This window comes from Paenibacillus sp. MMS18-CY102 (assembly GCF_009789195.1).
Classification (GTDB): Bacteria; Bacillota; Bacilli; order Paenibacillales; family Paenibacillaceae; genus Paenibacillus_T.
The window spans coordinates 115,344-173,014 of sequence record NZ_WSTC01000011.1 but is presented as its reverse complement, the minus strand read 5'-3'; the positions used below and the strand labels follow the sequence as shown (position 1 = coordinate 173,014).

Here is a 57,671-nt window from a genome sequence, read left to right as displayed (position 1 = left end):
TTTATCTTGGTCTTGGTTCATCGTCGCTGTCACCATATCGCCAACCTGCACATCGGACAAGACAGCTGATGCCTTGCCATATACTTCAACAAATGGCGATTGCATCGTTAAGGTCAGCAGATTGCCTGAGCCTACCGAAAGCGTCAGCTTCGAAGTTGTTGCATTTACTGAAACGACTGTACCCGAGTAACGATAGGATAGCTGAAGCTTTACAATCGTATCGCCAGTGTAGCTTACTGTCACTTTGCGCCCTTGCGTGAACAGGCCAGCCGTTACTGCCGCGTCCAACGTATAAGGTACGCCATTGAATTCGATTATGCTTGAGGTGTTGAACATCAACGTTTTTAGTGTACCCGTGCCATCAACGAACGAGAGCGCTTTATACTTCGCATCGTAGTTACGAATCTCAACGCCAGCCGCCATTTCGACTTTACGGTTCGTTACCGTAACACTCGTCACTTGGTCCGCATCGTTTATTTTCAAGTCAACTGCGTCACCTGGCTTCAGATCCGTTAATACGGCGGTCGGAAGGCCTTGAATATTAACAATCGTCGAATCCGTAAGCGGCTTCGTTACATATTTGTTATCTTTCATATACGTAATCGTTCTAGCGTCCGAATTGTAGTACACGCCTGTTTCCGTTCGCGATGCAGATGCGCTTACCTCGACACGCACAATAATGCCGTTTTTCACGACGTATGAAATCGTATCGCCTTGCTTCAGCTCGCTTAAAGATTTAAGCAACGTGTTGCCTGTAACAAGCACGGCATCGGGCGCAACATTCCACGTCTCGCTCTTGCCACCCTCGGCCGCAATCGTTAATGCTGATGCATTGACAGATTGTATCGTGCCTTTGCCTGATTTATTAACAGGGGCATTCACGATCTGAATAGAGACCGCAAGCGGTGTTTTCCGGAACGTATCTCGCGTCACCTTCACCGAAGCATCTGTCGTCAATGCTGAGAGCTCAAGCTTGTTGCCGTTTTCGTCCAACACTTGCAGCGAGTCATCATATTTGATTTCAACAGGTTCATCGCCAATCCACACATACATTTTCTGGCTTGCTGGAACTAACCGCACAAACGAACCGCTAACCGTTTCGACTTGCGGCTGCGTATCCGTCAGCTCGACATATAACGCTTTGCCAGCTTTCGCAATGACGTACGCATGCGCATATTGGACCATTCCCGATTCAGTCGACAACTGCTCGGAATCCGAACGGGCATAGATGGTATCAGAACTTGCTGTAAAGGTTGTTAGGCCAGCGTCAGTGTATAATCCAACCGTTCCATCGCCTAATTTAGTGAGAATGCCTGCTGTTTGCCCCTCGTACGCAATCGGGTATTGGCTTTCTGCCCGGCTGAGCAGTGTTGCCATCATCGCACGGTTAACTGCACCCTTCGGGTCAAACTTATTCCCCGCTAAACCATTAACCAATTGCAACGATACAGCCGCATTGATGTACCCTGTATATCCGCTGCCGATTGATGCTGCATCAGTGAACGAAACAGGAGCATTCGCTTGCGCTTTTGCATCCGCACTTTTGCCGATTGCATTCACGATCAGCTTCGTTACCCATTCACGCGTTGCTTTGCTGCTTCCCCATGGCGAACCTTTTTCAGCATCGGCTAATTTGAATTGCTCGTTTTGCTCGATTAGCCCTTTTTCAATAGCTAGTACAACGTAAGGTACATAATAATTATCGACTTTAAATGAGTCCGGAAATACGACAGCTTCATTCCGGTTAATTTGACCCTCTAATCCAGCGAACCGAATCGCCATGACGATTGCTTCTTCCCGCGTCACATTGTCAGCTGGACGAAATTTGCCATTATTGCCGAGGATGATGCCTTGGAATGCAAGTTTGGAAATGTGTTTCTCCGCCCAATGCTCTGACTTCACATCAGAGAATGGCGTTTTCTGCTGCACAGTGCTAGTTGCAGTTGATACGACAGCAGTCGAGCTTGGCGATATGTCCTCTGCGGACACGGTACCGCCTGCCGCTAACGATAGAGCGATTAGCCAAGCAGTTGCTTTAATCGATTTTGGATGATAAATCATGAACGAGCAGCCTCCCCTGATCCTTGCAACGTATAACCTAGTTACTCTGAAGATGCCTTACTTAACGATCGGATGCGGTAATTCTTCATGGCCCATTAGGCTATCAAGTGCTTGTCCATCAACTAGAATATCGATAGAAGTTACCTCATCGAACTGGAATAATGTTTTCTTCAATGCTTCCAGCGCCATTACTTCCCCTGGCGCGCCGAACCGCGCCTCCTCTGGAATATGAAGGTCAATCGAAACCGCGCCATCCTTGAACCCCGAAGACAGCACTTCTACTTTATTCCACAATGACACGGCATTTCCTTGTGCTTCGGATTGAAGCGCTTGTAATGTTGCAGTAATTTTCTCTGAATCGTTAGCAAAAGTAATGTCGCGGTTTTGCTCCACAAGCACGGACAAATCACTGTCCGAATAATACACATGGATCGTCGCTTGCTTCTTTTCCGCAACAGCCTCGCTCGGGGACTGCGCCTGCTCTTGCTTTTGTTCCTGTTGTTGGCCATTTGAGGACTCTTCACCGGATGGCTTGCCGCTTGCTCCACATCCAGCAAGCAAAGCTAGCAGCAATGCTCCTGCAATCAGCAAACTTGTTTTTTGACGCAAATGAACCATTTCCGCTCACCTCATTTATTGAAGCTTCAGTTGTTCTTTAATGCCCGACACAATAGCTTGGGCAATCTTATTTTGAACCTCATCATCGAACAGCACCTTAGTATCTAAAGCGTTGGACAAGTAACCAGATTCTAGCAAAATAGCTGGCATCGTCGTTTCCCGGATAACTTTAAAGTTGCCGCTGCGGACACCATTGTCTTTTAATCCCGTCGCTTTGATTAAATACTTGTGCATGATTTGGGCAAAAGTCTTCGAGTCTGCACGATAGTAATAGGTTTCCGTTCCAGTCGAAGTCGCCGTAAAGCTGTTTGCATGGATTGAGACGAATGCATCAGCTTTCAGATCGTTAGCAATCTTAACGCGGTCACCTAGCTCAATAAACGTATCGTCCTTGCGCGTGTAAGTTGTTTGAATCTGCGTTTCTTTATCAAGCAGTGCCTTAACTTTCAATACGATGCTTAAGTTAAACGTTTTTTCTAATTTTCCTGATGCGCTGCTCGCGCCAGGATCTTTGCCGCCGTGCCCGCCATCAATGACGACTTTAAATGTCTTCTTAGCCGGAGGCGCAGTAGTGCCGCCCCCTGTTGGAGGTGTAACAACTGGTGGCGTCACCGATCCAGTAGCATCCAATACGTCAATTCGAATGCGTCCCGTTTCTTCATTAACCGTATAATTCACAGGGCCTTTGAGATCAAGGACGATGCGAAGCGTCGTTGGCTTGTCCGGCCCGACAGCGTAACGGACTTTCGTAAGTGACTCATGGGAATCAACAACAATGCTGCCCGGTAGCAAATCGGCTGCGAATGCCGCATTCGGCAGATCAACGACGATACGGTCAGGTCCCGTAAGCGTAAATGCTTTATTCGGCTTAATGACGCCATCGTAATCAATTGTAACGCTGGACATGCCATCGAATTGAACAGCTTTCACAGTCCCTTGCACATTCTCGGGCAGCGTAGTTTCTGTACCGCCTGAACCATTGGTTCCCTCTTGGCTTCCAGAACCATTCGATCCGCTGGATCCTGGATCCGTTGCTGGGTCCGTACCTGACGAAGGTGTGTCGGGATTCGTAGCGCTTTTGTACAAATGAACAGCTTTCGTCGGCTGGTCATAAAACACTTGAAGCCCCAAGCTTTCGGCTACAAACCGGATCGGCACAAGCGTCACATTATTGTAGACCTTGGCAGATGTTTCCAGAGAAACTTCATTCCCATTAACAGTTGCGACTTGCTTGTCGACAGTCAGGGCGATAGCGGTCAGATCATCATTAATATCAACCCGCTTATCCGTTTGACTCCAAGTGACGTGATAACCAAGACCCTCCGCTACTACCCTTACTGGCACTAACGTCGAGGAGTTGTAGATGCGAGGCTCCTCTTTCGTTTCCAACTGCTTGCCGTTCAGGTACAGCTTTGGCGCGACGGAAGCTGCTTGTCCAACAACCGGAAATAATGACATGACAAACGACAGCAACATGATGGCGACAACTAGCTTTCTCATCTTTCACCTCGAACTAGAATTTTGGATTGCCCGTCACGAGTTGCGTCTCCCAGACGCAATTCGACTTTTACAGACGAAATATAAGACGCGATTCGACGGAAAAAGTTGCGTTTTCAGGAGAAATGTTCACGAGAATCCAATGAATTTTACAGAGTAACGGTTTTGTAACTTTTTGAACCAGGGTGGCACGTATACTAATTTTCATTAGCAGCATTAACAAATGAAATGAAGATCGAATGTAACGATCAGAAAGGCAGAATGACCATGAAAACGCAGCTTGTCCCACCATCTTCCCTTCCCCATTGCCCGCTTCCCTCCACCTGCCCCAAAGGGGGTGTAATCCCATGCCATCAGGCGTAACTAAACACCACTACATGCCCGGATTGGATGGCGTGCGCACGCTTGCTGTACTAGCCGTCATCCTCTACCACTTGCATGCCGAAATGTTGCCAGGCGGGCTGCTTGGCGTCGCTGTATTCTTCGTGCTGTCAGGCTATCTCATTACCGATATCTTGATGAATCAACGGGATGAGCTAGGTTATATTGACCTTCGCAACTTCTGGCTCCGGCGCTTCCGCAGGCTCTTGCCTGCTATGCTTGCCGTAATTGGCTTTGTTGCCCTATGGCGCATGTTCATCTCGGGAACCGGTACAGGTTGGCAGGGTGGAGAAGTGCCAGCTGCGCTTTTGTATGTGAGCAATTGGTGGCTTATATTCCGGGACGTCTCGTATTTCGACAGCTTCGGGCCTCCCTCTCCTTTGCTCCACTTTTGGTCATTAGCCGTTGAAGAACAGTTTTACATCGTCTGGCCGCTCATGCTCGGTCTCGCATGCCTATTCATCAAAAAGCGAGGAACGCTGTTCTTATTCATGACCGGGCTCGCCCTGCTATCTGCAACTGCCATGATGGCGTTATATGTGCCAGGTGCCGATCCAAGCCGCGTATATTACGGTACGGATACACGGGCCTTTGGATTATTTATCGGCTGTGCGCTTGCAATTGTTTGGCCTAGCAGGCGGCTTTCGAATGAATTGCCGCGATCCTATCGCTTCGCCATCGATTCGCTCGGCATAGCTGGGTTGGCAGGGTTGGCTTATATGATGTGGGCTACCGATGAATATGGCGCTTTTTTATACCGGGGAGGGCTATTCCTGTTCTCCGTGATCGCCGCGATCGTAATTGCAGCAACCGCGCATCCCGCCTCACGACTTGGACGAATTATGGGCTGCAAGCCGCTGCGATGGTTAGGCCAACGTTCATATGGAATCTATCTCTGGCATTATCCCGTTATTGTGTTATCCAGCCCCGCAGTCGACACCGGCCCATTCCAGTTGCAGCGTGCGATCTTGCAAATCGCCGTAACCATTGGCTTAGCTGCACTTTCGTACCGCTACATTGAAGAACCGATACGCCATGGGCGTTTTCGCTTATTTTCATCCAAACAAACTTCGGCTGGACTGCTCACGGCTAAACGCCGCAGAAAGCCATGGCTTCGACCAACAATGCTAACTTCAATATGTACCATGCTATTGGCAGGTGCTTGCCAGATCGTTCCCGTCTCTTCTGAGGGAATCGCGCTTTCGCCTGATTCACAGAAGCTCCTTGCGAAACTGCCGGCGACGCTATCTCAGGAGACAGAAGGCAAGACAGTAACTTCAGTTCCACAACCTGGCGATCAACCCAAGAAGCAAGAGCAGGCCAATAAGCCAGAACATCAAGACTTGCCAGAGAAACCGACCACTTCAGGGAAGCAAGCCCAACCACTCGATCCGGACGAGCCTGATCGAATGGCAACGGTTACCGCAATCGGCGATTCCATTATGCTAGACATCCAGCATGAGCTGGAACAACGGATTGACGGCATCGCCGTAGATGGAAAAGTTGGACGGCAGTTGTCACAAGCCCAAGAAACGGTCGCTGGGCTGGCGAAAAACAACAAGCTCGGGAACACGGTCATACTCGAACTGGGTACGAATGGCACGTTTACTAGCAAGCAGCTCAAAGCCCTTATGGAGCAGCTCGAAAACACCGACCGCATCTTATTCGTTAATACGCGGGTGCCCCGCCCATGGGAGAACACCGTGAATAAGGCGATTGCCAGAGCTGTTAAAACGTATCCGAATATGGAGCTTGTCGATTGGCATAAAGCGTCAGAGGGACATGATGAATATTTCTCCAAAGACGGCGTTCATCTGAACAAACAAGGCTCATCAGCTTTGGCAAAGCTTATTGCGAAGCAGCTCAGCAATCATTAATCGGCTTCCTCTATAAACCCATACAAAAAGCCTCGAGCGCTGCCGATTGGCAGGCGCTCGAGGCTTCTTTATGTTCAGCTAGCTGTACAAGTTGATTAAACAGCTTGTGCAGCGCGTTTCGCTTCGAAGGCAGCGATTTTATCTTCATGCTGCAACGTCAGGCCGATATCGTCCAAGCCGTTGAGCAGGAAGTGGCGGCGGTGCTCGTCAAGCTCAAACTCGATGCGAAGGCCATGCTCATCCGTAAGCACTTTGCTCTCCAGATCGATGTTCAGCTTGTAGCCTTCATGCTTCGCCGTGCGTTGGAACAGGTCTTCGACTTGCTCTTCGCTCAAACGGATTGGCAGAATGCCGTTCTTGAAGCAGTTGTTGTAGAAAATGTCAGCATACGATGGTGCGATGATGCACTTGTAGCCGTAGTCGAGAATTGCCCAAGGCGCGTGCTCACGGGAAGAGCCGCAGCCGAAGTTAGCGCGGGAGATCAGAACCGATGCGCCTTCATAACGCGCTTTATTCGGCTCAAACTCCGGGTTCACTTCGCCATTCTCGAAGAAACGCCATTCGTAGAACAGGAATTGGCCAAAGCCGCTCCGTTCGATCCGTTTCAGAAACTGTTTAGGGATAATCGCGTCCGTATCAACGTTAACGCGGTCAACTGGTGCTACGATACCTGTATGTTTAACAAATGCTTCCATCGTTCGCAGTTCTCCTCTCGGTGGCGATTAGTTCGCTACTTCCGTTTTGATCTTCCAGTCACGCACGTCCGTGAAGCGGCCCATAACTGCAGCAGCTACTGCCATTGCTGGCGATACAAGGTGCGTACGTCCGCCGCGGCCTTGGCGGCCTTCGAAGTTGCGGTTCGAAGTCGATGCGCAGCGTTGGCCTGGTTGCAGCACGTCAGGGTTCATCGCCAAGCACATCGAGCAGCCTGCTTCACGCCATTCGAAGCCAGCTTCCACGAAGATTTTGTCGAGGCCTTCCTTCTCTGCTTGCAGCTTAACGCGGCCTGAGCCTGGAACGACGATAGCCGTTACACGATCGCTAACTTTGTAGCCTTTTGCCACTTCAGCAGCAGCGCGAAGGTCTTCGATACGGCCATTCGTACACGAACCGATGAAGACATAGTCGATCTCGATTTCGCTCATTGGCGTACCTGGTTTCAGGTCCATATATTCAAGCGCCTTCTCAGCCGCTTTACGTTCGTTTTCTGTTGCGAAATCAGCTGGGTTAGGAACGGAAGCCGTGATGTTCGTACCCATGCCTGGGCTAGTGCCCCACGTTACTTGCGGGATCAACGAGTCAACATCGAAGTCAACAACCGTATCGAACTCAGCGCCTTCGTCCGTACGCAGGCCAGCCCATACTTTAACTGCTTCGTCGTATGCAGCGCCTTGTGGAGCGTACTCGCGGCCACGCAGATACTCAAACGTTGTTTCGTCCGGTGCGATAAGGCCAGCGCGTGCGCCAGCTTCGATCGACATGTTGCAGACCGTCATGCGCTCTTCCATCGTCAGCGTGCGAATTGCTTCGCCCGTGTACTCCAGAACGTAGCCAGTTGCAAAGTCCGTACCGTATTTTGCGATAACGCCCAGGATCAAGTCCTTCGCCGTTACGCCTGGTTTACGGGAGCCCTTGAAACGAACTTCCATCGTTTTTGCTTTCGATTGTTGGAGGCATTGCGTTGCCATAACGTGCTCAACTTCACTTGTGCCGATACCGAATGCAAGCGCACCGAATGCACCGTGAGTCGACGTGTGGCTATCGCCGCAAACGATCGTTTTGCCTGGGTGAGTCAAGCCGATCTCAGGACCCATAACGTGAACGACGCCTTGGTCGATATTGTCGAGGTCAAACAGTTTTACGCCGAAGTCTTTGCAGTTTTGCGTCAGCGTGTCGATTTGCTGCTTCGAAATCGGGTCCGTAATGTTGAAACGGTCCTTCGTTGGAACGTTGTGGTCCATCGTAGCGAACGTCAGCTCTGGACGGCGCACTTGGCGGCCCGACATGCGAAGGCCTTCAAAAGCCTGTGGAGACGTAACTTCGTGTACCAGATGAAGGTCGATATAAATTACGCTTGGTTTGCCTTCTTCTGCATGAATGACGTGATTGTCCCAAATTTTCTCAAACATCGTTCTTTTTTTCGTCATCGCGTATCACCCCGTAAGTTCTATTCTCTAAATTGATAAGTGCTGTGAAATTACTATAACAATAACATTTCCATATTCATTGATCCAAGATATAATATCTATAACGGTTATAGGTTATAACTATGACAGGAAACCGTACCTTGATTAACATCTTGACTTGCATCATCTCATTATGTTCAAGTGCCATCGTTTTAGGAGGTCGTTATGGAATTACGCCAACTTCAATATGTCATTCAAATCGCCAAAGAAAAAAACTTCTCGCGTGCAGCCGAGAAGCTTCATATTGCCCAGCCCTCGCTCAGCCAGCAGTTGTCGAAGCTAGAGAAGGAAATCGGGGTGCTCTTGTTCCGCCGGACGACCAACTCGGTTGAACTAACGCATGCCGGTGCGGTATTCGTACATAAAGCGCAGACGATTCTCGATGCATCAGAACAGCTTAAGCAAGAGATGGAGGATATGGCGCATATGCGCAAAGGGCGCCTAGTCGTCGGTTCCCTTCCGATTACCGGTTCCCATGTGCTCCCGCTCGTCCTGCCTGTCTTCGGCTCCCAATATCCCGAGATCGAAGTCGTTCTCATTGAAGATTCCTCATCCAAGCTCGAACAGCTGACGGCCAGCGGTGAAACCGACATCAGCCTGCTGTCCTTGCCACTATCAGATCCAGCGCTTGCTTGGGAGCCTCTCATTAAAGAAGAAATTTGCCTTGCCGTACCTGAACGGCATTCCCTCGCACAGCACGACGGTCCTGTTGAATTGGAGGAACTGCGCAACGAGCCCTTTATCGTGCTCAAGAAAGGACAAGGCTTCCGCCAAATTACGGTGGATTTGTGCGAACAAGCAGGCTTCTCGCCAAATATCGTATTCGAGAGCAGCAACATCGAAACGGTGCAATCGCTTGTTGCCGCTGGAATGGGGATCGCCTTCGTTCCCAAAATGATTACCCGTGCGCCGCGAAGCGAATTTACTCCGCTCTATTTGGCGCTTGGTGACCCCGCCCCTTCCCGGACCCTCGTCATCGCAAGCCGGAAGGGACGGTATCTCTCGCGTGCGGCCGAGGCGTTCATTCGAACGATGAAACGTACCGTCGAGCAACACTACACTACTTAATTAATAAAACGTTGGGCGCCGGTCCTCGAACACAGGAATGCGTGAACGTACCTCATCCACAAGCCCCAAGTCGATCGACGCGGTCAAGATGCCTTCTTGATCGCCCGATTCGGCTATAATTTCACCCCACGGATCGATTACGAGCGAATGGCCGAAAAACACGGTGTCTCCGCTCTGCCCACAGCGATTGCATGCAACGACATACATTTGATTCTCGATAGCGCGTGCTTGCAGCAGCGTCCGCCAATGATGCAGCCGCGGATTCGGCCATTCGGCTGGAACGAACAATACTTTAGCGCCGCCAAGCGCAAGCTTGCGGGAAAGCTCTGGGAAACGAATGTCATAACAAATCATCATTCCCGCATCGATTCCGCCGCTGAGCTGGAACGAGCCGATTTTGCCGCCAGGCTGCAGATGCTTCTCTTCATCCATCAACCGGAACAAATGAATTTTATCATAGTCCCCAACAACTTCCCCTTGCCGATCAAATGCGTAGATCGTATTGTAGACGCCGTTCCCACGTTTCTCCGCAATCGAACCGCCTATAATCATCACGCCATGCTCACGGGCAAAGGCAGACAGTTTTTCCTTGGTCCGTTGCCCGCCTTCATCTGCCAGTTCCCCGATCTGGTCCAGTGCATAGCCTGTGTTCCACATCTCCGGCATGACGATCACATCCGGCTTCTCTTCCGCATTCATCGCCTCATGAAGCATCGAATCCACTTTAGCGAAGTTAACCTCCGGCTGCCCGATCTGAATATCCATTTGAAGCAGCGCGAGCCGCAATATGTTTTGGGTCATGTTAATCGCTTCCTTTGCATTACTGTTGTATTTTCCTAATCATACCCCCTCATGGAACCGTGTCAAGATGGGAACCTTAACGTGGAACGGCGTTAGTGATCTTATCGATAAAGGAGAATGGTCATGAAATTTCGGTCACATTATCGGCTTGCTGCAGCAATAGCTTTCTTATTATTCACGCTTGCCTTCGCTTCATCTGCAGCAGCGCACGCATCAACAGAGAAAAAAGCCGAAACACCGAAGCAACCGGTTCAAGTATTTGATGTAAAGGCGGAAAAAGTCGTCAAATCGATCGACAATGACAAGCAGTTCCAGAAATATGCGCGTGGATGGCTGAAATCGGTCACTGGCTTCGCGCCGCAGCTCAAGTCAGATGACTCCTGCTTGTACGTGTACCGTGTGCCGCTGCTTAAGCCAACTAAAGTAAAGATTGACCAAACGGAGCTGTCCGTAAAAGAAGTATTCTTATTCAACTGTGCAGGCAAGCCGCCGCTGCTGCTTGTATTTGATGAACAAAGACGCCCTTATTTGTTACTGTTCAAGGCTGATACGAAGCCGTTCGTGGATAAGGTCGGCATTCCTTCTTAGTTAATCGCGTCTCCGCCAGTGCCATGTGCCTGAGGGGACGCTCTCTACATATAAAGCGAAATTATAAGCATTGCTGTTCCTTCGTTTTCGGCACGATGAGCGCTCGACACTCCCGCGGCGCCATGCTAAAGTTAAGGTAATAAAATCGATCAGAATAGGTGGAGTGTGTCGAAAGGATGCCTACTAATAATGAGATGGTAACCGTTCGTCCGGCTGAACGGATGAGCGGTCTACCGAAACAATTTTTCGCTGCGCTGGTGGCAAAAGCGAATGCGCAAGCAGCCAAAGGCCGAGATGTCATTAACTTAGGCCAAGGAAATCCTGACCGCCCAACGCCACAGCATATTGTGGAATCGTTAAAAACAGCAGCGGACAATCCACTGTACCATCGTTACCCTCCATTTAGCGGCTACCGGTTTCTCAAAGAAGCTGTAGCAGAGCGCTATGCTGCCGACTACGGCGTTGAACTTGATCCCGACACCGAAGTGGCTATCTTGTTCGGCGGCAAGACAGGGCTCGTCGAGATCGCGCAATGCTTGCTAAATCCAGGCGATACTTGTCTCGTTCCAGACCCTGGCTACCCTGACTATTGGTCTGGCGTTAAGCTCGCAGGAGCATCGATGAGCTTCATGCCGCTTCATGAGCAGAATGGCTTCCTTCCCGATTACAGCGCGATTCCTGCCGAAACAGCCGACCTTGCCAAGCTGATGTTCATTAACTATCCGAACAATCCAACTGGCGCAGTCGCGAACCTCCCATTTTATGAAGAAACAGTGGCCTTCGCGCGGAAGCATGATATTGTCGTCGCAAGCGACTTTGCGTATGGGGCAATCGGCTTTGATGAGCAACGCCCCGTCAGCTTCTTGCAAACGCCTGGCGCCAAGGAAGTGGGGATCGAGTTTTACACACTATCCAAAACGTATAACATGGCAGGCTGGCGCGTCGGCTTCGCCCTTGGCAACCGGGAAGTTGTTGGGCTAATCAACCTGATTCAAGACCATTATTATTGCAGCTTGTTCGGCGGCATTCAGGAAGCGGCAGCGACAGCGTTAACTGGTCCCCAGCAATGTGTGGCTGAATTAACGGCAACCTATGAAAGCCGGCGCGCTGCTTTGTTCGAAGAACTGGAGGCGATAGGCTGGAAAGCATCTAAGCCTGGCGGGTCGTTCTTCTGCTGGCTGCCTGTGCCAAAGCCTTATACATCAACTGAATTCGCGGATCTCGTGTTGGAAAAAGCGGACGTCGTCGTCGCGCCAGGCATCGGGTTTGGCGAAAGCGGAGAAGGCTACGTTCGGCTCGGCTTGCTCGCTCCCGAAGAGCGGCTTCGGGAAGCCGTTCGGCGCATTGGCGCCCTTGGTATTTTTGGCAGCTAATCCGGGTTTCATGCATGCAATTCCACTAATGAGAGGCAGCGTCTTTCCGGTACAATCGGGGCGCTGCCTTTCTTTACACTCCCCCCTAATCATGATATGCTTGGGGTAATCGAAAACACGGAACGTATTGACGGGACCATTAAGCGAATAAGCGTCGCGCACAGAGAGTAAATTCCGATAGGCTGTAAGAATTTACCGCGATTTTCGCCCAAACCTACCCCTGAACGGCCGGCGATGAGCCGGACAGCGCCTGCTGTTATCAGGCACTGAGCGGGACGGCTCCCCTCCTTGCGCATTTATGCGCATTGGTTGCATGGCCGTCAACAAAGGTGGTACCGCGGAAGCATCGACTTTCGTCCTTTATTGGACGGAAGTTTTTTGTGTTTTTATCGTTCTTTTTGGATTCGATGCATACCGTTTTCATTCTTCGTCATAGGAAGGGATCGACATGGCAGAACGTATCGTAGTCAAAATTGGCAGCAGCTCGCTTACCTCGGATGAAGGCGGACTAAATCGCAGCAAACTCGACTTCTTCGCTTCTGAGCTGTCTGCATTGAAGCGCGCCGGCTATCACGTCGTGCTCGTCACGTCGGGCGCTGTTGCAGCCGGCTTCCGAGCCATTGGTTATGCCTCAAGGCCCAAGCAAGTCCATGAGAAGCAAGCTTCTGCAGCCGTCGGCCAAGCAATGCTTATGCAGGCTTATCAGGAATCATTTGGCCGCGACGGCTACATAGCAGCACAAATCCTGCTCACGCGAGCAGATTTTTCGAACCGTAGGCGCATCGAAAGCGCCCTAATGACGATGGAGGAGCTGCTTCGGCAAGGCGCTATCCCCGTCATTAACGAGAATGATACTGTCGCAACTGAAGAAATCAAATTCGGCGATAACGATATGCTGTCCTCCCTCGTTGCGAACCTTGTTAAAGCGAAGCAGCTCATTATTTTAACGGATACGGACGGCCTTTATACGGCTGACCCCCGTTTTAATCAAGATGCACGGCGAATTGAACGCGTAACGCAAATATCAGAAGACCTGATGCAGCTTGCAGGCGGGTCGGGCTCTTCGGTTGGTACAGGCGGCATGCGCTCCAAGCTGGAAGCAGCCCGCATTGCGATGCGCGGCGGAGTGCCTGCATTCGTCGGGCGTGCTGCTGAACCAGGAGATCTTGCATTAGCGGTAAGCGGCAATGGCAAAGGCACCTATTTCGACACCTCATTAGGCAACTTGCCCGTTAAGAAACAATGGCTTGGCTTCCATTCGATGCCGCTTGGCCGCATCATCGTCGACGACGGTGCAGAGCTGGCGCTCCGTAACGGCGGCAAGAGCCTCTTGCCCGCTGGCGTACGCGAATCAGAAGGCGACTTTCACCCCGGCGATGTCGTCGAGGTGCTCGGTTTATCTGGCGATACGATCGGACGCGGCGTAGTCAATTATGATTCCATGCAGCTTAAGGCTGTCGCAGGCATGAGCTCAGATGAAGTGAAGCGGCGGATCGACGTCGCCCGTATCGAAGTCATTCATCGGGACGAATGGATAACATTAAAAGCATAGGAGGACAATGGATATGAGTGAAGTGAACACGATTAGCGAAGTGCGCGCCAAAGCCACGCTGGCCAAAGGCGCTGCAACAATGATGAACCGGCTGACAACCGAGCAAAAAAATGAGGCGTTGCTTGCCATGGCGGAGGCGCTGCTCGCCCATCAGGACTCCATTATTGAAGCAAATGGGCGTGACCTGCATCGCGGGCGGGAAAACGGCACGAACGAGTCACTTCTTGACCGTTTAGCGCTCAACAGCACTCGCATTGAAGCTATTTCAGAAGGATTGCGCCAAATCGTCGAACTGCCAGATCCAGTGGGCGATATGCTTGAATCGTTCGAACGCCCGAACGGGCTGTTAGTAGAGATGAAACGCGTACCGCTCGGCGTAATCGGCATGATCTACGAAGCACGCCCGAACGTTACGGTAGACGCGGCTGGCTTGTGTTTAAAAACAGGCAACTCCGTCGTTCTTCGCGGCGGCTCCGCTGCACTTGAATCCAATCGCCGCATCGTCGAGGTGTTGCGCGGTGCAATCGCTGAGCTGGCTATGCCTGTCGAGGCCCTTCAGTTGATCGAGGATTCTAACCGTTCCTCCGTCGATGAAATGTTAAAGCTTAACGGCCTGCTTGATGTCGTCATTCCACGCGGCGGCGCATCGCTCATTCAGAACGTTGTGCAAAATGCGACCGTACCTGTTATCGAAACCGGCGCTGGCATTTGCCATACGTTCGTTGACGAAACTGCTGATGTTGAGATGGCTGCAAACATCGCAGTTAATGCGAAGGCGCAACGCCCATCGGTGTGCAATTCGATGGAAACCCTGCTCGTCCATCGTGCATGCGCGGCTACCCATCTGCCAGTCATTGCTGAGCGTATGCGCGCAGCCAAGGTTGCGCTGCGTGGCTGTGACGCTACACGAGAACTTCTTGCAGATGCCACACCTGTGACCGAACAGGACTACGCAACCGAATATAATGACTATATTCTTAATATACGCATCATCGACAGCTTGGAAGAAGCACTTGCCCACATTGCCCGGTATGGCACGATGCACTCGGAATGTATCGTTACGGAAGACGCCGATAACGCGGTGCGATTCCTGCAAGATGTAGACGCCGCTGCTGTTTATCACAATGCTTCCACCCGCTTCACGGACGGCTTTGAATTCGGCTTCGGTGCAGAGATCGGAATCAGCACACAGAAGCTGCACGCACGCGGACCAATGGGCCTGCCTGCTCTTACTTCGACTAAATATACGATCAAAGGAAATGGACAAATCCGCGGGTAACCCGCGGATTGGACTGGAGGTTATTCATATGCAGCCAACAACTACACTTGCAACACTCGGCTCGTTAAGCCTCTGTTTCTACGGAGCTGGATCGATGGCTGAAGCCATCGTCCGCGGGCTAATCGGCCAAGAACTAACGAAGCCATCCCAGATTAGCATGCTCAATCGGCAAAATGTGGATCGCCTTCAAGAACTAACGAGCCGTTACGGCGTCGAGACTTCTTCAGACGAAACAGCTAAGCTTGCCATGATTCAATCGGCAGACGTTCTTTTCCTTGCGCCCAAGCCGAAGGATGCGGCGGCAGCGCTTGAGCAGCTGCGCCCTCTTCTCTCGCCTAATCAATTGATTGTCAGCGTAATCGCCGGTCTTTCGATCCGTACGATTGAGCAACTGCTTGGCCAACCTATGGCAGTCGTCCGTACGATGCCCAATACATCAAGCACAATTGGGCTAGGCGCTACTGGCATCAGCTACTCTAATTCGGTTACGGCTGACCAACGGCTCCTCGCTGAAGCGATGTTCCAAGCCGTTGGCTTAACTTCCGTCGTCGAAGAGCCCCTGCTTGATGTTGTTACCGGCGTCTCCGGCAGCGGTCCAGCATATGTATACTACTTGATGGAAGCGATGATCAAGGCTGGGCAAGAACTCGGCTTGAATGCCGACGCCGCCCGCGAGCTAACTGTACAGACCGTACTAGGCGCTGCACAAATGGTCAAAGAAACCGGCGAACAGCCAGCTGATTTGCGCCGGAAAGTAACGTCTCCGAACGGCACGACGCAAGCAGCGCTTGAGACGCTTGACGCACATCATTTTGCAACAGGCGTTGAGCGCGCTGTTGCCCGTGCAGCCGAGCGTGCTGGCGAGTTAGGCGCTGATATCGAAAGGAGTGCGCTGAAGTGATCGGATACTGCATTGCGACTTATCGCAGCCATGACGACAAAGCTGACTTCCATAAGAAAGCACAGGGCATCGCTGTTGGCTTAACGGTCGGCAGCTGGACAGAGCTTCCAGAAGCCAAAAAAGCCGAGATGGAAAAACATCTAGGCAAAGTATTGTCCGTCGATGTGCATGAGCCAGATGGCGCAGCTCCAGGCGAACGGTACGCGGACATTCGCATTGCTTACCCGGATGTGAACTTTAGCCGCGACATCCCGGCGCTTCTCGTCACGATTTTCGGCAAGCTGTCAATGGACGGGCGCATTAAACTGATTGATCTCGACGTATCGCCTGAGTTCCAATCCGCCTTCCCAGGCCCGAAATTCGGCTTGCAAGGCGTTCGCGGGCTTGTCGGCGTGCATGAACGCCCGCTTCTTATGAGCATCTTCAAGTCAGTCATCGGCCACGACCTTAGCGGGCTTGAAGAGCAATTTTACCGGCAAGCGCTCGGCGGCGTCGATCTGATTAAAGATGATGAGATTTTGTTCGAAAACCCGCTCACTCCGCTTGAGAAGCGTGTCGAGACATGTATGCGTGCGGCGCGTAAAGCGAAGGAAACGACCGGCCAGGAACTGCTATATGCTGTTAACCTCACTGGCCCAACTTCGCAATTGAATGCTAACGCCCGCAAAGCGATTAACGCTGGCGCGAATGCGCTGCTGTTTAACGTGCTTGCTTATGGCTATGATGCCTTGCATGAATTGAGTGCTGACGCTGCCATTCATGTGCCGATTGCCGCCCATCCATCGCTTGCAGGCGCTTTATATCCATCGCCTCATTACGGCATTGCCGCACCTGTGTTGCTCGGCAAGCTAATGCGCTTGGCTGGCGCTGACCTTACGCTCTTCCCTTCGCCGTACGGATCGGTTGTCATGCCGCGGGAAGAAAATATGGCGGTTCGGGATGCACTGCTAGATCCATCTGTAAGCCTCCGGACGAGCTTCCCTGTCCCTTCCGCAGGCATCCATCCGGGCCTTGTTCCACTTATTCTGCGCGACTTCGGCCATGATGTCGTTGTCAATGCAGGCGGCGGCGTCCATGGACATCCGCTCGGCACAGAAGCAGGCGGACAAGCATTCCGCCAAGCGATCGACGCGACGCTCGCCGGCAAGAAGCTCGCTGAAGCAGCATCGCTGCCCGGGCATGAAGCGCTGCAAGCTGCGATAGGCGCTTGGGGGGTTAAGGAAGCATGAGTACAGCATCTCGGCAACGCGTCATTTTTTGTGATTTTGACGGAACGATCACCGTGAATGACAACATCATCGCGATCATCAAGCACTTTAACCCTCCGGGCTGGGAAGCCATTGTTGAGGAAATTCTGTCCCAGCGCATTTCGATCCGCCAGGGCGTAGGCGACCTTTTCCGGCTTCTGCCGACCTCGCGGAAAGATGAAGTCATCCAGTATGGCATTAACAACGTCCGCATTCGTGAAGGTTTCGCGGAGCTGCTGGCGGCATGCGCTAAGCTGGACATTGATTTTTATGTCACGAGCGGCGGCATCGATTTCTTCGTATATCCTGTGCTGGAGCAATTCGGCATCCCTCGTGGCCATATCTACTGCAACGGCAGCAATTTTGAAGGGGAGCAGATTGAAATCACCTGGCCTAATCCTTGCGACGGCCATTGCACGAACGATTGCGGCATGTGCAAAACGACGATTATGCGCCGGTTCCCTGCCGATCGTTATGAGCGCATTCTTATTGGCGACAGCGTGACGGATTTCGAAGGCGCGAAGCAAGCGGACCTCGTCTTCTCCCGTTCGCAGCTTACCGTCAAGTGCCAAGAACTTGGGCTGCCGCATATTGAGTTCGAGTCTTTCCTTCCTATTGTGGGCTACTTAAGCGACGAAAGGATGAGCGAACGATGACTTTCAGCCAACTGACAACGGAAGAAAAGCAACGCGCGCTGTCGGAACTTCGGAGCGTTAAGGAGCTATTCGCTTCACGCGGCTGGTTCCCCGGCACAAGCGGCAATCTGTCCGTGCGCGTCGGTGAATTCGATGAGGATGACTTCCACTTCGCAATTACAGCAAGCGGCAAAGACAAAACGGCCCATACGCCAGAGGATTACCTGTTCGTAGATCGCGAAGGCAAGCCTAGCGAGCCAACGAAGCTGAAGCCTTCGGCAGAGACGTTAATTCATTGCGAAATTTACCGATTAACAGGTGCAGGCGCAATTTTTCACGTTCACACCGTGTTCAACAACGTCATTTCTGAGCATTTCTGGAACCGCGGTTCCGTGCCTGTAGACGGAGTCGAACTGATTAAAGGGCTTGGCAATTGGGAAGAAGAAGCGCAGATCGATATTCCAATCGTGCCAAACTACGCGGACATCCCTCGGATCGTGCCTGAGGTAACGGCGAAGCTGCAGCCTAGCATCCCGGGCATCATTCTTCGGAAGCATGGCATCTACGCATGGGGAGCAAATGCATTCGAGGCGAAGCGCCATCTGGAAGCTTTTGAGTTTATTTTTGAATATGTGTATCGGTTGGAGCTGCTGAAGCAAACACGATAATCGTTTTGGCGTAGAAAAGCGGCTAAGCTGCCTACAGTACACCTTACTTCAAACCATAACAAAACAAGCTGCCGGGCATCCGGCAGCTTGTTTTTCTCTCAACAGCTCTAACCCTTAGATTGCTGAAATCCTCCTTTTGCCTTCAAGCTGCCTTGAACACGCCTCGCAAACGAAACCGATGCAGCGGCAAGCCCCAGTATCATCAATGCGGCTGCAAACCATGGGTGAAAACGAACTGAACCGGCCGAACTCGCAACAATCCCGCCTCCTCCAGCTCCCAATGCCGTACCAATATGAACGATCGATAGATTTAAGCTGAGCACCAAATTGGCGCCGATACGTGATCCGATAATGCCAATCACGCCGAGCAGCAGCAGCAAGTAACCGACTTGCGAACCTGTCATGCCATAAACCGTATCCATATACGGTGCCAAATATGTCAGCATGATGGAAGTACTCATGCATAAAAATAACGACATAAGCAGCGCCATTAGAAGCGGTATTCCCAACAGCAGCCTCCAACCGACCGTCTTCGCCAATAAACACCGAGCGGCACACCGAGTGCCAGCATACTGCCGAAGCCAAGTGGCAAATTATGAACGAAATGCCCTAAATACGGCGCGACGCACGCCCTCAATTTGAACGCAAACACATCGCCACCAACCGCACCGCTTCAACGAACGCAAAAACAGGGGCATCCCTTCAGCCGCCGTGGCTTTTGGGACACCCCTGTTCAATAATTGCTCTATATACATCAATTAAACGACTTTACGCTGCCGTTTGCATTCGGTTCCTTTGCAGGACTGAAAATGGCCAGTGAAATCAAGCCGATGATCCGTTACACGGAATCCATACTCACGTTGAAGCCGCTCCTCCAGCTCCAACAGCCAGTCATCCTTTATCTCGTGAAGCGCGCCGCATGTATGGCAGATCAGATGATGATGCATATGCTCATGATCCTCGCTACGCAAGTCATACCTTGCCATCCCGTCACCGAAATTCATTTTTACGACGATATGAAGCTCAGTCAGAAGCTCCAGTGTTCGGTATACGGTCGCTAAGCCGATTTCGGGATATTTCGTTTTGACTAGCATAAATACTTCCTCAGCGCTTAAATGATCTTGTTCATTCTCAAGAAGGACGCGGAGCGTCACTTCACGCTGAACGGTCAGCTTATAGCCTTTGGCCGTCATTTGCCGATTAATTTTCTCAATCTCTGCTTCAACTGTAAGCATTTTTTCAACCTCCCTAACCCGCAATACAGTGTGTTCCCTTGCTGAAAAGGCTTACTTTTGGAATCATTATAATCTAATCGTAATACAATTCCCTTCGTTATGCAAACCAAAGTTATGGCAGCAATGTAAAAAGCGCTCCTCTCCAAGGAGGAACGCCCCTGCCGTCACATCCGCAAGCTAATTGCGTCCTCCGCCACGGAATTTCTGCGCATGCGCCCGTGCTTCGTCTGCATTCGTCACGCGATTTCGGCTCCATTCCAACAAAATTCGGTCAATATAACGAAAATGCAGCTTGCCGGCAAACACAGCTTCTTTCAAAGCGAATCGAATGATTTCATCCGAATAACGATCCTGATCCAGCCATGCTGCAATCGTCTCGCATTCCATCGGAGAAAGCGGCCTGCCGAATTCTTGCTCAAAAACTGCAAATAAATTCGACGAGCTATCCACTTCATTGGATCCCGCTTGTCCGCTCGGCTGAATGCCCGGCCTACGCCCATTTGCCGTCACGCCCGATTGGGCAGCAGCAGCAGAAGCCGCTGCCGCTGCTTCACGCTTCATATTCGCCGCTTGCTGCCCTGCGCGAATTAGCCAGCTTGTCCAATCATACCGTTCGGAACGAATCCCTGTCAGGGGATCGGCTTCTTCCTCGATCGTCAGCAGCCCTTCTTTCATCAGGTGGCGCAGCGTCTGGACGACTGTATTCACAGGGCGCCCCATCCGCTCAGCCAACTGTTCGGGCGTCGGAAAATCATTATTTTCCGCCATCTGAAACGCCATGAGTTGGATGAGCAACAACAAATCCCCATCATCCAGCCCTATGCCACGGTACGTACGGAGCAAAACGGAGGGGATATATACCCCTCCGCTCTTCATCGCGTCGGCAAGCCCACGCGCATACGCTTTCCATATTTCATCTTTCAACGAAGTCCCTCCCATGATGCACCTGCTCCTTATCAGCCTTAATCATTCCGTCCAGCCTAAGGATACAGGCGATATAGCGTTCGTGGGAATGCAATCGTCTCCCGCACATGCTCTAATCCGCAGATCCATGCGACGGTGCGTTCCAACCCTAATCCGAAACCAGAATGCGGCACAGTGCCGTAACGGCGCAAGTCCAGGTACCATGCATATGCTTCTTCCGACAGCTGATGCTCTTGGAATCGTTCCGCCATTAAAGCCGGATCATCGATCCGCTGGGAACCCCCAATAATCTCGCCGTATCCCTCGGGCGCAATCATATCCGCACAGAGGACAACCTCTGGCCGATTCGGGTCGGGCTTCATATAGAATGCCTTGAACGATGCCGGATAATGAGTGATGAACACCGGACGGTCAAACTTCTCGGCGATCGCCGTTTCATGTGGAGCGCCGAAGTCTTCGCCCCATGGCAAATCAAAGCCTTCCTTATGCAGCAGCTCTATCGCATCATCATATGTAATGCGTGGGAACGGAACTTGCACATTCTCGAGCTTCGACACATCTCGTCCGATCGTCTCCAGCTCTGCCTTGCAGTTCGATAGAACAGATTGGACCACGAAGGAGATGAACTGTTCTTGCACTTCTAAGTTTTGCTCATGATCGACGAACGCCATCTCTGGCTCAATCATCCAAAACTCGATCAAATGCCGCCGCGTCTTCGACTTCTCTGCACGGAAGGTTGGTCCAAAGGAATACACTTTGCCCAGCGCCATCGCTGCCGCTTCCATGTAGAGCTGCCCGCTTTGCGTAAGATAAGCATCTTCTTCAAAATATTTGGTGTGGAACAAATTCGTCGTTCCTTCACATGATGAAGGCGTCAAAATCGGCGGATCGACAAGCGTAAAGCCGCGTTCATCAAAAAACTGCTGAACGGCACGAATAATTTGCGCACGAATGACCAAAATGGCCCGTTGTTTCGGCGAACGCAGCCACAGATGACGGCGGTCCATCAGAAAATCGATTCCGTGCTCCTTCGGGGTAATCGGATAATCCTCCGTATACTGGATCACCTCAATGCCTGTCACGCTCAATTCATAGCCAGATGGGCTGCGCGGCTCTTCCCGCACGATGCCCGTCACATATAACGAACTCTCCTGCGTCAGCTTTTGTGCTGCTTCCCACGTTTCTTCGGGCACTTCACTCTTTGCAAGGACACCTTGAATAAACCCCGAACCGTCCCGCAGCTTCAAAAACTGGATCTTCCCGCTCGATCGTTTGCCTTGAAGCCAACAGCCGACAACTACTGCTTCGCCAGCTTTATCGCCAACGTTCCGAATCGCCGTTAATTTGCCCGTTTCCATCGGCTCGCCTCATTTCCATTTACGAATTGTAGTAGCACCATAGACTTGTCTATGAGCCTACTTTATCTTATTCCTATCGTTGCCGCTCAAGGACTAATTTATAAGTTCGCCTCATTCAGCCCGTTCACTAATGTGTACGTATCTCTAGCGATTAGAAGTTCTTCATTCGTCGGCACCACTAACACTTGAACGCGTGAAGAGTCTTTCGTTATAAACCGCACTTCCTTGCTTCGCTCGTTGTTCCGCTCCTCATCGAGCTCTATGCCTAGGAACGTTAAGCCTTCGCATACCGCTTTGCGAAGCACGCTTGAATTTTCCCCAACGCCAGCAGTGAACACAATCGTATCTACGCCGTTCATTGCTGCCGCATAAGCGCCAATATATTTACGAACCCGATACGTATACATGTCAAAAGCGAGCTTGGCATTCTTGTCGCCTTCGCCAATCGCTTCCGTAATTTCACGCATATCGCTCGACAGGCCGCTAATCGCCTGCAAGCCGCTATGCTTATTCAGCATGGAATTCACTTCGCTGACGCTCAGGTCTTCCTTGTTCATTACGAAAGGCACGACCGCTGGGTCAAGATCCCCACTCCGTGTGCCCATCATTAGCCCTTCGAGCGGCGTCATGCCCATGCTCGTATCGAATGATTTGCCGTCCTTAATAGCCGTGCAGCTTGCTCCGTTGCCAATATGGCATGTAATCATTTTTAATGATTCAAGCGGGCGCTTCAGGAAATCTGCCGCTTGTGCGCTGACATAAGCGTGCGACGTGCCGTGAAAGCCATAACGGCGCACTTTATGCCGGCGATATAGCACCATCGGAATCGGATACAAATACGATTCGCGGGGCATCGCCTGATGGAACGCAGTATCAAATACGACCGTCTGCGGTACATTCGGCAAGTTCGTTTCCACAGCAAGAATCCCCATCATATGGGCAGGGTTATGAAGCGGAGCCAAATCAAACAGCCTTTTAATTTCCAGCTTTACTTCAGGCGTAACGATGACCGATTGCTTAAATGCCTCGCCCCCATGCACGACGCGATGGCCGACAGCATCAATCTCATCCATACTTGCGATCACGCCTGACTTCGGATCGGCCAGCATATCGATGACGCGGCGAACCGCTGTCGTATGCTCAAGAATTTCACTTACGCTGCGCACCTCTGGCTTGCCTACAGGCTCATGCGTCACAATAGAGGAATCCATGCCAATGCGTTCTACGCGTCCGCTTGCCAGAACCGATTCATCACGCATGTCATACAGCTGATATTTGAGCGAGGAGCTGCCCGCATTGATGACTAGTACTTTCATATCCGATCCCCGTCCTTATCGTATTGGAAGAAGCCGACGCCTGTTTTCACCCCGAGATGGCCTGCACGGACCATCTTCTTCAATACGATGGAAGGCCGATACTTCAGTTCGCCGTACTCACGGAACATCCGGTCAAGCGCAGCCAGTACGGCGTCGAGGCCAAAACGGTCTGCCATCTCGAAAGGCCCATGCTGGAACGAATAGCCGATGCGCATTGCGCTGTCGATATCTTCAGCGGAGGCAACCCCTTCCTCCAGTACGTGCAACGCTTCATTTATGAACAAGCAGATTAGGCGCGTCGTAACGAAACCTGGCGATTCGAATACCATGACGCCCTTCTTGTTCATTATTTCCTCGATAAAATGTTTCGTTTGCTCGAACGTTGCGTCGGATGTTTTTAATCCGCGAACGATCTCCACCAAATCTATCTTATAAACCGGGTAAATAAAATGCATGCCGATGACGCGGCCCGGATGCTTCGTTACGCTTGCAAGCTCCGTCAAGCTTAACGTTGACGTATTGCTGGCGATAATAACTTCCGCTCCGCAAACGCGGTCCAGCTCCGCAAACATCTCTTTCTTTGCATCCAAATCCTCAGTAATCGTCTCGATGACAAAATCGCATTCCGCAAACGCTTCGATCCCGTCTGCCTTGTTGATTCGATTAAGCGTGAGCTTCTTCTCCGCTTGCGTAAGCGCCCACTTCTCGATCTGTTTATCTAAGCTCTGCTCGATATGAAGCAGCCCATCTTCCAGCTTCTCATTCGATATATCCATCACTTGAACATCCAGCCCTTTGAACGCAAGCATCTCTGCAATGCCTTGTCCCATTGTGCCTATCCCAATAACGCCTACTTTACGTACTGTCAAATCCTTCTCCTCCACTCGATCCTTCTGTTGCCTTAACACGATCCAATTCTAAGGGCTCTAGCCCTACTATTATAACTTTTATTATAACAAATAAGAAGGCAGACGCGGCGTCTGCCTTCAGATTGTCATACATGTGCCATGGAATCGTCACGCTCTTCTTCCTTCTCCGGATGTAACAATTCATTGCTTTCGGAACCACCTGCTTCATGCAGGAGCTTGCGGAATTGGCTGCCATCCACCGTTTCATTTTGAATCAAAATGCCTAACGCATGCTCGAAAGCGTGCAGCTCCTTCTGAAGCATCGCCTTGGTCTCCTGCAATAACGTATCCAGCATGCCAGTCGCAAGCGACGACAGCTTCTCAGGCGTCAGCATCCCAGGATCAATGATGCCAAGCTCCGTCAATCCGCTCTCTGCCATTGTCCGAACCATGCTAATCGCTTGATCGAAGTCACCACGCGAGCCTGTACTGCGGTTGCCGTAAAAAATTTCCTCAGCCGCAGCTCCGCCTAGCGCAATCTTAATCTGGCCTTCCAAAAACTCCTTCGTGTACAAATACCGTTCACGCTGTGGCTGATGGCGTACATATCCAAGCGCTTGGCCGCGCGGCGACAGCGTCACATTCGCTACACTGCCCGGTGCAACCAGCTCGGCCATAATCGCATGCCCTAGCTCATGCCTTGCAACGCGTTCCCGTTCCTCATGCGTCGTCTCACGGTCCGTCTTCTCGCCCATCATCACTTTGTCGATCGCCATTGTCAGATGAGGGCGGCCAATCGTCTCGCTATGCTCACGCATCGCATAGATCGCAGCTTCGTTCATCACGCTCTCCAGCTGCGCACCAGAGAAACCGAACGTTTCAGCAGCCGTCCGCTCCAGCAATTCCTCCGATTCGACCGGCTTGTTCTTGGCATGAATATGCAGAATATGCAAGCGTCCTTTCACATCCGGCAGCTCAACCCCGATATGGCGGTCAAACCGGCCTGGACGGAGTAGAGCCGGGTCCAGCATCTCTTTACGGTTCGTCGCAGCCATTAACAAAATTCGCGGCGTATCGGATGTATGGATGCCATCCATCTCCGTCAGCAATTGGTTCAGCGTTTGGTCATACTCACGCTGCTGGCCGCCATCACGTTTGCCGCCAATTACGTCAATTTCATCGATAAAAATGACAGCTGCGGATTTTCCAGCTTTCACCGCTTTCTTGCGCGCTTCTTGGAACAAGTCCCTTACACGGCTTGCACCAACGCCGACATACATCTCCACGAACTCACTGCCGGATGCCGCTAAGAAGATCGAATCGGTATACTGTGCAGCAGCTTTCGCTAGCAGTGTCTTGCCTGTTCCTGGAGGGCCAGTCAGCAAAATGCCTTTCATCGGGCGAATGCCCAAACGTGCGATTTCTTCTTTTTTAACGAGAAAATCCAACGCTTCAACTAACTCGCGCTTTGCACGTTCCTGCCCGCCGATCTGCTCGAACGAGAGAAGCTCTGTACGCATTGGCGCTTTCGCTCGCGAACCACGCGATGAAGCGGCCAACGGACCTTGGCCTTTCATCCGTGCAGTATAAATAAGCCCGGCAACAATGCCAAGCACGAGAAACAGCGGCAACACATTAATGCCTCGATATAACAGAAAAGCAAATAATGAAACCGTGACGCCTAATCCAATTTCCCATTTATAGTTTTGCAGCATCGTTCCACACCTCCAGCATTGCCGGCGTGCGCGGCAGAATGACGTACTTAACAGCTCCTTCATAACGAAGCGTCACATACACATTCGTTTCGTCCATCTCTGAATTAACCGTCATTCCTTGATGGCCGGCTGCCAGCTTTTGCAGTGCAACCGGGATATCTGAATACGACTTCGTTTCCATCGCTTGCGCAACATCGAACAATACGGTCGACCATAATTTGTCTAACGTCTCGTTCGATTGAACGCCTTCAACCTCAAGCTTCAGCTTACGTCCATCAAGGACGGACGCGCCGTCCGTCGTTAATCGATTATAAATCGTGCGCAAATCCGCATGGTCCGTCAGCTTTAACGCAATCTTAACCGTTCCGTTCTCAATCGTGGAGGAAGATGATTGGACTTCTGGGAGTCCACTCACTGCCTTCGACAACGGATCCTTCACAGCAAATTTATCATAGGTGAACCAGCCTCCGAACAACAATCCAGCGCATACCGCTACTGACACAACTGCAGGTATCCAACGAATTCTCATTGTTAGCAATCCCCCTCATCGTTGATTTCATTCAAACCATTGCATTCCCTTTATTGTAAAAGCAGCAACTTCACTCGCTTAGCTTGCCCTCTATCGAAATGTGTTGCTCAATTGCTATACGAAGAGTATATCACAGTTGATATACGAATTAGCGGTGTAATAAAAGGAAACGCCGCCAGTAGCTCTGGCGGCGTTCGTCCTTGCAATATTATTACTTATCTATTGGGCTAACTCTGTCGCTGGCAGCCTGTACATATCGATAAATGTCCCATTCTCGAAATTATAGAAGGCATACGCATACTTCCGCTGGCCACTCTCAACTCGCGAGTAATACACTTCCCATACATGCTGACCCTTCATGATGCCCGGGCGAATATGAGTAATGCTAGCATCTGGCTTGCTTTGCAGCACAGCAGCACGAATCTGTTCTTTGGTGAAGCCGTCTGCCGCTCGAACCGTATCGACAGCATTGTCACGAAGCCAAACGTAAGCAAGCTGGCCATCCTCTGTTTTTCCTTGGACGACCCATGCTGTTTCATCCCATACATATTTGTCGGCTTCATCCACTTCAATTAAGTTCGCAACAGCAGCCGCTCGCTTCTCCGCATTCGATTCAGCAGCCCATTCGTCTGAGAATACATTGCGGTACCACACATTCGCAGCAACGAGTATAGCAAGGAATAGCATGATCGATAGCGCGACCCAACGCTTGGTTGTCATCACTGGAGGCCGTTTTTTTCGAGTAGCGCGCATGGGAATTACAGCAGCCTTTCGAATGCAGCCTGCGCTTCATGAAGAATACGTTCTTCATCCAGCGTCAAGCATTCGCCGTTCCGTACGGTTTGCTTGCCATCAATCCAAACATGGCGCACATCGCTGCCCGAGCCCGAATAGACGAGATGCGATACGATATCCGTAAGCGGGAAGTATTGCGGACGGTTCAAATCAAGCGCGATGATGTCGGCTTTCTTGCCAACCTCCAAGCTGCCAATCGACTTCTCCTGCCAGATCCCTTTGGCACCATAGATCGTGCCCAGCTTCAACGCTTCCAATGCAGGCACAGCCGTCGGGTCTCCTGACACGCCTTTATGAATGAGTCCCGCAAGGCGGATTTCATCAAATAGGCTCAGGTTGTTATTGCTCGCTGCGCCGTCCGTTCCAAGCGATACGGTGACGCCCGCACGCAGCAGGTCAGGCACGCGAGCTACGCCGCTTGCCAGCTTCAAGTTGCTTGCCGCATTATGCGAAACACCGACGCCACGAGCTGCGAGCAGCTCGATTTCCTCATCCGTCAAATGAACCGCATGCGCGAGCAGCGTAGGGCGTGCGAACATGCCCAGCTTGTCGAGATGCTCGACAGGGCGTACACCATAATCCCGAACATTTTGCTCCACTTCGGCTGCCGTCTCCGACATATGCGTATGCATCGGAACATTCAGGTCATGCGACGCTTGAACGAAACGTTCGATGAAGGCTGGCGGGCAAGTATATGGCGCATGCGGCGCGAGCATCGTCGTAATGCGGCCATCTGCTTTGCCATTCCAATCACGTGCGAAGTCTACAGCTTCTTTGAATTTCGCATCCAATTCTTCTGGCGAACCGAAGCCAATTGCACCGCGAGTCAATACGCCGCGCAAGCCCGATTTTTCAACCACGCCAGCGATAATGTCCATTCGATCGTACATATCAACGAATGCTGTCGTGCCTGTTTTGAGCATTTCTAGCTGTGCCAGCGATGTGCCCCAACGAGCCGATTGGTCGTCAAATTTAGCTTCAAGCGGCCAAATTTTGTCCTGCAGCCATGTTTGCAGCACCATATCATCTGCGAAACCACGAAGCAGCGTCATTGGCGTGTGGCCATGCGTATTAATAAGGCCAGGCATGAAGACGAGGCCTTTGCCGTCGATCACTTCAACGCCTTCCGTTAGCTGAGGCTCTTGTTCCCCTATGTATGCAATCGAATCTCCTTTTACATGCAAATATCCGCGTACAACTGGCTGTGTATCGTCCATTGTGACGAACAACCCGTTCTTAATAATCCATTCACTCATCGCGCTCCAACCTCTCGTTTTCAATATAATAAGCTAGGCTTAGCAATTCTGTCGTAAAATTCGCATGATGAATGCGCACCTCATCGGGCACTTTAAGTATAGCAGGCGCAAAGTTCAAAATCCCGTCGACTCCTGCAGAAACTAATTCATTCGCAACATTTTGCGCTTCGGATGCAGGAACCGTTATAATGCCGATCCGAATGCGTTGGGCACGAATCTGCTCAGATAATGCTTCCATCGGCTGTACGGTCAACCCATTGATGGTCGAACCGATCTTGTTAGGGTTGGCGTCGAAGACGGCTGTAATTTGGACATCATCTTTAATATAAGTATTATAATTGCAAAGCGCATGTCCCAAATTGCCTGCCCCAATCAAAGCTGCATAATGCGTTTTATCCAGATTCAAAATTTGCCTAATCTTCTCGATGAGATAATCCACATCGTATCCAATCCCTTTGCGGCCGAATTCGCCGAAATAGGCTAAATCCTTGCGAATCTGGGCGGGATTCAAATTCAGCTTCCGTCCGAGCTCCTGCGAGGAGACGGTATGCACCTCCCGCATTGTAAGCTCATTCAGCACTTGCAAATAAACCGGAAGCCGCCTTACGACTGCTTCCGATATTTTGAGCTGCTTCATTCTTTCGCACCTTCCCGTCCATTATCCAACCATCCTCGCATACGCGGTACAATCTGCTCAAGATGCATGTGTTCAATTTTGGGTCCCGGAAGCGAGTACAAGAAATATTTGCCATAATACGTTTCTAACACACGCGTGTCGTAAATGAGCACAATGCCACGATCCTTCGTGGATCGAACAAGCCGCCCAAAGCCTTGCTTGAACCGAATGACAGCTTGCGGAATCGACAGCTTCATGAATGGGTTCTGCTTCTGTGCAAGCAGCAGCTCCGACTTCGCTTCAACTAGCGGATGATTCGGCGGCTGAAAAGGCAAGCGCACGATCGCCAAGCAAGTCAGCGCATCTCCAGGAATGTCTACCCCTTCCCAGAAACTGCTCGTACCGAGCAAAACTGATGCTGGCTGCTGCTGGAAACGGCGTGTCAGCTTGCTGCGGTTGCCGCTGTCGATGCCCTGGCCGAGCACTTGAATCTGATGCAGTTCCAACGCTTCCTTCAACGGCTCGTAAACCATGCGCAGCATGCGATAGGAAGTGAACAGAACCAGCATCCGTCCGCCGATTTCCACTGCTGAATCAGTCAGCGATTTCACTAACATATCAACGAACGGCTGCTCGGTTACTGCACCTTTAAGTGTCGGGAAATTGCGCGGGATAATAACGAGCGCCTGCTCCCTATAATTAAAGGGTGATGGAAGCAGAACCGTCGTAAGCCTTCCCGATTCCTCCATCCCAGCCAATCCGAGCTGTTCGCTCGCATATTGGAACGATTTTTGGACCGATAAAGTTGCGGATGTCAGAATGACGCTCTTCTTCGCTTCGAATAAATGCGTCCGAAGCTGCTCGCTGACATCTGCTGGCACAGCATAGAGATGGATGGACTTCGCTTTGAACTGTGTCGTCGCTTCAATCCAATAAACCGTGTCAGATTTATCTGCTCGTACGAAGGTGCGCATATCGTCCCGGACACGGGCCAAATCTTTGACTGCTCCATTCAAGTCTGTAATTAGATTCACAATCACGGTCTCGTCAATTTTCTCTTTAATATCGCCCAGTGTTTTCTCTAATGTACGAGCTGCCTTATTAAGATCAGCATACACATTGTTCTCAAGATCGGCAATCGTTGCCCATCCCGTCGGGTGCTCCTTCGGTCTAATGCGGAACACGGATTGGCCCGACTCAATTTGTGAAGTTTCTGATCCCGAAGTCCCCATTAACGCATACATCAGCTCGAACAGCTTATCCCAGTCTTCACGTATGCTGCTCAAGGACTTGCCCGCTTCATCAATGATCTCGATCCACGCAGGGATACCGGATTCAGATTCTCCATGCAGCAGAGCGACAAGCTGGCTTAGCAGCCCCCCGCCACGGTTATCTTTCACCAATCGGTTAAAGGGATGAACGAATGAGAAATATGATAACTGCAAGCCCAGATGCTTGCCTGCTACTTCTTCGAGATGATGCGCCTCGTCTACGACCAACTGCTCGTACGTAGGCAGCAAACGATGCTCAGCTTGGATATCTGTGAACACAAGGGAATGGTTCGTAATGACGATATCCGCTACATTCGCTTCATGCTTGGCACGGTGATAGAAACAACGGCGGAACCAAGGGCATGCACGGTTGAGGCAAGAATCCGCATCGCTTGCAACCGTCTCCCAAAATTCCGAACCTTTGTTGCCGAAGTTAAGCTCTTCCTGATCGCCAGTCCCTGTCTCGCCAAGCCAAATGATCATCTGGGCAGCTGTCATTAAATCCTCATTAGGCGAAACGTATTCCCGCATCCGAACCTTATTATCGAATTTGCGAAGGCAGATATAATTGCCTCTACCCTTAAATACGGCCGCACGAAACGGAAAAGGCGACACCTCATGCAGCAATGGAATATCCCGCTGCCGCAGCTGTTCTTGCAAGTTAATCGTATGCGTGCTGACTACGATCTTCTTCTGCTCCTTAGCGCCGTAAAATAACGAAGGCAACAGGTACCCAAGCGACTTGCCTGTCCCTGTCCCTGCTTCAATAAGCAAATGGCGTTCATGATCCAGCGCTTGATGCACTTCATCGAACATGATGGATTGCGCTTCGCGTTCTTCGTAATCGGGCATCATGGCACGAAACCGGTCCCGAACCCCATCCATGAACTGCTCGAAGGACATGCTGCCCAAGGCTTCAATATCTTCATCGGTTCGAACGGCGCCAAGATCTGCCCAATCGCCAGCTTTCATCGCTAATTGGTTAAAGTAAACATGAGCTTGCGTATCCAGCGATGTCGACTGCTCTTTGGCCTGCAACGTAAGCTGGATTAACCAGCTCAAATCATCATAGCCATTAAACAGCTCACCAAGCCTTTGTAAACTGAGCAGCGGCAAATCCCGCAGCTTGTGCACGCAATGGGCGAACAGCATCGCGGTCGCTTCTGCATCGCTATCCGCTTGGTGCTTGCGTTCATGAGCGATCCCAAACGCCTCAGAAACCGCACTTAGCTGATAGGAGGATAACGTTGGGTAAAGCATCCGCAGCAGGTCGATCGTGTCTAAGCGGCGGCCTGTGAACGGGCTATAGCCGCAGCGATCTAGCGCACGGTTTAGAAAATGGGCATCAAACCCGACATTGTGCGCGACAAGCACGGCATCGCCTAGCAATTTAACGACATCCGTCAGCACGTCTTCAACCGAAGGGGCGTCTGATACCATTTCATTCGTAATGCCCGTGAGCTGTGTGATAAAAGGCGGTATATCTATCGCCGGTCGCACGAAGGAGCTGAACGTATCGGTTACGTTCAGCTCCTCGTCCAGCATGACGATTCCTATCTGTATCATTTCATCTTCGGCCTGATGACCGGTCGTTTCCAAATCGAGTACAGCAAATTTCATCCGGCTTCCGATCCTCTCCTAACGGATCAGCTCCGTGCTTCCAAACCGGAGCGAAAGCTGACCGTTCCTTTCCTTACAGCACTTCAGGTTCATAAGCGAATCCGCGAAGCTGGGATCTGCATCATGTGCTTTCAAAAAATAGTGCTCCGCGAGCTCCAAATTCATGCCTACTGCCTGAATACACCCGAGAGCATTATAACCGATTGCTCGCCATTTGGCGTAATTCGTGAGTGAAATTAATATTTGGAAATGCCGCTGCGCCTCGTTCCATTGTTGGAGATGCATATGCGTCATCGCCAAAAACATGCGGGCTAACTGGCAATCCGGCGCCATGGAGATCGCTTGTTCAAGCTCGGTTGCCGCGTGTTTGAACATGTGAAGCTTGAAGTAGCCTTGCCCTTTGGAAATCTGGATAGCAACCTCTGTGGATAAGCTCCATTCCTCTTGCCCGTCATTTGATGGCGGAGGAGCCCCAGCCGATTGCGTAGCCGCTGCCGCAGCGGCCGTTTCTTTGCTGGCTGCATGGCGCTCTGGCGCACTTGCTGCTTTCGCTGCCGCGTTAGCATTAAGAGACGGGGAAGCCGCCGGTTTGGACTGATCCAAAAAATCCGCCAGCTTCTCCTCAAACAACAGCCACTGCTCCACAATCGTGTCGCTCATTTCCTTCAATGTGTCGAGCTGGCGATCGAGATGGTCACGCCCATTACCGGTTGCTCTTGGATACAAGCGCCTGATTTCGTCCAACTTGTCGTTCATCGTCGCGAACAGATGCGCAAACATGGCTGCACCCGCCTTTACGTAAGAATGAGTGTAGAACGATGCCGGCCTTTCATAATGAATGATGCCTTGTTACTGGCCGGTGTATTGCTCATTCTTTGTTTAAGGGGGCTATTTCATACGGCATTCCAGCCTTTATACAATGCTGGGATGAGCTCGCCGCTTCCGTTAGATGATGACGGAGTGCAATTCTTCTGTCAATGACTCCAAAGGACGGTTATTCTCATCCAGGATGACAACTCTAGGCTTGTAGCTGCGCGCCTCTTCTTCTGTCATCGCAGCATAGGAGATAATGATGACTTGGTCGCCAGGCTGTACTTGGCGGGCAGCTGCTCCGTTCAAGCAAATAACGCCAGACCCTCTTGGGCCTTTGATGACATAGGTTTCAAAACGGGCGCCATTGTTATTGTTCACAATTTGGACCTTCTCATTGGCCCAAATATCCGCCGCATCCATCAAGTCCTCATCAATTGTTATGCTGCCAACATAATGGAGATTAGCTTCCGTTACAGTCGCTCTGTGCAGTTTTGATTTCATCATCGTTCTAAACATAGGCTTTTACCTCCGCAAATCGCAATATCCGATTATCGATCAGTCTCGTACGCCCGAATCGTACGGCAAGCGCCAGCAGCAGTTCGCCATCGATCGCTGACAGCAGTTGGTTCGGTTCTAGCGCCGTCAAATTCGGGAAAGCTAGCAGTTCCACGTAATCGATATCTGCAATCGGAGATTGCTTAATTGTATCGCATACTTGTTCTTGCAGTTCACCGGCCGTCATGCCGGCTTTTCCGGCTGCTGCAGCTGCTTCAGCAAGCGACCGGGACAGGACAACCGCTTGGGCACGCTCCTCTGCGCTCAAATACACATTGCGCGAGCTGAGCGCCAGTCCATCAGGCTCCCGAACGATCGGGCACGGCACGATTTCGATTGGAAAATCGAGATCCAGCACCATTCGTTGAATAACGGCAACCTGCTGGGCATCCTTCATGCCAAAGTAAGCACGCTGTGGCTGCACAATATGGAACAGCTTCGAAACGACCGCGCCGACACCATCAAAATGGCCTGGACGGGAAGCGCCGCAAAGCCTGTCTGTCACGATATCAACCGTAATGCGAGTCAGCATCTTCGAAGGATACATCTCGTCGACAGATGGCATAAATACGTAATCTGCGCCACTTGCTTGTGCAAGCGCCAAATCGCGCTGCTCATCCCGCGGATATCGGTCAAAGTCCTCATTAGGGCCAAATTGCAGCGGATTAACGAAAATGCTTAGTACGGTCGTATCGCACTCCTGTACGGACTGGCGGATGAGGCTTGCGTGGCCTTCATGCAAAAAACCCATCGTTGGCACGAAGCCTACTTTACGGTCAGGCTGCTGCACGCGCAGCTTATGGAGTGCATCCTGCAGCTCTTGTTTCGTTCGGCAAATGATCATAGCGTCGACCGCCCTTCTGCATCCGGTTGCTTCGTTCCTGCGGCCTGCTGTTGCTGTTGCTGCTGTTGTTGTTGTTGTTGCTGTTGCTGTTGAGCACCTGTGTTGCCAGATGCGGTTGAAGACCCATAGAGATGCGACAGCACCGCAGTCCCGGGCTCCATCGGAAATGCGTGCTTCTGTTCTGGGAATGCGCCTGATTTAACATCCTGCACATAAGCGCCGATTGCCCCACGAATCGTGGTTCCTATATCAGCATAAGTTTTAACGAATCGTTTCTCCCGATAAGGAGAAGCGTACTGCAATATATCATGATAAACGAGCACTTGGCCATCGCAGCCTCGACCAGCGCCGATGCCGATAACTGGAATGGAGATGGCCGAGCGAATCGCTTCTGCAATCGGCTCTGTTACCAGCTCCAAGACTAGCGCGAACGCGCCTGCCGCTTCGAGCGCTTTCGCATCCCGCAGCAACGCTTCGGCTTCCTGCTCTAATTTCCCTTGTATGCGATATCCGCCTAATTGATGGATCGATTGCGGCGTCAAGCCCAGATGGCCCATTACCGGAATGCCAGCGCGTACGCAAGCCTCCACTTCATCGGCGATATCAGAACCGCCCTCCAGCTTAATCGCATTAGCTAGCCCCTCTTGCAGCAAGCGTGCTGCATTGCGCAGCGTATGCTCCTTGCCAACCCGATAAGTCATAAATGGCATGTCTGCCACGACGAATGTATTAGGGGCTCCGCGCCGAACCGCTTTGGTATGGTAAACCATGTCATCCAGCGTAACTGGCACTGTCGTATCGTAGCCGAGCACGACGTTGCCTAGCGAGTCTCCAACTAGGATGACATCAATGCCCGCTTCCTCTGCAAGCTTAGCCGATGGATAATCGTACGCCGTCAACACGGAGATTGGATTCCGCTCTTGCTTCATCTTCTTAAGCTTCGTAATGGTCAATGGCCGATTCATACTGCTTCATCCCCTTTAAAGTATAGGATAAACACAAAAAAACCTTTTAGCCGCGCTAAAAAGGTCCCTAACGATAAAGGAACGCCAAACTCATCGCTTCCTTCTGTCTCGGTCCCTAACGGCTCAGAGCAGAGTTGCGCACGTGTCATAGTAACCCTCTTCCGTGCTTAAGAATGAATTCATGCAATGATGCCTTGCAAAGTGCGATTCCTTAAATTTGGATATCGCCTCGCGTGCCATCATTATACCAAAAAAAATGGATGGCGTAAATTTAGGAATTCGCCCGCATGCTGGCGAATTTCGCAGCTGCGTTGGCTCATTCTTTCATCTCGCCATCCATTGAACTTATATAGGTGAAAAATGTTAACCTGTGCTGCTGTCTCGATCCCATAGGAGGAGAATCTACTGCGTTGGCGGCGACGGTTGTCCCATCTCGCCCGAGAAGACAAGGCGAAGCTCTCCTGAAGGAAGCTGCAATTCAAGGGCGCCGCTCTCATGCAGCCCCATGGCCTTGCCAGAGAGCTGCCCTTGTGGCGTGTGAATGGTCACATCTTGATGCAATGTAACCGCGAGCGCCTCCCAGAGCGTTTGAATCGCGCCGAATCCATCCTTTAAGTACAAATCATACAGCTGTTCCCATTCCAGAAGGAAATCAGCAATGACCTGCTCACGCGAAAACTTCCGTCCCGCTTGAATTGACAAAGAAGTCGCGCGTTCCAGCAGCTCCTCTGGATAATCGGAAATGTCCAAATTCACGCTAATGCCTGTCCCTGCTACGACATATTTGATCCTTTCGTCTTCAGCCGCAGACTCAAGCAAAATGCCGCTAATCTTCTTGCCGTTAATAAGCAGGTCGTTAGGCCATTTAATACCGATTTCAAGGCCTGTCGTCTTGCGCAAGCTGCGGCATAAAGCTACCGCAGTCAGCAGCGTAAGCTGTGGAGCGAAATGGATCGGCGTGCTCGGACGCATAATGAGGCTCATCCATATGCCTTTGGTATAGGGCGACACCCAGCTGCGTCCCATGCGCCCGCGGCCACCGAGCTGCTGCTCCGCGATCACGATTGCCCCTTCAGGCGCTCCATCTTCCGCCCATCGCTGTGCCTCATTCTGTGTTGAGTCGACGACATCAAGCAAGCGAAGCGCACGGCCAAACCGGTTCGTCTGCAGCAGCTCTGACAACTTGTCCAGCGACAGGTTATCTGGCTTGGAGACGAGCCTGTACCCCAGCTTGCGCGAAGCTTCGATCACATAGCCCCGTTCTTCAAGCTTGCGGATCTGCTTCCAGACGGCTGTCCGGCTCACGTTCATCGCCTTGCTAATCGTCTCGCCCGATAAATAGTTGCCTTGCTCCTGCTCCAGCAGTTCAAGAAGTGTATGGTCCATCGTTCATCCGATCCTCTTCCATGAATTCAGCAAGCGCGAGGAGCGCCTCCCGTTCGTTCGGCGTCTCGCGCAATGCGACGGAACGCAGTAGCCCATTAAGCAGCGCCCCTGTGCGCGGTCCCGGCTTGAGGCCCAGATGCGAGCAAAGGATGTTGCCATTAACTGCAAGCTCCCGTATGGCAGTACACGGCATGCCCGCAAGCTGCGCCGCTAATGCATCAAGCGCAGCTTCCGACAACGGCAGGCCGCCAATCTGCGCGCCTGAAGCGGCAAACTCGCGCGTGATGCGCAGCCACGCGCTTGCCGTTTCGACGCCGGCGGCTAGCACGGCGTCTACCCATGCGGCAGCGGCGGCTGGCGTAGCAGCCGCGCCGCTTGATGCGGCGAGCGGTGCGGCCGCATCATGCAGCTTGACGGCCGAGCGGGCCGACGCGATGCGGCGGCCCGGGAAGCGCAGGCGCTGTAGCGTCTCCTCTGCGTCTTCCGGCGATAGCCGGAGCGCGAGGAAGACGGCCGCCCAGCGGTCGTCCTTGCCCTGCAGGCGTGCCAGCGCCGATGAGAGCGGCGGCACGCCGCCAGCGCCGCCGGCGCCCCGCCCGCTGCGAAGCGCGGGGCGTTGGCGGGAGCCGCAGCCCGGCTGGGCGAAGCCAGCGGGCAGCGGTTCTTTGGCGCGAGCGAGCAAGCCGCTGGCGGCGAGCAGCGCGGCGGCGCGATGGGGACCAGCGCCGCCGATCATTTTATCCAGCTCTGCACCGATCCGCTCCATCGCTACATGCTGCAGCAGCTCACGATTGCGCAGCAAGGCACGCCATGCGCTGGGCGCGATGGCGTACCCGAACGTCGATGCGAATCGCACCGCCCGAACCATCCGAAGCGCATCCTCACTGAAGCGTTCATCCGCATCGCCGACGCATCGAATGATTCCAGCATGCAAATCGCTTAGCCCGCCGTACAAATCGACCAACGTACCGTCCGCCCGCAATGCCATCGCATTGATGGTAAAATCCCGCCGGAGCAAGTCGCCTTCCAGCTCTGCAATAAATGCGACGCCAGCCGGCCTGCGATGGTCTTCGTACTCTGCTTCAGAACGGTACGTAGTAACCTCATATGTTCGTTCATTCACAATGACCGTAACGGTGCCATGCTGCAAGCCTGTCGGCACGGTGCGGTCGAACAGGACCATCACGGCGTCAGGTGTCGCCGAGGTGGCAATATCAACATCTGTAATCGGTCGCCCTGCAATAACATCCCTTACACAGCCTCCGACAAAAACAGCCTCGAAACCTGCATTTTCAAGTTTTTGCAAAACAGGAAGCGCCGCTTCCATTTCCTCATCCCAATACGGCTTCTGAGCATTCATAAAACCCTCTATTCCGAGCAAACGGGAATTGGAATGTCCGCTTCGATGCCTAACGTCCGGTAGTAGATGCGCTCATACTCCGCCGTAATTCGATCGTTGCAGAACTTGGATTGCGCCCGGCGAATACAAGCATCTCGGAATTGCTTAAACAGCTTATCATCGGACAGCAACCGTACAGCGTTCGCAGCCATCGACTCGGTATCGCCAATTGCGGACAAATATCCGGTCTCGCCATGCGAAACAAGCTCAGGAATCCCGCCAGCGAGCGAGCCAATGGTTGGGACACCGCAAGCCATTGCTTCTAATGCGACTAGGCCGAAGCTTTCCTTCTCTGATGGAAGCAGCATCAGGTCTGCAATAGAGATAAGCTGGGCGACATCATCCTGTTTGCCTAAGAAATGAACCCGATCATCAAGCCCAAGCTGATTAATACGGAACTGTGCTTTAATGAGCTCAGGACCCTCCCCAACCAATAACAGCTTCGCAGGCATCACATCCGCCACTCGCGCGAACGTATCGATGACATCGCTAATCCTTTTGACCGGCCGGAAGTTCGAAATATGCATGAGCAGCTTCTCGCCCTTCGGTGCATAATCCGATTTCAGCGACTGGCACTCGCGCGGATAATAGATTCTTTTATCGACAAAGTTATACGTTAAATCAATTGGGTTCGCAATATCCAGCAAATCTCGCGTTTCCCGAATGAGGTCCGCCGATACCGCTGTAACCGCATCGCTTGTATTAATGCCTAACCGAATCAGGTCCTTCAACGACTCATCCTGCGCCAATACCGTAATATCAGTGCCATGCAGCGTCGTCACGGTTTTGAGCCGGTCGCCTACCATTTGTTTGGCCAGATGGGCACAAATCGCGTGAGGTACCGCATAATGCACATGAAGAAGATCCAGATCCTGCATTTGCACAACCTGAGCCATCTTGCTCGCCAATGCTAAATCATACGGCGGGTAACGGAATACATAGTAGTCGTTGACCTCAACCTCATGGTAATAAATATTTTTATGAAATTTGCCCAACCGGAATGGAATGCTATGCGTAATAAAATGAATCTCATGGCCTTTCTCGGCTAACAGTTTGCCAAGCTCGGTCGCAACAACGCCTGAGCCGCCCAAAGACGGATAACATGTAATTCCGATTTTTAATTTTCTCGTCACGATTCGCAACCCCTAGGAAATGCGTAATTGGTATCTATCGTATGCCGTTCATGGCAACGCCATTCTTCCCTTTTGCCGTGCCAGCTTGTTCAAAACAAGTCCACCGTATGCGGTTTCTTGGCCGTAAACCCTTCCCCGTACGTCCAACCGCGCGCTGTGCCAAGAAGGCGGTCCCTTGCTTCCACATTATCGACATAACGTCCTGTAAGCGGCGTAACGACGCGGTCTTCGCCTTGTGACACTGCTTCGAATTGGGAGCGGTATGCCCGCAGCGACGCGAGCTTCTGCTCATACACATCCGAAACGTTAACAGCTAGTCGTACATCCTCTACGTCATTAATATAATAAAACAGAAGCTGTTCAACTTGAACTGCCGGAAGCTCCGGCATGTAACGGCGAAGCTTCGCATTAAACACTGCTTCCTCTACAAGCGCACTGCACCGATTATGGTCCGGGTGGCGGTCATTCCAGTATGGCGCAAACACGATTCGTGGGCGATAGCGCCTAATTTCTGCCGTAATCGCCTCCACATGCCCTTCTGCGCCAAGCCCTCGGTCCGGCAAAGCCAGATTCGTGCGTACCGATAGACCAAGCACCGCAGAGGCTTCGGCAGCTTCCTGCCGGCGCAGCTCTACGGTGCCATTGGAGGACATCTCAGCTTCCGTCAAATCGCAGAGACCGACACGTTGCCCAGCCATTACATGCTTGGCAATCGTGCCGCCCATTCCGATTTCGGCGTCATCTGGATGCGCGCCGAAAATCAAAATATCAAGCTTCTCTGCGATAAAAGATTGTTCGTTAGTCATTCTCTACACCTGGTTTATACTTATGTACAAGCTCACGCCAAGCAAAATCGCCGCGTTCGACCGCTTTAACAAGCAGCTCCGCTGTTGCGATGTTCGTTGCAACCGGTATCCCTTGCACGTCGCAAAGGCGAAGCAAGGCGATGATGTCCGGCTCGTGAGGCTGCGCCATCAATGGATCGCGGAGGAAAATGATAAAGTCCATAATATTTTCCGCTACAAGTGCACCGATCTGTTGGTCGCCGCCAAGCGGGCCCGACATGAAACGATGGATTTGCAATGACGTGTTTTCCATAATGCGCAATCCTGTCGTTCCGGTCGAGTACAGCTGATGAGGCGTGAAGACATGCTCGTAAGCCGTAACAAAATTAACGATTTCCTCTTTTTTACGATCGTGGGCAATAAAAGCTATATGTAACATGGAAGTTAGTCCCCTCTCCGCTCTGTTGTAACCTGGATCATCCGATACACCTTGCTATCGGAAATTTAATCCATAATGTGCTCAAAGCCATAAATCATGCCTTCATAGGTCATGACTTTACGGATAGCTACTGCAACGCCTGGCATGTAGCCAGCGCGGTCGTAAGAATCGTGGCGGATTTTGAGCGATTGCCCGAATGCCCCGAATACGACCTCTTGCTGCGCAAATACGCCTGGCAGCCTTACGCTATGGATACGGAAGCCGTCATAATAGCCGCCGCGCGAGCCTTCGATCGTTTCTTCTTCATGCGGATTGCCTTGGCGCATCTCACCGCGCACTTGAGAGATAAGCTCCGCTGTCTTGATCGATGTGCCAGACGGTGCATCCAGCTTCTGGTCGCCATGATATTCAATAATTTCGAGATGCGGAAAATATTTGGACGCTTGCGCTGCGAATTGCATCATCAAGATTGCGCCAATCGAGAAATTCGGTGCGATAAGCCCACCGATTCCCCGCTCTTTGCACAGCCTGTCCAGCTCTGCAATTTGCTCTGGCGTAAGGCCCGTTGCGCCGATTACAGGACGAACACCCCGCGTAATCGCGGCAACTGCGTTGTCATAGACCACTTGCGGTACCGAGAAATCAACAACGACGTCGACGGGACCGCTATCTAACGCTTCTTCCAGTGTAGAGCTAAACGTAACGCCGCTCACTGGCTTTCCTACAAACGTTCCGGCGTCCACCGGACCAGCTGATCTGGCAGACGCCGCAGCCAATTCAAAATCCGCTTCATCGATAACCAATTTAACTACTTCACGGCCCATTCGGCCACTTGCTCCTGCTACTGCTACACGAATCTGTTTCGCCATAATAACAACTCACCTATTCCTTCGTCTTTGTCTTCTCTGCTGCCGATATCGAAGCGCTCTTCTTTTGCGGCTCATATCCGTAAACAGTGTGCGGGCCGAATCGTCGCCAGGATTAAGCCGAATCGCTTCTAACGCGCATCTTACCGCGTCATCCAGCCGGTTCAATAACGCATACGCCTCACCTAACAGGAAAAATCCATCAAAGCTTAATGGGTCAAGCTCTATCGCTTCCTGAAGCGTATGAATGGCACTTGCAGGATCAGGCGGCTGCTGCCCCAAGTCAAAGCGTGCTGACGATACAAGCAAGCTAGCTTGCACAGTACGCAATTGATAGCCATAGGCTTTCTGCTCAGGGTCCAGCTCCACCGCTCGCAATGCGTAATACAATGCGCGATCCAGCTTGCCGCTTCTGCTGTAAGAAATGGAGCATTTATAATAGTACGAGGCATTATCCGGGTCGGCGGCAATCGCCCGCTCAAACCAGCGGATGGCTCCCTCAAAATCGTTGCGCAAGATACATCCGTAAGCCTGCTTGAGGCAATCGTCTCCTTCCATATGCCTACCCTCCTTGTACACAGGAATGGTACAGCATATGTCGCAGGGCATGGCGAGGTTACGGTCAGTCTGCCATTCCTTCCTTGCGAGTCCAACGATTAGCGTCCCGGGTATTAAATTTATGCATGACCTTATCGTGGGCTTGCGTTAGGTCGATGCCTAGCGAATTAGCAAAACAGCTTAAGATGAACAAGCAATCGCCAAGCTCCATCTCTATCGAGTTATCTGCTTCGTCGGGCTTCTTCGGTTTCTCGCCATAATAATGGTTAACTTCCCTGGCGAGTTCTCCGACCTCCTCCGTCATTCGCGCGACAAGCGCTAGAGGGCTGAAATACCCTTCCTTGAATTGCGATATATAGTCATCCACCTCGCGTTGGATGTCTGACAATGATTTTTGCGGCATCTTGTCATTCCTCTCTGATCGACTGTGATGGATATTTCTATATGTTAGCCTAAAGCGGCAGGGAAAACAATGGTTTTCAACGACGGAAAAGTAGCCATACTAACTAGTGTCGTATCCCATCTACGATCATCTTTCCAAAAGGAGGCTTCGCCATGCTCGCTCGTTTATGGCATGTTGCCCGCTCGCTTATTCCCGTCATGGCAGGAACTGCAATTTATGCATTCGGCCTCCACTATTTTGTCATTCCGAACCAACTAATGGAGGGTGGCTTGACCGGCATAGGCGTGCTGCTGAACTATGCGCTTGGCGCACCGCTTTCAATCTCAACGTTAGTGCTGAACATTCCGCTCTTTCTCATCGGGCTTAAGGCACTAGGAAAACAGCAAATGGCCTATACCATTTTCGGCACTGTATCGTTATCCGTGTTTCTAGCGTTAATTGAACGGGCCATCGATAAGGGGTGGCTTATCCCTTTTCAGACATCACAAGATTACATACTAGCTGCTTTATATGCAGGGGTTACGCTTGGCCTTGGCCTTGGAATCGTGTTTCGGTTCGGAGGAACGACAGGCGGGGTCGACATTATCGCGCGTATCCTTGGCAAATGGAAAGGCTGGAGCATGGGGCAGGTCATCTTAGCGCTTGATGTCGTGATCATCGGCATAGCCCTTCTATATATTCCGAAGGAAAAAGTGTTATACACCTTGGTGTCTGTATTCATTGCGTCCAAAATGATTGACTTTATTCAAGAAGGCGCCTACTCTGCAAAAGCCATTTCGATCATTACGAATATGGGTGAAACGATCGCCGGACGCATAACGGAACGAATGGATCGCGGCGTGACGCTTATCCCAGCAATAGGAGCCTACTCAGGCACCCACAAGCATATTGTCTATTGTGTCGTCTATCGCCAAGAAGTGCGTACATTGCGTGCTATCGTAAAGGACATAGACCCTCGTGCATTCGTTGTCATTAATGAAGTGCATGATGTTCTAGGTGAAGGGTTCAAAGAAGATTAACGGCGAGCTTCAGCATGAACAATCGTAATTAGCAATTAAAAAACCGAGCATCGCGCCATCGAGCTGCACTTCTCTCGATTGGTCCGATGCTCGGTTTTTTGTAAGCTGAGCCTAATGGAGCTACAGCTTCCTTTTTCTAAACAATGGGCTGCCGCTGTCCGTACCGCTTCCTCGTGTTAATATGGCATACGGCACCGATTTGTATTTTCGCCAGGACACATATGTGAGCATGCTGGAAATCAGTGCAGATAATCCAAAAATCCAACGATGCGGGACACCTCCCCCAATAGGCGCCAACACAGGTTCATCCTCGACACGCTGGCCGTTGCTTGCAAACAGCACCGCTGCCGTTTTTTCTACTGGAGATAAGGCCCCATCTGCTAAACGCCTCGTAAGCTCGCCCGCTTTCCCCGCAGACAGCAATCGTTCTGCATAGGCTACGCTGTTTGAAAACCTTAATGCTGCTTCTTCGCCTCTCATAAGGAGAGCTGCTCCCATAATCCGCTCAGCATGCTGCGATAATGTATCAAAGGAAGCTCTGGCCGATTCATACCCTTCTTTGTTAGGGCGGGCCATGGCAGAACGAACACGGGATAAATCTTCACTAATGACTTTATTATATTGCAGCCATAACGCAGATTCAGGCACTCCTTGATGAAGTGTCCATGCTGCATCGATTGACAGTTTGATACGGGATGCTATCGCCCTCCAATAGACGGAAGATTGTCCCGCCTTGAGTTTGGACAATAATGATTGGACATCTTGTTCGGCCTGCTGCCAACCTTCCGTGGTGCCGATTATTTTCACTTGGCCATCCCGAAGCGCGGTTGCCACCTGCTGCGCAGCTTGATAAGCTGACTGCCGATTGCCATCTGTCGACGCAGCATATAAAGAAGCTGTTGCGCTGTTTAATCTTGTCCATGCTTTCTGTTCTGGATTCCGCACTGCTGTAGCGTCTGAAGATGCCGCAGCTGCTGCTGCACAGATGAATGCTATCGTCAGCAAAAAGCTAGCAGTACTTGCGAATAGCCATCTTCGTCTCACGGAAACCCCTCCTCAGCCATTAGAATGAAGATAACCTGCTTCGCAAGCATCACATTCATTCTAGCTTATGAGCGGGGATGTCCAATTAGACTAGCTATGCCATTAAGCTTTCACAATCGTTTTGCTATCGCGGATCGCAATCACTGCTCGGGTTACAACCCAACTGAATAGGCTTAATGCAAATGTACATGCACAGACGACAGGCAATACATCGTATAGCGGCTTCGGAAGCCAAGGGAACACGTCGAATTGATAATCGATCGTATCATTCAGCAATAGCCATCCCGTAGCAACGCCAATTGCAATTGCGCCAACCTTCATAAACCGTACATAAAGCAGCCCTTCAATCGCCATGCCAAGATGTGATCCGATGAGCATCCAGTCCTGCCATCCCGTAGGCGATCCCATCGATGCGCCCGCTACAATCATGGCAACTGCCCATATGCCGTACTTTACCGATGTCACGACACCTAATGCCTCAATAATCGCACGAATTGCTTGTCCAAGCTTTGTTTTCGGGCTGTCGTAGATAAGCATATAGATCAGGCTGAAAGAAAAGAACAAACTCGCCGTCGGGCTATCCGGCACGAAGACGAGCATCCATATTGGCTTCTCAGACGCCGTCTCAATAAGCTGCTCCCCGTACCAAATGTATCCGTACACGGTTCCAAGCACATTGACGATCAGCAGTAGCCATAGCATTCGCCGCGACATCAAATTCGCGCGGCTCCAAAACCAACTCAGCGGCAAACCCATTCACTCCTCTGGACAGCCATTTATGCGCTGCCTATCTTCTACATTATAGTCAATAAATGCACAGGATAAAAAACCTGACCGCAAGCAATACGGTCAGGTTTTTGTAGAAACGTTATTCTGCTTTCTTCTGCTTAGCGAGCCAGGTTGTAATCTGGTCGATTTCTGCTGCGGAGAGCTTGTCTTTGAACGAAGGCATTGCGCCGCCGCCTTTACCGTTAGTAACGGTCTCAACTAGCTGCTCTTTCGTCAGAATGTCGCCCACGCCACGCAGGGAAGGCACTTTCCCTTGTTTATTACCGTTCAAATCTGTTGCGTGGCAGCCAATGCAGTTCGCCTTCGCAATTTCCATTGCTGGGTCATCTGCATCAACGAGTGCAACCGCTTCTTCTTTCTTAATCGCACTGAACTCTTGCCCTTTTTCAGCAGCTTCGCGCGCTTTTTCTTCACGCTCGATATGCTCAGGAATCGTATTCGTGATCTCCAGCTCATGCTGGTAGTGATCCCATGATACTTTAGTCAAGTAGATACAAGCGACGAGTGAAAGCAACATCAGCGATGCTGCAATCGGGCGGCGGTAAAACCGGCGCTCTTTGCCCGTATCAAGGAATGGTGCGAGCAGCAGGGCACCAAATGCTACGCCCGGTACAGCAACCGCACCCAACACGACGTAATCGCCGGAAGCGTACGGATATTTCAAGAATTGATACAGGAACAGGAAGTACCAGTCCGGCATCGGAATGAAGCTTGCATTGGTCGGATCCGCCGGATAACCGAGCGGAGGAGCTTCCGAAATCGTCAGCACGAGGAAGCCAACGAGAACAACGCAACCAACCAACCATTCTTTGAGCAGGAAGTTCGGAATGAATGCCTCCGACTTGCCTGGGAAAGCCGTATAGTCAGGTGGTACGATCGTTTTGTTGCTCCGCTTGCGTACACGGGAGTCTCCGACATAGACGACTTTCTCGTTTGATTTGTGATCATGCGCCATCGAAATAACCTCCCTTCGCTTATAGCGGTCCCGAAATGCCTTGTTTACGAATCATGAAGAAGTGCGCGGCCATCAGGGCAAGCAATGCACCTGGCAAGAAGAAGACGTGAATCGCGAAGAAGCGCGTCAGCGTCTGCGCACCTACGATTGTACCGCCTTGCATCAGTTCTTTTAGATACACACCGATGTAAGGTACGGATTCGGCAATTTGCATACCGACCTTAGTAGCGTAGTAGGCTTTGTTATCCCATGGCAACAGGTAACCTGTGAAGCCAAGGCCGAGCATGACGAAGAAAATAAGCATCCCGACGACCCAGTTCATCTCGCGTGGCGCTTTATAAGAGCCAGTGAAGAACACGCGTAAGGTATGTAGGAACATCATAACGATTACGAGACTCGCGCCCCAGTGATGCATGCCGCGAACGATGCCGCCAAATGCAACTTTATGCTGCAAATAGTCGACGCTCGCATAAGCATTGTGAATATCCGGCACAAAGTACATCGTTAAGAACATACCGGACAAGATTTGAATAACGGTAATGAAAAACGTCAGGCCGCCGAAGCAGTACACGAATGCGGAGAAGTGATGTGCAGGGTTAACGTGCTCTGGCACTTCATGGTCCGCAACGTCCCTCCACAACGGCGCAACATCGAGACGTTCGTCGATCCAATTGTAAACTGTTTTAAACATCTGAGTGTTCGCCCTCCTTATACACGTGAGTTCGGCTTAAGTGGTCCGAGATAAATAAAACCGCCGTCAATCTTCACTTCATATTCATCGAGTGGATTTGGTGCTACGCTTAAGTTTTTGCCATCTACCGTGTAGTGCGCGCCGTGGCATGGGCATACGTACTCATTGTTTTGCTCGGTATTCCATCCAATCGTGCAGCCCAAATGCTTACACACCGGCGAAAGTGCGAAAATGTTGTTCTTCGCATCTTTAGAAATCCATGCAACGAGTTCAGCTTCGCTCTCGTACCATCCATCCACTTGATGAATTTTGAATTTGTATTCTACCGGTTCGTTCGTAATTTTCGATTCTTCAACGACTTTAATGAACGCGCTCGTTTCTTTCTTCTGCAAGAGCGGATCTACCGCGAATCGAACCATCGGAAGTGCCACGCCTCCCACCATGAAAGCGGTTGTACCTCCGAGCGTATACGACAGGAATTGACGCCGGGACATCTCTTTGCGTACCGGTTTCTGGCCCTCGTGGTTGCTCATCTTCTGTTCTACCCCCTTTGCCAACCATATCTCCCATCTTGTCCATTGTGACAAAACTATGGACGAACTAAGACATTCCTATAATATCCTAGGTGTATGGGAGCGTCAAGAATATGGAAGACGTTAATTTGACCGATGTAAAAAGCGTTTCATTTTTTGTTATGAAATTGTCACAATTACACGGAAACGTAACCGTGTATTCCATCGTATCGCCTTTGTTTTCCCCAAAACAGGAATTTATTATGCGCTATTCCTTCTTCAGGCGTTAACCGGAGGTGCCCATAACGAACGAATTGCTTGTCCAATCGCTTCCGCTTTGGCACTAACGCCTTCATGATTTGGCACAAATGTTAAATCAGCCGATGGCGGCGCCAAATTACGCAATCTCGCGCTGACAACGATGACGTACCGGAAGCCGGAACGCTTCAAAGCGCCGCATAGCTTCTCAACAAGCTCGTGGCTATCCGTTTCTCCTGTATAATGGCATGCCGGATATGTTACAACCCTTCCTTTGAATGGAATTTCGATGCCATCCATGACGTCCCGCAGATCCTCGAGCGCTTGTGTCGTTTCTGCTGGCGGCTCCGTTCCGTTCAATCCTGTAACCGGAAGCAGGCATGTGTCCAAATATGGTTTCAATTCATCCCATTGCTCGCCCGAAATTTCGCTGAATTTCATTTCGCTCATCCTCTCCTCGCTTCACCCATATTATCGCGCTAGGAACGGTTTGCCAACCGGAAACGCACAAAAATAGCCTGATCCGTACAGAAGACGGTTGTCAGGCTATGATAGGCCAACACGGCTAATCGCCGTTAATGGGAAAAACGAAGCGCGTTCAATTGTTCCGCCAATCGATGGAACGTATCCTCGTCGCCGCTGGCGAGCGCAAGATCAATGTCTCGATAAATCCGTTCCGTACGGAATTTCAAGACCGCGTCATCCAATACCATTTCTGCAACCAGAGCTAACATCGTTTCGTAGGTTGCTTTCATTTTGTCCATAGGATACACCTCCAACCGGGGTTAAGAGATCCTATATTCTTTTTCCTTCACCACATAGCTTACCATCGTCTTTCTCATGCGCAGTAAATCGTCTTCCGTCCATTCTCTGACGACTTTGGCGGGTGAACCGAGAGAAAGAGTATAGGGTGGAATTGTTTGTAATCTCGGTAACGAGTGAAACGGCTCCTACTAAAGCATATTCATCAGCAACGGTGCCGCTCGGTACGATGGCCCCTATTCTAATTAATATGCCCTTGCCTAACTGGCATCTAGCTTACTTGCTGCATCTGCGCTTTCGACTGCTATTGCGCACCGCTAATAACTGCACTGCCAAGCCGTGTCATTCGCACCACTGTCCCGTATCGTTCATGCTCGCCTACCCGCAACAGCCCAAGATGAAGCATCATGGATACGATCCGCTGTGCAAATACCGATTCTGCCGTATCATAATAGAAAGGCTTAATATACGGCAGCAATGACCGTTGTAAAGATTCAGCAGTTACCCACTGTTTGGCAAGGCAATCGATCCAATGAACAATGGCTACCATATTCGGAATTGGGGTCCGATACAGCTTCAGCCAATACTTATACAGCTTAGCTGTTACGTCCTTCTGCTCTTCCGCGAGAAAAGCTAGTCCGCTGGCTGTTATCGTTAACTGTTCGGAGGCTTCGCTCACCAATCGACCATCCAGCGCAAAATCATACAGCAGTGACATCCTATTCGGGTATACATGAAATTTGCGCCCATACCCGAACCGCCATTCCCCTTTCCCCGGCAACGATTCTCTCACGCCGAACAGTTCCAATAGCTGCTGCAGGTTCCGTTTGTACATGGATCCATCAACTGCCGTCGGCACTTCATTGCGTTCCACATAACGAAGCAAATGATACAGGTCCTCCGTCAGCAACCCTTGCTCATCCCGGTACGCCTGCGGCTCTTCTGCGGCTTCTACGGTCAGCATAAGCTTGCGCTCCATCGTTTCACGAAGCTTCGCTTTCAGGTCAGCAGGGACTTGAAACATGTAGCGATTGGGGCCAGCCAATCCATTGAACAGCCAACCCTGATGTTTAAATTTCAAAATGATGTCGCGTGGCGTCAATTCTTTCGCTTTGATCGCTGCTGCTTTCGGCTGCCTTTTGCTTGCCTGCGCCTTTGCTTTTGGCTTTCCTGTGTTTTCTGCGGGAGCATTCGCAGCTCCGTGCGGCTGTTCCTCTGCGAATTTACTCTGTTGAATGCGTGCTGTTAGATCTTCCAGACTGAATGATGACCGGGAATCGAACAATAGCGAATTCAAAAATCGCAAGTCTTCCAGTCCCATTCTCCCTACCTGTTCCTCAAATACTTCCCTACGGTTGACGGCGGAGAGAATCGTCTGAATCAATTCGTTTTTGGAATTCCCATTACACTCGCACCGGTACTCGTCCGCAATTCGGCTTAGCTGTTGAATATCTGCGTAACCTAACATATCGGCCAGATTCATCGTGTTCCCTCCCCCTTTCCTGTTGAATGTACTACCATTATGGGAAAAATACAGGTATTTAAACATCCCAACAAAAAAACGGCAGCCTAATGCGGCTGCCGCTTATTTCAATTGCGATTCTATTATTTGCGCGTACGCGCGAACCAATTCAAAAGGAGTAACGAAGCGATGATGCCTAAGAGCGAGAAGACGATCCAATACTGCGGAACCGTCGGCACGACTTTAAGCACGATTGGATCACTAATGCTTGCGACGGGGACGTCTGCATAGAACTCTCCGCCTAAGATGGTGCCGTCGCTGCCAGCATTCGCTGTTTCAAGCAACCCCGTCATTGGCTGAACGTTCTCCATTGTTGTTCCCCAATCCCCAAACCAAGCATATAGCAGCCCGCTTCCGAATATCGCTAAGCAACACGCAATAACGAGTGCCGTTCGAAACCGGAATGATGAGGTAAAACGATATGTACGGTCATGGACTGGCCTCAAATAATCAGAATCCGCATAAATGCGATCCATTACAGTTTGGGTGATATGAAGCGTCCGTACCTCAAAGTCTGCATCAGATTCATCCGAGAGGGACCGAATCATCCAATCGCTCTCTTCCCACAGCCGGAACTGCTCCGAGCAAGCTACACAGTCTAAGAGATGGCAATCGATAGCTGCCCGTTCGGCATCCTGCTCGGGTAATTCCCAGTACAGGCCGAGTTTCTCTTGACATTCGTCGCATCTCATCGCGTTCTCATCCCTTCATATGGTTCCACTGTGGTCGCCGTTTCGTTAAAATAAGGCTCAAGCTGCGTTTTTACGCTCGCTCTGGCACGAAATAGAAGCGACTTCACTGAGCTGACCGTCTGTCCTAAAATATTCGCTATCTCCTGGTAATCCAGTTGGTCATATTCACGTAATATTAGTGCGGAGCGCTGCTTCTCAGGCAAGTTGTTAATCGCCTCACGAACCATCGCCATACGTTCATTTTGTAGCAATCGCAGCTCAGGCACAGCCTCAGGCGGCGCTAATGGAACAGTATTCACATCATCGAGCGGAATATTGCCGACCTTCTGCTTTCGTAGCTCGCTTAATACTGTATTGCGTGCAATCGTATATAACCATGTGGAGAACGAAGCGTCCACTTCCCGGAATGAATGCAAGCTGCGATAGGCCTTATAAAAGGTTTCCGAACACAAGTCCTCCGCCATAAGCTCGAGCCGTGCGCTCTTGAGCATATGAAAAATAAAAGCGAGGATTTTGCGCTGATATCGCCGCATCAATTCCGCATACAATTGGACGTTGCCATCTTTAATTTCTCGTATCAATTGGGTGTCGGTCACGACAGGCGAACCTCCTCACCTGCGGAGTCTTCCTGTGCCGGCCTACATCATTGTACCGACATGGAAGCAAAAAGTTGCGGTGGTTTTGATTTGTAATCATAAAAATGTTCTTTCCCAACCAATTCGGCTCGTAAGCCTAAAGTCCTGCCTCATTCGACATCACTTGCATAACCTTTTTACTGGGAAAGTGCGATGCCTGATATACTTACCCCAAAGCTACTGTATTGTAACACAGGCTAACGTTTCGTTGTTTAAAATTTTTCCAAAGAACGAACTCGAGTGGCAATACTTGGGCAAAAAAAATACCACCTCATCAAGAGGTGGTCCGCACAAAGTGCGAAGAATTTGGATAGGAGTGGAGAGAAACCATACTGTACTTTTATTATATGTATCCGTTTTCATTCTGTCAATAAGCGTTTTCAAAAATGATCTGACTTTCCAAAAATTTTAAAAAAAGCTGCCCTACAATCGTTTCCGATTGCGGGACAGCTGTACAAAATTAAAAATGAACAGAGTATTGAAGCTCCCCTAAAGCAACGACTGCTTGGTCAACATCGTCTTGCGTCCGGAACGACAATCGCAGAATGCCAGGCACATCCTCTCGGCTCTCAATAATCTGAATATTGCTCAGATTAATGCGCCGGTTGCCGAGCTCCGTTGCAATCCGGCCGATGATGCCCGGATGGTCCGGCACATCGACATAACATTCATAAATCGAATGAATCATGCCCTTGCGGCGCTCTGGCAAACTATTGCGGAACTCGCCAGAGGTACGGAATGCTTCGCCAATTCCTTCAATATCACCGGCCGCCAACATATCTGAGAACTGCTGAATGCCTTCGTTCCAATCCTGAATGAGCCGCAGCATGACTTCCCGGTTGTTAACGAGAATATCACGCCATACATTCGGATCACTAGACGCTATACGAGTAATGTCGCGGAAACCGCCAGCCGCCAACTGCGCATACAAGCTGTTGCTGTCGTTATACTTGCGAACTTGATTCGTTAACGCTACCGCAATCATATGCGGCAAATGGCTAATCGCGCCTACGATATCATCATGCTCGTCCGCATCGACGACAACAATGTTCGCTCTGGTCAGCTTCAGCAGCTCACGCAAGCGTTCCACTGCCTCTACAGGTGTCGAGTGGTCAGGCGTGATGACATAAAATGCATTCTCGTATAGGTACGAGGAGGCCGCCTCAACGCCTGAACGCTCCGAGCCTGCCATCGGATGGCCGCCGATAAAGACTGCCGGGCTCAAATCAAGGCTGCGTGCGCAAGCCGTTACCGATGCTTTGGTGCTGCCAACGTCAGTAACGATGCATCCTGGCTTCAGCTTAAGCTCTGCCAATTGGCCAAGATAATCATTCAGGCTGCCGACAGGCACGCATAAGAAAATAAAGTCAGCATCTTCCGCTGCTTCACGAAGAGAAGTCGTAGCGGAATCAACGACGCCTCGTTCCATGTACTTGTGAACCGACGAAAGGCGGGTCGAATGGCCGACCACATGAAGGTCAGGCTTGCCCTTGAAGCAAAGCGCAAGCGAGCCTCCCATTAGCCCTACGCCGAATATCGCAATTTTAATCATATGCTACCCAAGCACCGCCGCTTCCTGCAGCACTTGCTCAAGTGCAGCAATGAACTTCTCATTCTGTTCACGGCTGCCGACCGTAATTCGAATATATGTCGGATAAAATTGCCAGCCTGCACGCGAAATAATCCCTTTGCGCAGCAAAGTATCGAATACTTGCGGCGATGGCAGCTTCGCATCGAACATAATAAAGTTGCCGTGCGCAGCGAAGTACGGCAATCCCATGCGGTCAAATTGTGCACGCATATAGTCGAGGCCTTCCGAATTCCGGTCGCGGCATTCCGCTACGAATGCTTCATCCTTAAGTGCTGCAATTGCAGCAGCTTGCGCAACGCGGGACGTATTGAATGGCTCACGAACTTGGTTAATAAAGTGAATGACGTCAGGATGCCCGACACCGTAGCCAATCCGAAGCGAAGCAAGACCATAAATTTTGGAGAACGTGCGCAGCACGACCAAGTTTTTGTAGCTTGGAAGCAGCTCGATGCCATCTGGGAAAGAAGGATCAGTCACATACTCAACATATGCCTCATCAAGTACAACAAGCACATGGCTTGGCACTTGTTTCATGAACGCATCGATTTCTTCTTTGCTAACGATCGTGCCAGTTGGGTTGTTCGGGTTGCATACCCATACAATTTTGGTCCGGTCTGTAATCCGGGCAAGCATTGCTGGAAGGTCATGTTTGCCGTTAACGAGCGGCACTTCAACAACACGTGCATTCTCAACTTCAGCGTTATGTTTGTACACGGAGAAAGTTTGGTCCGCCATAATCGTTTCATCGCCAGGCACTAAGAATGCGCGCGTAAGCATCAGAATAACTTCATCCGATCCGCAGCCAAAAATAATGCTGTCCGTGCTAACGCCTAGACGTTCAGCCAGCACTTTCGTCAGTTCTACGCTTGCTCCATCAGGATAGATGCTTGCATTGTTCGATATCTCGTGAATAACTGCTTCTTTCGCACGCTCAGAGCAGCCAAATGGATTTTCATTGGAAGCCAGCTTAATGACTTCATTCAAGCCTAGCTCCCGTTTAACGTCTTCTACGGGTTTGCCAGGCTGATACACAGGAAGATGGACAATATTGCTTTTCGGTTGCATTGACTTTCACCTCATCAACAGGACTTTGCTATTGCTATGTTTTTCATTGTCTCATATCTCTAGCATGTTTTAAAGTATTATTAACAAGAAGAACGGCCTGCGCATAACGCGCGGGCCGTTCTTCTTTGAGCATATCTCATTAACCGATCTTTAAATTCGAAACGAATTGCCCAATCTCTTCAAGCCCAGCTTCCCGTTCCGCCTCATTTTGCAGCTTCGGAAGCACCTCTTCGATTTTGCGGACAATTGCACTGCCGACGATTACGCCGTCGCACTGCTTGCTAAAGCGCTCCACCTGCTCGCGGTTCGAGATTCCGAATCCGACCGCAATCGGCACCTGTGCTGACTTGCGAACGTCAGTAAGGAATTCGTCTATCCCCGCGTGAAAGTCAGCGCGCATGCCCGTTACGCCCAACGAGGATACGCAATAGACGAAACCTCTTGCTTTGGCCGCAATTCGAGCGACACGTTCCTTAGAAGTCGGAGCAACGAGCGGAATAAGATGAATGTTCGCTTCCTCTGCCATCTCACGCAAATCCCCATCCTCTTCGATCGGAAGATCGGGGATGATCAAGCCACTGATGCCTTTGTCCAGGCACAGTTCGAAAAACCGCTCCAATCCAAGCTGAAGCACGGGATTGAAGTATGTGAAGAGAATGAACGGCAGCTTGACGCCAGCTTGGCGAGCCTTCTCCGCAACATCCAAAACATTTTGAACCGAAATTTGTTTAGCGGCAAGCGCACGCTCAGACGCACGCTGAATGACAGGGCCGTCTGCAAGCGGGTCTGAGTAAGGCACGCCCAGCTCAATCATGTCAGCACCTGATTGCTCCAGCTTCTGAATAATTTGAACGGAAGTGTCTAGATCGGGATCACCAATCGTCAAAAATGGAATGAGTGCCGTGCCGCCCTCTTCCTTCAGCCGAGCAAATGTCGCATCAATGAGATTCATGTCCGTCACCTCCGAGGTATCCCATAATCGCTTCTACGTCTTTATCGCCGCGGCCAGACAAGCTGACAACAACAATCTCATCGGCGCTCAATGTCGGAGCAAGTTTTAGCGTCTGTGCAATGGCATGGGCGGATTCCAGCGCTGGAATTATGCCTTCTGTACGCGACAGCAGCTGCAGCGCCTCAAGCGCTTCTGCGTCCGTAATCGGGAAGTATTGCGCGCGCCCGCTATCTTTCAAGTATGCATGCTCAGGCCCGATGCCAGGATAGTCAAGCCCAGCGGAAATCGAGTGTGCAGGCAATACTTGTCCATATTCATCCTGCAGCACATAACTGAGCGAGCCTTGGAACACGCCATGGCGCCCTTTGGTCATCGTCGCTGCATGCTCCTCTGTCTCCACTCCGCGGCCAGCTGCTTCTACGCCAACGAGCTTAACGGACTCATCCTCGACGAATGGATAGAAAATGCCGATCGCGTTGCTGCCGCCGCCGACTGCTGCGACAACATAATCCGGCAAACGCCCTTCCATCTCTTGAATTTGCTCACGTGCTTCATCGCCGATAATCCGCTGGAAGTCGCGAACGATTAATGGATACGGATGCGGCCCTGTTGCCGAGCCGAGAATATAATAAGTATCGTCTACATGGCTTACCCAGTAGCGAAGCGTTTCGTTGCAAGCATCCTTTAGCGTGCGCGTGCCTGAGGTTACTGGAACGACTTCCGCACCGAGCAGTTGCATGCGGAACACGTTCAATTGCTGGCGTTTCATATCTTCTTCGCCCATGAATACTTTGCATTCCAACCCAAGCAGTGCTGCTACCGTCGCAGATGCAACGCCATGCTGTCCAGCGCCGGTTTCGGCGATGATCTTCGTTTTGCCCATCCGTTTGGCGAGCAGGCCTTGCCCGATCGTATTGTTGATTTTGTGAGCGCCAGTATGGTTCAAGTCCTCACGCTTCAAGTAAACCTTAGCGCCGCCCAAGTGCTTCGTCAGGCGCTCCGCATAATAAAGTGAAGTAGGGCGTCCCGAATATTTGTCTAACAAATAACGGACTTCCGCTTGAAACTCTTCGTCCTGCGAATATTTCTTATACGCTTCTTCCAGCTCGCTCAATGCATTCATGAGCGTCTCCGGCACGTATCGCCCGCCGAATTTGCCGAAACGGCCTTTCTCGTCTGGTAAACGGGTCATGCTTCCAACACCCTTCTCACAAAAGTAGATATTTTCTCGATATCTTTAATGCCATCTGTTTCAACGCCGCTGGACACATCTACGCCGCCTGGGCGATAGTCATGAACCAATTGCTGTACATTATCCAAATGAAGCCCGCCAGCTACATATAAAGGCACACCTAACTTAGCAGCAGCTTCTTTATAATCACGAATGATATTCCAATCAAACACTTCACCTGTGCCGCCGCCAGCGGTGTCGATGAGTACAGCATCTACAACGGACTGGAATGGCAGCAGCCGTGCCTCTGCACCAAGAGCGTCCTCCTCAGCGCTGCGGCCAATCGGGAACACTTTCCACACTTGAACATCGAGCTCTTGCTTAACTGCCGCACATAGCTCCGGCGTCTCGCCGCCATGCAGCTGGACAACGTCCAGCTTAGCTGTATTCACCGTCGATGTTAACTCGGCTAGATCCGCATTTACGAACACGCCAACAGCTAGCGGAGCAGCCCCTTCGGAGGAGGCGGACGGCCAGGCCCGCACCTCCTCGATAAGCGTTGACGCCAGCTCTGGCGATACTTGCCTTTTGCTCTGGGCAAACAAAAAACCTATCGCGTCTACATTTAGGCCATGCATTGCACGGATCGTGGCGCGATCACGCAACCCGCAAATTTTGATACGGGTGTGAGGCTGCTTAGCATCAGGACGTTTATGCCCTTCTGCCCCGCTCATCGAACACCAACCGGGCCTAATAGCTGTTCAATCGCTTCCCCAACATGAGGCTTTCGCATGAAATGCTCGCCAATGAGCAAGCCTTGCGCGCCAACCGATTTAAGATATTGCACATCTTCTGGCCCTGCAATGCCACTCTCGCTAATGCTCGTAATGCCTTTGCCTTGCGGAATAATTCCGATCAACTGCTCCGTCGTCTTCAAGTCGGTTACGAACGAACGGAGGTCACGATTATTTACCCCGATCAGCGTTGCCTTATCGAGCTCCAATACCGTTTCTAGCTCGCGTTGGTCATGAACTTCAACGAGCACGTCCAGCCCAATGGACTTTGCGATATCGTGGAACTCAGACAGCTGCTGCTTCGTCAAGATTGCTGCGATAAGCAGAATCGCATCTGCCCCAATGACGCGAGCTTCGTAGATTTGGCGGTAATCAACCGTAAAATCTTTGCGCAATAGCGGTACGTTAACTGCCTCTCGCACCGCTTGCAAATATTCATTCGACCCTTGGAAATAGTCCCGGTCCGTCAGAACGGAAATGCAGTCCGTGCCTGCTTCTTCATATGCCTTAGCCAATACTACAGGATGAAAATCCTCGCGAATCAGCCCTTTGGAAGGGGACGCTTTCTTCACTTCGGCAATAAGCCCCATATCACGCTTGCGGCCTGCCGCAGAGACGGCACGTTCGAATCCAAGCGTTGCGGACATATCAGAGATTGTCCGTTCATATGCATTCAGCGAGAAGCGTGCGGACAACTCCGCTACCTCCTGCTGCTTCGTCACTACGATTTTATCAAGAAACATGGCCCAATTCTCCTGTCGTTAGAATAAGCTGCTCCAGCTTCGCCTTCGCGGCACCTGAATCAATCATTGCTGCTGCACGTTCTACGCCTTCCGCCAGCGTTGCTGCTTGGCCGCT

At 51.1% G+C, this 57,671-nt stretch carries 58 protein-coding genes and 1 pseudogene (2 of these 59 cut by a window edge); 11 read left to right on the top strand and 48 right to left on the bottom strand.

The genetic code is table 11. The annotated features are described in order from the left end of the window. The 3 genes in view from GON22_RS10525 to GON22_RS10515 are tightly spaced (at most 57 nt apart) and all read right to left on the bottom strand, a layout consistent with a single transcriptional unit that may run on beyond the window. A protein-coding gene (locus GON22_RS10525; protein ID WP_160396051.1) for an S-layer homology domain-containing protein crosses the window boundary here: on the bottom strand, nucleotides 1-2,061 show its 5' portion. Its footprint begins 654 nt before the window's first position; only the first 2,061 of its 2,715 coding nucleotides appear in the window; the start codon lies at nucleotides 2,059-2,061; its stop codon lies beyond the left edge, outside the window. 57 nt (nucleotides 2,062-2,118) lie between these two features. Then, nucleotides 2,119-2,679, bottom strand: a complete 561-nt coding sequence (locus tag GON22_RS10520) for a GerMN domain-containing protein (RefSeq protein WP_160396050.1) — start codon at nucleotides 2,677-2,679, stop codon at nucleotides 2,119-2,121. A 15-nt stretch (nucleotides 2,680-2,694) separates the two neighbouring features. After that, nucleotides 2,695-4,179 carry an N-acetylmuramoyl-L-alanine amidase family protein gene (locus GON22_RS10515; protein WP_160396049.1) on the bottom strand — a complete coding sequence of 495 codons (1,485 nt, stop codon included), beginning with the start codon at nucleotides 4,177-4,179 and terminating at the stop codon, nucleotides 2,695-2,697. Between the two features lie 344 nt (nucleotides 4,180-4,523). Here GON22_RS10515 and GON22_RS10510 point away from each other — a divergent pair, with 344 nt between their 5' ends. After that, complete coding sequence (locus tag GON22_RS10510) at nucleotides 4,524-6,434, top strand: acyltransferase family protein (protein ID WP_160396048.1); 1,911 nt, start codon at nucleotides 4,524-4,526, stop codon at nucleotides 6,432-6,434. Nucleotides 6,435-6,529: 95 nt separating this feature from the next. Here GON22_RS10510 and leuD read toward each other — a convergent pair whose 3' ends face one another. After that, nucleotides 6,530-7,129 (bottom strand): 3-isopropylmalate dehydratase small subunit, encoded by a 600-nt coding sequence (gene leuD, locus GON22_RS10505; protein WP_160396047.1) that lies wholly within the window; start codon nucleotides 7,127-7,129, stop codon nucleotides 6,530-6,532. 27 nt (nucleotides 7,130-7,156) lie between these two features. Continuing rightward, nucleotides 7,157-8,581: a 3-isopropylmalate dehydratase large subunit gene (gene leuC, locus GON22_RS10500; RefSeq protein ID WP_160396046.1), complete on the bottom strand. Its 1,425-nt coding sequence runs from the start codon at nucleotides 8,579-8,581 to the stop codon at nucleotides 7,157-7,159. A gap of 204 nt (nucleotides 8,582-8,785) precedes the next feature. Between leuC and GON22_RS10495 the strand changes: the two genes are divergently transcribed. Beyond that, nucleotides 8,786-9,688: a LysR family transcriptional regulator gene (locus GON22_RS10495; RefSeq protein WP_160396045.1), complete on the top strand. Its 903-nt coding sequence runs from the start codon at nucleotides 8,786-8,788 to the stop codon at nucleotides 9,686-9,688. On the opposite strand, the gene GON22_RS10490 is transcribed toward GON22_RS10495, so the two are convergent. Next, on the bottom strand, nucleotides 9,689-10,489 hold the full coding sequence (locus GON22_RS10490; RefSeq protein WP_160396044.1) for a carbon-nitrogen family hydrolase: 801 nt from the start codon (nucleotides 10,487-10,489) through the stop codon (nucleotides 9,689-9,691). Nucleotides 10,490-10,612: 123 nt separating this feature from the next. On the opposite strand from GON22_RS10490, the gene GON22_RS10485 reads away from it, so the two are divergent. The 8 genes from GON22_RS10485 (at nucleotide 10,613) to mtnB (ending at nucleotide 18,732) form a co-directional block, all read left to right on the top strand. Next, nucleotides 10,613-11,077, top strand: coding sequence for a hypothetical protein (locus GON22_RS10485; RefSeq protein ID WP_160396043.1), 465 nt, complete (start codon nucleotides 10,613-10,615; stop codon nucleotides 11,075-11,077). A 176-nt stretch (nucleotides 11,078-11,253) separates the two neighbouring features. Next, nucleotides 11,254-12,450, top strand: coding sequence for a pyridoxal phosphate-dependent aminotransferase (locus tag GON22_RS10480; protein ID WP_160396042.1), 1,197 nt, complete (start codon nucleotides 11,254-11,256; stop codon nucleotides 12,448-12,450). A gap of 448 nt (nucleotides 12,451-12,898) precedes the next feature. Further along, complete coding sequence (gene proB, locus GON22_RS10475) at nucleotides 12,899-14,002, top strand: glutamate 5-kinase (protein WP_160396041.1); 1,104 nt, start codon at nucleotides 12,899-12,901, stop codon at nucleotides 14,000-14,002. A 13-nt stretch (nucleotides 14,003-14,015) separates the two neighbouring features. Beyond that, nucleotides 14,016-15,281, top strand: coding sequence for a glutamate-5-semialdehyde dehydrogenase (locus tag GON22_RS10470; protein WP_160396040.1), 1,266 nt, complete (start codon nucleotides 14,016-14,018; stop codon nucleotides 15,279-15,281). A gap of 28 nt (nucleotides 15,282-15,309) precedes the next feature. Next, a complete protein-coding gene (gene proC / locus GON22_RS10465; protein ID WP_160396039.1) occupies nucleotides 15,310-16,182 on the top strand; it encodes a pyrroline-5-carboxylate reductase in 873 nt (290 codons plus the stop codon). Next, on the top strand, nucleotides 16,179-17,411 hold the full coding sequence (locus GON22_RS10460; protein WP_160396038.1) for a 2,3-diketo-5-methylthiopentyl-1-phosphate enolase: 1,233 nt from the start codon (nucleotides 16,179-16,181) through the stop codon (nucleotides 17,409-17,411). The genes proC and GON22_RS10460 overlap by 4 nt, the downstream gene beginning before the upstream one ends. Next, nucleotides 17,408-18,085, top strand: coding sequence for a 2-hydroxy-3-keto-5-methylthiopentenyl-1-phosphate phosphatase (locus GON22_RS10455; protein WP_160396037.1), 678 nt, complete (start codon nucleotides 17,408-17,410; stop codon nucleotides 18,083-18,085). The genes GON22_RS10460 and GON22_RS10455 overlap by 4 nt, the downstream gene beginning before the upstream one ends. Then, nucleotides 18,082-18,732, top strand: a complete 651-nt coding sequence (gene mtnB / locus GON22_RS10450; protein WP_160396036.1) for a methylthioribulose 1-phosphate dehydratase — start codon at nucleotides 18,082-18,084, stop codon at nucleotides 18,730-18,732. Before GON22_RS10455 ends, mtnB begins: the two co-directional genes overlap by 4 nt. Nucleotides 18,733-18,839: 107 nt before the next feature. Here the strand turns inward: mtnB and GON22_RS10445 are convergent, their stop codons facing one another. From GON22_RS10445 to GON22_RS10330, 24 genes are all read right to left on the bottom strand, one after another. After that, on the bottom strand, nucleotides 18,840-19,241 hold the full coding sequence (locus tag GON22_RS10445) for a hypothetical protein (protein WP_160396035.1): 402 nt from the start codon (nucleotides 19,239-19,241) through the stop codon (nucleotides 18,840-18,842). A 249-nt stretch (nucleotides 19,242-19,490) separates the two neighbouring features. Next, nucleotides 19,491-19,967, bottom strand: coding sequence for a ferric iron uptake transcriptional regulator (gene fur, locus GON22_RS10440; protein ID WP_160396034.1), 477 nt, complete (start codon nucleotides 19,965-19,967; stop codon nucleotides 19,491-19,493). Nucleotides 19,968-20,144: 177 nt separating this feature from the next. Then, nucleotides 20,145-20,891 (bottom strand): DnaD domain-containing protein, encoded by a 747-nt coding sequence (locus GON22_RS10435; protein ID WP_160396033.1) that lies wholly within the window; start codon nucleotides 20,889-20,891, stop codon nucleotides 20,145-20,147. A 56-nt stretch (nucleotides 20,892-20,947) separates the two neighbouring features. Then, the gene (gene asnS, locus GON22_RS10430; RefSeq protein ID WP_160396032.1) at nucleotides 20,948-22,249 is read right to left on the bottom strand and encodes an asparagine--tRNA ligase; all 1,302 of its coding nucleotides are present in this window, start codon (nucleotides 22,247-22,249) and stop codon (nucleotides 20,948-20,950) included. A gap of 98 nt (nucleotides 22,250-22,347) precedes the next feature. Beyond that, nucleotides 22,348-23,565 carry an acetate/propionate family kinase gene (locus tag GON22_RS10425; protein WP_160396031.1) on the bottom strand — a complete coding sequence of 406 codons (1,218 nt, stop codon included), beginning with the start codon at nucleotides 23,563-23,565 and terminating at the stop codon, nucleotides 22,348-22,350. Next, nucleotides 23,562-24,434: a 3-hydroxyacyl-CoA dehydrogenase family protein gene (locus GON22_RS10420; RefSeq protein WP_160396030.1), complete on the bottom strand. Its 873-nt coding sequence runs from the start codon at nucleotides 24,432-24,434 to the stop codon at nucleotides 23,562-23,564. The genes GON22_RS10425 and GON22_RS10420 overlap by 4 nt, the downstream gene beginning before the upstream one ends. Before the next feature lie 125 nt (nucleotides 24,435-24,559). Continuing rightward, nucleotides 24,560-26,128: an AAA family ATPase gene (locus GON22_RS10415; RefSeq protein WP_160396029.1), complete on the bottom strand. Its 1,569-nt coding sequence runs from the start codon at nucleotides 26,126-26,128 to the stop codon at nucleotides 24,560-24,562. Next, nucleotides 26,112-26,657, bottom strand: coding sequence for a hypothetical protein (locus GON22_RS10410; RefSeq protein WP_160396028.1), 546 nt, complete (start codon nucleotides 26,655-26,657; stop codon nucleotides 26,112-26,114). Before GON22_RS10410 ends, GON22_RS10415 begins: the two co-directional genes overlap by 17 nt. Nucleotides 26,658-26,876: 219 nt before the next feature. Beyond that, nucleotides 26,877-27,377 (bottom strand): cell wall elongation regulator TseB-like domain-containing protein, encoded by a 501-nt coding sequence (locus tag GON22_RS10405; protein ID WP_160396027.1) that lies wholly within the window; start codon nucleotides 27,375-27,377, stop codon nucleotides 26,877-26,879. Between the two features lie 38 nt (nucleotides 27,378-27,415). Then, nucleotides 27,416-28,708, bottom strand: coding sequence for an amidohydrolase (locus GON22_RS10400; protein WP_160396026.1), 1,293 nt, complete (start codon nucleotides 28,706-28,708; stop codon nucleotides 27,416-27,418). Next, on the bottom strand, nucleotides 28,701-29,345 hold the full coding sequence (locus tag GON22_RS10395; protein WP_160396025.1) for a redox-sensing transcriptional repressor Rex: 645 nt from the start codon (nucleotides 29,343-29,345) through the stop codon (nucleotides 28,701-28,703). Before GON22_RS10395 ends, GON22_RS10400 begins: the two co-directional genes overlap by 8 nt. Further along, the gene (dinG, locus tag GON22_RS10390) at nucleotides 29,342-32,215 is read right to left on the bottom strand and encodes an ATP-dependent DNA helicase DinG (RefSeq protein ID WP_160396024.1); all 2,874 of its coding nucleotides are present in this window, start codon (nucleotides 32,213-32,215) and stop codon (nucleotides 29,342-29,344) included. Before dinG ends, GON22_RS10395 begins: the two co-directional genes overlap by 4 nt. A gap of 18 nt (nucleotides 32,216-32,233) precedes the next feature. Beyond that, nucleotides 32,234-32,995 (bottom strand): tetratricopeptide repeat protein, encoded by a 762-nt coding sequence (locus tag GON22_RS10385; RefSeq protein ID WP_160396023.1) that lies wholly within the window; start codon nucleotides 32,993-32,995, stop codon nucleotides 32,234-32,236. A gap of 165 nt (nucleotides 32,996-33,160) precedes the next feature. Then, nucleotides 33,161-33,544 carry an aspartate 1-decarboxylase gene (gene panD, locus GON22_RS10380; RefSeq protein WP_160396022.1) on the bottom strand — a complete coding sequence of 128 codons (384 nt, stop codon included), beginning with the start codon at nucleotides 33,542-33,544 and terminating at the stop codon, nucleotides 33,161-33,163. Then, nucleotides 33,537-34,427, bottom strand: a complete 891-nt coding sequence (gene panC, locus GON22_RS10375; RefSeq protein ID WP_160396021.1) for a pantoate--beta-alanine ligase — start codon at nucleotides 34,425-34,427, stop codon at nucleotides 33,537-33,539. Before panC ends, panD begins: the two co-directional genes overlap by 8 nt. Beyond that, nucleotides 34,424-35,392, bottom strand: a complete 969-nt coding sequence (gene panB, locus GON22_RS10370) for a 3-methyl-2-oxobutanoate hydroxymethyltransferase (protein ID WP_160396020.1) — start codon at nucleotides 35,390-35,392, stop codon at nucleotides 34,424-34,426. Before panB ends, panC begins: the two co-directional genes overlap by 4 nt. 402 nt (nucleotides 35,393-35,794) lie before the next feature. After that, nucleotides 35,795-36,778 (bottom strand): biotin--[acetyl-CoA-carboxylase] ligase, encoded by a 984-nt coding sequence (locus GON22_RS10365; RefSeq protein WP_160396019.1) that lies wholly within the window; start codon nucleotides 36,776-36,778, stop codon nucleotides 35,795-35,797. Continuing rightward, a complete protein-coding gene (locus GON22_RS10360) occupies nucleotides 36,759-38,138 on the bottom strand; it encodes a CCA tRNA nucleotidyltransferase (protein ID WP_237179098.1) in 1,380 nt (459 codons plus the stop codon). Before GON22_RS10360 ends, GON22_RS10365 begins: the two co-directional genes overlap by 20 nt. 8 nt (nucleotides 38,139-38,146) lie before the next feature. After that, nucleotides 38,147-39,310, bottom strand: a complete 1,164-nt coding sequence (gene bshA / locus GON22_RS10355) for an N-acetyl-alpha-D-glucosaminyl L-malate synthase BshA (protein WP_160396018.1) — start codon at nucleotides 39,308-39,310, stop codon at nucleotides 38,147-38,149. Nucleotides 39,311-39,399: 89 nt separating this feature from the next. Beyond that, complete coding sequence (gene bshB1 / locus GON22_RS10350) at nucleotides 39,400-40,116, bottom strand: bacillithiol biosynthesis deacetylase BshB1 (protein WP_160396017.1); 717 nt, start codon at nucleotides 40,114-40,116, stop codon at nucleotides 39,400-39,402. Next, nucleotides 40,109-40,534 (bottom strand): methylglyoxal synthase, encoded by a 426-nt coding sequence (gene mgsA / locus GON22_RS10345; RefSeq protein WP_160396016.1) that lies wholly within the window; start codon nucleotides 40,532-40,534, stop codon nucleotides 40,109-40,111. The genes bshB1 and mgsA overlap by 8 nt, the downstream gene beginning before the upstream one ends. A 65-nt stretch (nucleotides 40,535-40,599) precedes the next feature. Next, nucleotides 40,600-41,403, bottom strand: coding sequence for a 4-hydroxy-tetrahydrodipicolinate reductase (gene dapB, locus GON22_RS10340; RefSeq protein ID WP_160396015.1), 804 nt, complete (start codon nucleotides 41,401-41,403; stop codon nucleotides 40,600-40,602). Between the two features lie 9 nt (nucleotides 41,404-41,412). After that, nucleotides 41,413-41,958, bottom strand: a complete 546-nt coding sequence (locus GON22_RS10335; protein ID WP_160396014.1) for a tetratricopeptide repeat protein — start codon at nucleotides 41,956-41,958, stop codon at nucleotides 41,413-41,415. Nucleotides 41,959-42,022: 64 nt separating this feature from the next. Continuing rightward, the gene (locus GON22_RS10330; protein ID WP_160396013.1) at nucleotides 42,023-42,361 is read right to left on the bottom strand and encodes a nucleotide pyrophosphohydrolase; all 339 of its coding nucleotides are present in this window, start codon (nucleotides 42,359-42,361) and stop codon (nucleotides 42,023-42,025) included. 152 nt (nucleotides 42,362-42,513) lie between these two features. On the opposite strand from GON22_RS10330, the gene GON22_RS10325 reads away from it, so the two are divergent. Further along, on the top strand, nucleotides 42,514-43,380 hold the full coding sequence (locus GON22_RS10325; protein ID WP_160396012.1) for a YitT family protein: 867 nt from the start codon (nucleotides 42,514-42,516) through the stop codon (nucleotides 43,378-43,380). Between the two features lie 120 nt (nucleotides 43,381-43,500). On the opposite strand, the gene GON22_RS10320 is transcribed toward GON22_RS10325, so the two are convergent. The 18 genes and pseudogenes from GON22_RS10320 to trpD all read right to left on the bottom strand — a co-directional run. Continuing rightward, nucleotides 43,501-44,424, bottom strand: coding sequence for a sporulation protein YpjB (locus GON22_RS10320; protein WP_160396011.1), 924 nt, complete (start codon nucleotides 44,422-44,424; stop codon nucleotides 43,501-43,503). Nucleotides 44,425-44,526: 102 nt separating this feature from the next. After that, nucleotides 44,527-45,174 carry a DUF1405 domain-containing protein gene (locus tag GON22_RS10315; RefSeq protein ID WP_160396010.1) on the bottom strand — a complete coding sequence of 216 codons (648 nt, stop codon included), beginning with the start codon at nucleotides 45,172-45,174 and terminating at the stop codon, nucleotides 44,527-44,529. 118 nt (nucleotides 45,175-45,292) lie between these two features. Next, nucleotides 45,293-46,168, bottom strand: a complete 876-nt coding sequence (locus GON22_RS10310) for a menaquinol-cytochrome c reductase cytochrome b/c subunit (RefSeq protein WP_160396009.1) — start codon at nucleotides 46,166-46,168, stop codon at nucleotides 45,293-45,295. Between the two features lie 19 nt (nucleotides 46,169-46,187). After that, nucleotides 46,188-46,859: a menaquinol-cytochrome c reductase cytochrome b subunit gene (qcrB, locus tag GON22_RS10305; protein WP_006039239.1), complete on the bottom strand. Its 672-nt coding sequence runs from the start codon at nucleotides 46,857-46,859 to the stop codon at nucleotides 46,188-46,190. A 17-nt stretch (nucleotides 46,860-46,876) separates the two neighbouring features. After that, on the bottom strand, nucleotides 46,877-47,392 hold the full coding sequence (locus GON22_RS10300; protein WP_160396008.1) for a ubiquinol-cytochrome c reductase iron-sulfur subunit: 516 nt from the start codon (nucleotides 47,390-47,392) through the stop codon (nucleotides 46,877-46,879). Between the two features lie 258 nt (nucleotides 47,393-47,650). After that, nucleotides 47,651-48,070, bottom strand: coding sequence for a DUF2487 family protein (locus GON22_RS10295; RefSeq protein ID WP_160396007.1), 420 nt, complete (start codon nucleotides 48,068-48,070; stop codon nucleotides 47,651-47,653). Between the two features lie 134 nt (nucleotides 48,071-48,204). Further along, on the bottom strand, nucleotides 48,205-48,393 hold the full coding sequence (locus tag GON22_RS10290) for an IDEAL domain-containing protein (RefSeq protein WP_006039242.1): 189 nt from the start codon (nucleotides 48,391-48,393) through the stop codon (nucleotides 48,205-48,207). Nucleotides 48,394-48,414: 21 nt separating this feature from the next. After that, nucleotides 48,415-48,661: pseudogene (locus GON22_RS26025) on the bottom strand (gamma carbonic anhydrase family protein); the annotation flags it as partial. Between the two features lie 34 nt (nucleotides 48,662-48,695). Beyond that, nucleotides 48,696-49,874, bottom strand: a complete 1,179-nt coding sequence (locus GON22_RS10285) for a hypothetical protein (protein WP_160396006.1) — start codon at nucleotides 49,872-49,874, stop codon at nucleotides 48,696-48,698. A 122-nt stretch (nucleotides 49,875-49,996) separates the two neighbouring features. After that, on the bottom strand, nucleotides 49,997-50,605 hold the full coding sequence (locus GON22_RS10280) for a zf-HC2 domain-containing protein (RefSeq protein ID WP_160396005.1): 609 nt from the start codon (nucleotides 50,603-50,605) through the stop codon (nucleotides 49,997-49,999). Continuing rightward, nucleotides 50,602-51,201 carry a sigma-70 family RNA polymerase sigma factor gene (locus GON22_RS10275; protein ID WP_160396004.1) on the bottom strand — a complete coding sequence of 200 codons (600 nt, stop codon included), beginning with the start codon at nucleotides 51,199-51,201 and terminating at the stop codon, nucleotides 50,602-50,604. Before GON22_RS10275 ends, GON22_RS10280 begins: the two co-directional genes overlap by 4 nt. A 499-nt stretch (nucleotides 51,202-51,700) precedes the next feature. Next, nucleotides 51,701-52,792, bottom strand: a complete 1,092-nt coding sequence (locus GON22_RS10270) for a prephenate dehydrogenase (protein WP_160396003.1) — start codon at nucleotides 52,790-52,792, stop codon at nucleotides 51,701-51,703. Nucleotides 52,793-52,795: 3 nt separating this feature from the next. After that, nucleotides 52,796-53,896: a histidinol-phosphate transaminase gene (gene hisC / locus GON22_RS10265; protein WP_160396002.1), complete on the bottom strand. Its 1,101-nt coding sequence runs from the start codon at nucleotides 53,894-53,896 to the stop codon at nucleotides 52,796-52,798. 139 nt (nucleotides 53,897-54,035) lie between these two features. Further along, a complete protein-coding gene (gene trpA, locus GON22_RS10260; protein WP_160396001.1) occupies nucleotides 54,036-54,848 on the bottom strand; it encodes a tryptophan synthase subunit alpha in 813 nt (270 codons plus the stop codon). Further along, complete coding sequence (gene trpB, locus GON22_RS10255; RefSeq protein WP_160396000.1) at nucleotides 54,835-56,040, bottom strand: tryptophan synthase subunit beta; 1,206 nt, start codon at nucleotides 56,038-56,040, stop codon at nucleotides 54,835-54,837. Before trpB ends, trpA begins: the two co-directional genes overlap by 14 nt. Beyond that, nucleotides 56,037-56,753, bottom strand: coding sequence for a phosphoribosylanthranilate isomerase (locus GON22_RS10250; RefSeq protein WP_160395999.1), 717 nt, complete (start codon nucleotides 56,751-56,753; stop codon nucleotides 56,037-56,039). Before GON22_RS10250 ends, trpB begins: the two co-directional genes overlap by 4 nt. Beyond that, complete coding sequence (gene trpC, locus GON22_RS10245; protein WP_160395998.1) at nucleotides 56,750-57,556, bottom strand: indole-3-glycerol phosphate synthase TrpC; 807 nt, start codon at nucleotides 57,554-57,556, stop codon at nucleotides 56,750-56,752. The genes GON22_RS10250 and trpC overlap by 4 nt, the downstream gene beginning before the upstream one ends. After that, nucleotides 57,546-57,671, bottom strand: the final stretch of a protein-coding gene (trpD, locus tag GON22_RS10240) for an anthranilate phosphoribosyltransferase (RefSeq protein ID WP_160395997.1). Its footprint extends 936 nt past the window's final position; only the last 126 of its 1,062 coding nucleotides appear in the window; its start codon lies off the right edge, out of view — the gene reads right to left on this strand; the stop codon is at nucleotides 57,546-57,548. The genes trpC and trpD overlap by 11 nt, the downstream gene beginning before the upstream one ends.

Coding starts and splice junctions, on each gene's coding strand:
- GON22_RS10415 (WP_160396029.1), bottom strand. CDS start 26,128: ATGCTGCAAAACTATAAATGGGAAATTGGATTAGGCGTCACGGTTTCA.
- GON22_RS10495 (WP_160396045.1), top strand. CDS start 8,786: ATGGAATTACGCCAACTTCAATATGTCATTCAAATCGCCAAAGAAAAA.
- GON22_RS10330 (WP_160396013.1), bottom strand. CDS start 42,361: ATGCCGCAAAAATCATTGTCAGACATCCAACGCGAGGTGGATGACTAT.
- GON22_RS10520 (WP_160396050.1), bottom strand. CDS start 2,679: ATGGTTCATTTGCGTCAAAAAACAAGTTTGCTGATTGCAGGAGCATTG.
- GON22_RS10470 (WP_160396040.1), top strand. CDS start 14,016: ATGAGTGAAGTGAACACGATTAGCGAAGTGCGCGCCAAAGCCACGCTG.
- GON22_RS10455 (WP_160396037.1), top strand. CDS start 17,408: ATGAGTACAGCATCTCGGCAACGCGTCATTTTTTGTGATTTTGACGGA.
- GON22_RS10515 (WP_160396049.1), bottom strand. CDS start 4,179: ATGAGAAAGCTAGTTGTCGCCATCATGTTGCTGTCGTTTGTCATGTCA.
- leuC (WP_160396046.1), bottom strand. CDS start 8,581: ATGACGAAAAAAAGAACGATGTTTGAGAAAATTTGGGACAATCACGTC.
- GON22_RS10270 (WP_160396003.1), bottom strand. CDS start 52,792: ATGATTAAAATTGCGATATTCGGCGTAGGGCTAATGGGAGGCTCGCTT.
- GON22_RS10280 (WP_160396005.1), bottom strand. CDS start 50,605: ATGAGATGCGACGAATGTCAAGAGAAACTCGGCCTGTACTGGGAATTA.
- GON22_RS10325 (WP_160396012.1), top strand. CDS start 42,514: ATGCTCGCTCGTTTATGGCATGTTGCCCGCTCGCTTATTCCCGTCATG.
- bshB1 (WP_160396017.1), bottom strand. CDS start 40,116: ATGACTAACGAACAATCTTTTATCGCAGAGAAGCTTGATATTTTGATT.
- hisC (WP_160396002.1), bottom strand. CDS start 53,896: ATGCAACCGAAAAGCAATATTGTCCATCTTCCTGTGTATCAGCCTGGC.
- trpA (WP_160396001.1), bottom strand. CDS start 54,848: ATGAATCTCATTGATGCGACATTTGCTCGGCTGAAGGAAGAGGGCGGC.
- GON22_RS10295 (WP_160396007.1), bottom strand. CDS start 48,070: ATGAAATTCAGCGAAATTTCGGGCGAGCAATGGGATGAATTGAAACCA.
- panB (WP_160396020.1), bottom strand. CDS start 35,392: ATGAATCGGCCATTGACCATTACGAAGCTTAAGAAGATGAAGCAAGAG.
- dinG (WP_160396024.1), bottom strand. CDS start 32,215: ATGAAATTTGCTGTACTCGATTTGGAAACGACCGGTCATCAGGCCGAA.
- mgsA (WP_160396016.1), bottom strand. CDS start 40,534: ATGTTACATATAGCTTTTATTGCCCACGATCGTAAAAAAGAGGAAATC.
- GON22_RS10485 (WP_160396043.1), top strand. CDS start 10,613: ATGAAATTTCGGTCACATTATCGGCTTGCTGCAGCAATAGCTTTCTTA.
- GON22_RS10400 (WP_160396026.1), bottom strand. CDS start 28,708: ATGAGTGAATGGATTATTAAGAACGGGTTGTTCGTCACAATGGACGAT.
- GON22_RS10335 (WP_160396014.1), bottom strand. CDS start 41,958: ATGGAAGGAGACGATTGCCTCAAGCAGGCTTACGGATGTATCTTGCGC.
- GON22_RS10290 (WP_006039242.1), bottom strand. CDS start 48,393: ATGGACAAAATGAAAGCAACCTACGAAACGATGTTAGCTCTGGTTGCA.
- fur (WP_160396034.1), bottom strand. CDS start 19,967: ATGCTTACAGTTGAAGCAGAGATTGAGAAAATTAATCGGCAAATGACG.
- dapB (WP_160396015.1), bottom strand. CDS start 41,403: ATGGCGAAACAGATTCGTGTAGCAGTAGCAGGAGCAAGTGGCCGAATG.
- GON22_RS10405 (WP_160396027.1), bottom strand. CDS start 27,377: ATGACAACCAAGCGTTGGGTCGCGCTATCGATCATGCTATTCCTTGCT.
- GON22_RS10250 (WP_160395999.1), bottom strand. CDS start 56,753: ATGAGCGGGGCAGAAGGGCATAAACGTCCTGATGCTAAGCAGCCTCAC.
- GON22_RS10425 (WP_160396031.1), bottom strand. CDS start 23,565: ATGAAAGTACTAGTCATCAATGCGGGCAGCTCCTCGCTCAAATATCAG.
- GON22_RS10395 (WP_160396025.1), bottom strand. CDS start 29,345: ATGAAGCAGCTCAAAATATCGGAAGCAGTCGTAAGGCGGCTTCCGGTT.
- GON22_RS10360 (WP_237179098.1), bottom strand. CDS start 38,138: ATGAATGCTCAGAAGCCGTATTGGGATGAGGAAATGGAAGCGGCGCTT.
- GON22_RS10300 (WP_160396008.1), bottom strand. CDS start 47,392: ATGAGCAACCACGAGGGCCAGAAACCGGTACGCAAAGAGATGTCCCGG.
- GON22_RS10385 (WP_160396023.1), bottom strand. CDS start 32,995: ATGTTTGCGCATCTGTTCGCGACGATGAACGACAAGTTGGACGAAATC.
- panC (WP_160396021.1), bottom strand. CDS start 34,427: ATGATCATTTGCCGAACGAAACAAGAGCTGCAGGATGCACTCCATAAG.
- panD (WP_160396022.1), bottom strand. CDS start 33,544: ATGTTTAGAACGATGATGAAATCAAAACTGCACAGAGCGACTGTAACG.
- proC (WP_160396039.1), top strand. CDS start 15,310: ATGCAGCCAACAACTACACTTGCAACACTCGGCTCGTTAAGCCTCTGT.
- leuD (WP_160396047.1), bottom strand. CDS start 7,129: ATGGAAGCATTTGTTAAACATACAGGTATCGTAGCACCAGTTGACCGC.
- GON22_RS10480 (WP_160396042.1), top strand. CDS start 11,254: ATGCCTACTAATAATGAGATGGTAACCGTTCGTCCGGCTGAACGGATG.
- asnS (WP_160396032.1), bottom strand. CDS start 22,249: ATGGAAACGGGCAAATTAACGGCGATTCGGAACGTTGGCGATAAAGCT.
- GON22_RS10310 (WP_160396009.1), bottom strand. CDS start 46,168: ATGGCGCATGATCACAAATCAAACGAGAAAGTCGTCTATGTCGGAGAC.
- GON22_RS10365 (WP_160396019.1), bottom strand. CDS start 36,778: ATGGACCATACACTTCTTGAACTGCTGGAGCAGGAGCAAGGCAACTAT.
- GON22_RS10285 (WP_160396006.1), bottom strand. CDS start 49,874: ATGAATCTGGCCGATATGTTAGGTTACGCAGATATTCAACAGCTAAGC.
- qcrB (WP_006039239.1), bottom strand. CDS start 46,859: ATGTTTAAAACAGTTTACAATTGGATCGACGAACGTCTCGATGTTGCG.
- trpB (WP_160396000.1), bottom strand. CDS start 56,040: ATGACCCGTTTACCAGACGAGAAAGGCCGTTTCGGCAAATTCGGCGGG.
- trpC (WP_160395998.1), bottom strand. CDS start 57,556: ATGTTTCTTGATAAAATCGTAGTGACGAAGCAGCAGGAGGTAGCGGAG.
- mtnB (WP_160396036.1), top strand. CDS start 18,082: ATGACTTTCAGCCAACTGACAACGGAAGAAAAGCAACGCGCGCTGTCG.
- proB (WP_160396041.1), top strand. CDS start 12,899: ATGGCAGAACGTATCGTAGTCAAAATTGGCAGCAGCTCGCTTACCTCG.
- GON22_RS10410 (WP_160396028.1), bottom strand. CDS start 26,657: ATGAGAATTCGTTGGATACCTGCAGTTGTGTCAGTAGCGGTATGCGCT.
- GON22_RS10490 (WP_160396044.1), bottom strand. CDS start 10,489: ATGACCCAAAACATATTGCGGCTCGCGCTGCTTCAAATGGATATTCAG.
- GON22_RS10510 (WP_160396048.1), top strand. CDS start 4,524: ATGCCATCAGGCGTAACTAAACACCACTACATGCCCGGATTGGATGGC.